At 59.4% G+C, this 57,671-nt stretch carries 51 protein-coding genes (2 of these 51 cut by a window edge); 26 read left to right on the top strand and 25 right to left on the bottom strand.

What is annotated here, in order from left to right:
- From AB4Y43_RS14410 to AB4Y43_RS14440, 7 genes are all read right to left on the bottom strand, one after another.
- Positions 1 to 798 carry the start of a polysaccharide biosynthesis tyrosine autokinase gene (locus AB4Y43_RS14410; RefSeq protein ID WP_368728070.1) on the bottom strand. The gene continues 1,437 nt to the left of window position 1, outside the view, so only the first 798 of its 2,235 coding nucleotides appear in the window; its start codon is at positions 796 to 798; its stop codon lies beyond the left edge, outside the window.
- 42 nt (positions 799 to 840) lie between these two features.
- A complete protein-coding gene (locus tag AB4Y43_RS14415; protein WP_368728085.1) occupies positions 841 to 1,275 on the bottom strand; it encodes a low molecular weight protein-tyrosine-phosphatase in 435 nt (144 codons plus the stop codon).
- A complete protein-coding gene (locus AB4Y43_RS14420; RefSeq protein ID WP_368607012.1) occupies positions 1,272 to 2,384 on the bottom strand; it encodes a polysaccharide biosynthesis/export family protein in 1,113 nt (370 codons plus the stop codon). The genes AB4Y43_RS14415 and AB4Y43_RS14420 overlap by 4 nt, the downstream gene beginning before the upstream one ends.
- 300 nt (positions 2,385 to 2,684) lie before the next feature.
- On the bottom strand, positions 2,685 to 3,752 hold the full coding sequence (locus AB4Y43_RS14425) for a sugar transferase (protein ID WP_368728071.1): 1,068 nt from the start codon (positions 3,750 to 3,752) through the stop codon (positions 2,685 to 2,687).
- Positions 3,753 to 3,877: 125 nt separating this feature from the next.
- On the bottom strand, positions 3,878 to 4,435 hold the full coding sequence (locus tag AB4Y43_RS14430) for a helix-turn-helix domain-containing protein (RefSeq protein WP_368618967.1): 558 nt from the start codon (positions 4,433 to 4,435) through the stop codon (positions 3,878 to 3,880).
- A 16-nt stretch (positions 4,436 to 4,451) separates the two neighbouring features.
- Positions 4,452 to 4,748 (bottom strand): hypothetical protein, encoded by a 297-nt coding sequence (locus AB4Y43_RS14435; RefSeq protein WP_368618968.1) that lies wholly within the window; start codon positions 4,746 to 4,748, stop codon positions 4,452 to 4,454.
- A gap of 278 nt (positions 4,749 to 5,026) precedes the next feature.
- Positions 5,027 to 6,193, bottom strand: a complete 1,167-nt coding sequence (locus tag AB4Y43_RS14440; RefSeq protein WP_368728072.1) for a porin — start codon at positions 6,191 to 6,193, stop codon at positions 5,027 to 5,029.
- A gap of 471 nt (positions 6,194 to 6,664) precedes the next feature.
- Between AB4Y43_RS14440 and AB4Y43_RS14445 the strand changes: the two genes are divergently transcribed.
- Positions 6,665 to 7,669, top strand: coding sequence for a GlxA family transcriptional regulator (locus AB4Y43_RS14445; protein ID WP_368607081.1), 1,005 nt, complete (start codon positions 6,665 to 6,667; stop codon positions 7,667 to 7,669).
- A gap of 153 nt (positions 7,670 to 7,822) precedes the next feature.
- On the opposite strand, the gene AB4Y43_RS14450 is transcribed toward AB4Y43_RS14445, so the two are convergent.
- Positions 7,823 to 8,821 (bottom strand): GlxA family transcriptional regulator, encoded by a 999-nt coding sequence (locus AB4Y43_RS14450; RefSeq protein ID WP_368618970.1) that lies wholly within the window; start codon positions 8,819 to 8,821, stop codon positions 7,823 to 7,825.
- Positions 8,822 to 9,295: 474 nt separating this feature from the next.
- Positions 9,296 to 9,466, bottom strand: a complete 171-nt coding sequence (locus tag AB4Y43_RS14455) for a hypothetical protein (protein ID WP_176733004.1) — start codon at positions 9,464 to 9,466, stop codon at positions 9,296 to 9,298.
- Between the two features lie 929 nt (positions 9,467 to 10,395).
- On the opposite strand from AB4Y43_RS14455, the gene AB4Y43_RS14460 reads away from it, so the two are divergent.
- Both AB4Y43_RS14460 and AB4Y43_RS14465 read left to right on the top strand, forming a co-directional pair.
- Entirely contained in the window at positions 10,396 to 10,794 is a 399-nt protein-coding gene (locus AB4Y43_RS14460) for a hypothetical protein (protein WP_368728073.1), read from the top strand.
- 754 nt (positions 10,795 to 11,548) lie between these two features.
- A complete protein-coding gene (locus AB4Y43_RS14465; protein WP_368618971.1) occupies positions 11,549 to 12,427 on the top strand; it encodes a helix-turn-helix domain-containing protein in 879 nt (292 codons plus the stop codon).
- A 684-nt stretch (positions 12,428 to 13,111) separates the two neighbouring features.
- Here AB4Y43_RS14465 and AB4Y43_RS14470 read toward each other — a convergent pair.
- From AB4Y43_RS14470 to AB4Y43_RS14480, 3 genes are all read right to left on the bottom strand, one after another.
- A protein-coding gene (locus AB4Y43_RS14470; protein WP_368605357.1) for an IS3 family transposase occupies positions 13,112 to 14,322 on the bottom strand; the annotation gives its coding sequence in 2 pieces (ribosomal slippage) (positions 13,112 to 14,007 and positions 14,007 to 14,322; 1,212 coding nt in all).
- 776 nt (positions 14,323 to 15,098) lie between these two features.
- A complete protein-coding gene (locus AB4Y43_RS14475; protein ID WP_141710911.1) occupies positions 15,099 to 15,440 on the bottom strand; it encodes a hypothetical protein in 342 nt (113 codons plus the stop codon).
- A gap of 132 nt (positions 15,441 to 15,572) precedes the next feature.
- The gene (locus AB4Y43_RS14480) at positions 15,573 to 16,121 is read right to left on the bottom strand and encodes a dTDP-4-dehydrorhamnose 3,5-epimerase family protein (RefSeq protein ID WP_368618972.1); all 549 of its coding nucleotides are present in this window, start codon (positions 16,119 to 16,121) and stop codon (positions 15,573 to 15,575) included.
- Between the two features lie 353 nt (positions 16,122 to 16,474).
- Here AB4Y43_RS14480 and AB4Y43_RS14485 point away from each other — a divergent pair, with 353 nt between their 5' ends.
- The gene (locus tag AB4Y43_RS14485; protein ID WP_342949649.1) at positions 16,475 to 17,476 is read left to right on the top strand and encodes a helix-turn-helix domain-containing protein; all 1,002 of its coding nucleotides are present in this window, start codon (positions 16,475 to 16,477) and stop codon (positions 17,474 to 17,476) included.
- Positions 17,477 to 17,733: 257 nt separating this feature from the next.
- Here AB4Y43_RS14485 and AB4Y43_RS14490 read toward each other — a convergent pair whose 3' ends face one another.
- Positions 17,734 to 18,027, bottom strand: a complete 294-nt coding sequence (locus tag AB4Y43_RS14490; protein ID WP_368618973.1) for a hypothetical protein — start codon at positions 18,025 to 18,027, stop codon at positions 17,734 to 17,736.
- 361 nt (positions 18,028 to 18,388) lie between these two features.
- Between AB4Y43_RS14490 and AB4Y43_RS14495 the strand changes: the two genes are divergently transcribed.
- Positions 18,389 to 19,009, top strand: a complete 621-nt coding sequence (locus AB4Y43_RS14495) for a hypothetical protein (RefSeq protein WP_342922186.1) — start codon at positions 18,389 to 18,391, stop codon at positions 19,007 to 19,009.
- 242 nt (positions 19,010 to 19,251) lie between these two features.
- Here AB4Y43_RS14495 and AB4Y43_RS14500 read toward each other — a convergent pair whose 3' ends face one another.
- Entirely contained in the window at positions 19,252 to 19,725 is a 474-nt protein-coding gene (locus AB4Y43_RS14500; protein WP_368728074.1) for a hypothetical protein, read from the bottom strand.
- A gap of 785 nt (positions 19,726 to 20,510) precedes the next feature.
- Here AB4Y43_RS14500 and AB4Y43_RS14505 point away from each other — a divergent pair.
- A complete protein-coding gene (locus AB4Y43_RS14505) occupies positions 20,511 to 20,645 on the top strand; it encodes a metallophosphoesterase (protein ID WP_176732992.1) in 135 nt (44 codons plus the stop codon).
- 59 nt (positions 20,646 to 20,704) lie between these two features.
- Here AB4Y43_RS14505 and AB4Y43_RS14510 read toward each other — a convergent pair whose 3' ends face one another.
- The 5 genes from AB4Y43_RS14510 to AB4Y43_RS14530 form a co-directional block, all read right to left on the bottom strand.
- Positions 20,705 to 20,854: a hypothetical protein gene (locus tag AB4Y43_RS14510; protein WP_176732990.1), complete on the bottom strand. Its 150-nt coding sequence runs from the start codon at positions 20,852 to 20,854 to the stop codon at positions 20,705 to 20,707.
- A gap of 440 nt (positions 20,855 to 21,294) precedes the next feature.
- Entirely contained in the window at positions 21,295 to 22,296 is a 1,002-nt protein-coding gene (locus AB4Y43_RS14515; protein ID WP_368618978.1) for a hypothetical protein, read from the bottom strand.
- Between the two features lie 18 nt (positions 22,297 to 22,314).
- A complete protein-coding gene (locus tag AB4Y43_RS14520) occupies positions 22,315 to 24,993 on the bottom strand; it encodes a DEAD/DEAH box helicase (RefSeq protein ID WP_368618979.1) in 2,679 nt (892 codons plus the stop codon).
- A gap of 211 nt (positions 24,994 to 25,204) precedes the next feature.
- Positions 25,205 to 26,206 (bottom strand): UPF0149 family protein, encoded by a 1,002-nt coding sequence (locus tag AB4Y43_RS14525; RefSeq protein WP_368685342.1) that lies wholly within the window; start codon positions 26,204 to 26,206, stop codon positions 25,205 to 25,207.
- A 754-nt stretch (positions 26,207 to 26,960) separates the two neighbouring features.
- The gene (locus AB4Y43_RS14530) at positions 26,961 to 27,764 is read right to left on the bottom strand and encodes an IclR family transcriptional regulator (RefSeq protein ID WP_368618982.1); all 804 of its coding nucleotides are present in this window, start codon (positions 27,762 to 27,764) and stop codon (positions 26,961 to 26,963) included.
- A 136-nt stretch (positions 27,765 to 27,900) separates the two neighbouring features.
- On the opposite strand from AB4Y43_RS14530, the gene AB4Y43_RS14535 reads away from it, so the two are divergent.
- The 8 genes from AB4Y43_RS14535 to AB4Y43_RS14570 all read left to right on the top strand — a co-directional run bounded on the left by AB4Y43_RS14535 (position 27,901) and on the right by AB4Y43_RS14570 (position 36,540).
- A complete protein-coding gene (locus AB4Y43_RS14535) occupies positions 27,901 to 28,884 on the top strand; it encodes a hydroxymethylglutaryl-CoA lyase (RefSeq protein ID WP_368618983.1) in 984 nt (327 codons plus the stop codon).
- A complete protein-coding gene (locus AB4Y43_RS14540) occupies positions 28,881 to 30,155 on the top strand; it encodes a CaiB/BaiF CoA transferase family protein (protein WP_368728075.1) in 1,275 nt (424 codons plus the stop codon). Before AB4Y43_RS14535 ends, AB4Y43_RS14540 begins: the two co-directional genes overlap by 4 nt.
- An 81-nt stretch (positions 30,156 to 30,236) precedes the next feature.
- On the top strand, positions 30,237 to 31,550 hold the full coding sequence (locus AB4Y43_RS14545) for an MFS transporter (RefSeq protein ID WP_069268401.1): 1,314 nt from the start codon (positions 30,237 to 30,239) through the stop codon (positions 31,548 to 31,550).
- Positions 31,547 to 32,677, top strand: coding sequence for an amidohydrolase (locus tag AB4Y43_RS14550; protein WP_368618985.1), 1,131 nt, complete (start codon positions 31,547 to 31,549; stop codon positions 32,675 to 32,677). Before AB4Y43_RS14545 ends, AB4Y43_RS14550 begins: the two co-directional genes overlap by 4 nt.
- 540 nt (positions 32,678 to 33,217) lie before the next feature.
- Positions 33,218 to 34,000: a hypothetical protein gene (locus AB4Y43_RS14555; protein WP_368618986.1), complete on the top strand. Its 783-nt coding sequence runs from the start codon at positions 33,218 to 33,220 to the stop codon at positions 33,998 to 34,000.
- A gap of 38 nt (positions 34,001 to 34,038) precedes the next feature.
- Positions 34,039 to 34,485 carry a hypothetical protein gene (locus AB4Y43_RS14560; protein WP_069268398.1) on the top strand — a complete coding sequence of 149 codons (447 nt, stop codon included), beginning with the start codon at positions 34,039 to 34,041 and terminating at the stop codon, positions 34,483 to 34,485.
- A gap of 55 nt (positions 34,486 to 34,540) precedes the next feature.
- A complete protein-coding gene (locus AB4Y43_RS14565; protein WP_069268397.1) occupies positions 34,541 to 35,206 on the top strand; it encodes a response regulator transcription factor in 666 nt (221 codons plus the stop codon).
- A complete protein-coding gene (locus AB4Y43_RS14570) occupies positions 35,182 to 36,540 on the top strand; it encodes a HAMP domain-containing sensor histidine kinase (protein WP_069268396.1) in 1,359 nt (452 codons plus the stop codon). The genes AB4Y43_RS14565 and AB4Y43_RS14570 overlap by 25 nt, the downstream gene beginning before the upstream one ends.
- 781 nt (positions 36,541 to 37,321) lie before the next feature.
- Here the strand turns inward: AB4Y43_RS14570 and AB4Y43_RS14575 are convergent.
- Together AB4Y43_RS14575 and AB4Y43_RS14580 are read right to left on the bottom strand one after the other, a co-directional pair.
- Positions 37,322 to 38,698: a hypothetical protein gene (locus AB4Y43_RS14575; protein ID WP_368728076.1), complete on the bottom strand. Its 1,377-nt coding sequence runs from the start codon at positions 38,696 to 38,698 to the stop codon at positions 37,322 to 37,324.
- Positions 38,662 to 39,318: a hypothetical protein gene (locus AB4Y43_RS14580; RefSeq protein WP_368728077.1), complete on the bottom strand. Its 657-nt coding sequence runs from the start codon at positions 39,316 to 39,318 to the stop codon at positions 38,662 to 38,664. Before AB4Y43_RS14580 ends, AB4Y43_RS14575 begins: the two co-directional genes overlap by 37 nt.
- A gap of 247 nt (positions 39,319 to 39,565) precedes the next feature.
- Here AB4Y43_RS14580 and AB4Y43_RS14585 point away from each other — a divergent pair, with 247 nt between their 5' ends.
- Positions 39,566 to 40,153, top strand: coding sequence for a hypothetical protein (locus tag AB4Y43_RS14585; RefSeq protein WP_368605647.1), 588 nt, complete (start codon positions 39,566 to 39,568; stop codon positions 40,151 to 40,153).
- Between the two features lie 102 nt (positions 40,154 to 40,255).
- Here the strand turns inward: AB4Y43_RS14585 and AB4Y43_RS14590 are convergent, their stop codons facing one another.
- Positions 40,256 to 42,298: a ParB/RepB/Spo0J family partition protein gene (locus tag AB4Y43_RS14590; RefSeq protein WP_069268393.1), complete on the bottom strand. Its 2,043-nt coding sequence runs from the start codon at positions 42,296 to 42,298 to the stop codon at positions 40,256 to 40,258.
- 218 nt (positions 42,299 to 42,516) lie between these two features.
- Here AB4Y43_RS14590 and AB4Y43_RS14595 point away from each other — a divergent pair, with 218 nt between their 5' ends.
- From AB4Y43_RS14595 to AB4Y43_RS14620, 6 genes are all read left to right on the top strand, one after another.
- On the top strand, positions 42,517 to 42,933 hold the full coding sequence (locus tag AB4Y43_RS14595; RefSeq protein WP_069268392.1) for an antirestriction protein: 417 nt from the start codon (positions 42,517 to 42,519) through the stop codon (positions 42,931 to 42,933).
- Positions 42,934 to 42,984: 51 nt separating this feature from the next.
- Entirely contained in the window at positions 42,985 to 43,812 is an 828-nt protein-coding gene (locus AB4Y43_RS14600; RefSeq protein ID WP_069268391.1) for a DUF932 domain-containing protein, read from the top strand.
- A gap of 51 nt (positions 43,813 to 43,863) precedes the next feature.
- Positions 43,864 to 44,172, top strand: a complete 309-nt coding sequence (locus tag AB4Y43_RS14605; RefSeq protein ID WP_069268390.1) for a hypothetical protein — start codon at positions 43,864 to 43,866, stop codon at positions 44,170 to 44,172.
- A 63-nt stretch (positions 44,173 to 44,235) separates the two neighbouring features.
- Positions 44,236 to 44,466 (top strand): DUF3717 domain-containing protein, encoded by a 231-nt coding sequence (locus AB4Y43_RS14610; protein WP_069268411.1) that lies wholly within the window; start codon positions 44,236 to 44,238, stop codon positions 44,464 to 44,466.
- 929 nt (positions 44,467 to 45,395) lie between these two features.
- On the top strand, positions 45,396 to 45,686 hold the full coding sequence (locus AB4Y43_RS14615) for a transcriptional regulator (protein ID WP_069268389.1): 291 nt from the start codon (positions 45,396 to 45,398) through the stop codon (positions 45,684 to 45,686).
- Positions 45,687 to 45,730: 44 nt separating this feature from the next.
- Positions 45,731 to 45,871 (top strand): hypothetical protein, encoded by a 141-nt coding sequence (locus AB4Y43_RS14620; RefSeq protein WP_368728078.1) that lies wholly within the window; start codon positions 45,731 to 45,733, stop codon positions 45,869 to 45,871.
- A 533-nt stretch (positions 45,872 to 46,404) separates the two neighbouring features.
- On the opposite strand, the gene AB4Y43_RS14625 is transcribed toward AB4Y43_RS14620, so the two are convergent.
- Positions 46,405 to 47,799 carry a replication initiation protein gene (locus tag AB4Y43_RS14625; protein WP_368618988.1) on the bottom strand — a complete coding sequence of 465 codons (1,395 nt, stop codon included), beginning with the start codon at positions 47,797 to 47,799 and terminating at the stop codon, positions 46,405 to 46,407.
- Positions 47,800 to 48,893: 1,094 nt separating this feature from the next.
- Here AB4Y43_RS14625 and AB4Y43_RS14630 point away from each other — a divergent pair.
- Complete coding sequence (locus tag AB4Y43_RS14630; protein ID WP_069268410.1) at positions 48,894 to 50,099, top strand: ParA family protein; 1,206 nt, start codon at positions 48,894 to 48,896, stop codon at positions 50,097 to 50,099.
- Positions 50,096 to 51,085, top strand: a complete 990-nt coding sequence (locus AB4Y43_RS14635) for a ParB/RepB/Spo0J family partition protein (protein WP_069268387.1) — start codon at positions 50,096 to 50,098, stop codon at positions 51,083 to 51,085. Before AB4Y43_RS14630 ends, AB4Y43_RS14635 begins: the two co-directional genes overlap by 4 nt.
- Before the next feature lie 1,050 nt (positions 51,086 to 52,135).
- Here AB4Y43_RS14635 and AB4Y43_RS14640 read toward each other — a convergent pair.
- On the bottom strand, positions 52,136 to 52,258 hold the full coding sequence (locus AB4Y43_RS14640; RefSeq protein WP_368618989.1) for a hypothetical protein: 123 nt from the start codon (positions 52,256 to 52,258) through the stop codon (positions 52,136 to 52,138).
- Between the two features lie 130 nt (positions 52,259 to 52,388).
- Positions 52,389 to 52,556, bottom strand: a complete 168-nt coding sequence (locus AB4Y43_RS14645; RefSeq protein ID WP_342922164.1) for a hypothetical protein — start codon at positions 52,554 to 52,556, stop codon at positions 52,389 to 52,391.
- Between the two features lie 959 nt (positions 52,557 to 53,515).
- Between AB4Y43_RS14645 and AB4Y43_RS14650 the strand changes: the two genes are divergently transcribed.
- The 3 genes from AB4Y43_RS14650 to dctP all read left to right on the top strand — a co-directional run.
- Positions 53,516 to 55,780, top strand: a complete 2,265-nt coding sequence (locus AB4Y43_RS14650) for an EAL domain-containing protein (RefSeq protein WP_368728079.1) — start codon at positions 53,516 to 53,518, stop codon at positions 55,778 to 55,780.
- Positions 55,780 to 56,820, top strand: a complete 1,041-nt coding sequence (locus AB4Y43_RS14655) for an autoinducer binding domain-containing protein (protein WP_069268385.1) — start codon at positions 55,780 to 55,782, stop codon at positions 56,818 to 56,820. Before AB4Y43_RS14650 ends, AB4Y43_RS14655 begins: the two co-directional genes overlap by 1 nt.
- 223 nt (positions 56,821 to 57,043) lie before the next feature.
- A protein-coding gene (dctP, locus tag AB4Y43_RS14660; RefSeq protein WP_342922162.1) for a TRAP transporter substrate-binding protein DctP crosses the window boundary here: on the top strand, positions 57,044 to 57,671 show its 5' portion. It continues 350 nt past the right edge of the window; 628 of the gene's 978 nt are visible here — the first part of the coding sequence; the start codon lies at positions 57,044 to 57,046; the stop codon falls past the right edge of the window.

Here is a 57,671-nt window from a genome sequence, read left to right on the forward strand (position 1 = left end):
CGTGGAACTCACCCACAACGGATCGGTATCCTGGATCGTCGCGACGACGACATCCGACTGCTTGACCTTCTCCTGCACATCCAGCCGGTCCTGGATATCGTCAATGGTCCGTTCCCTCGAATTTCGGACCAGCACGAATACCGCGCCGGCGTTCGCATCAATGAAATTGACGTGAAGCACGATGGGGCCGCGCGGCGTCGTGATGACTTCCTTGCGGCCGATCTGGCCGATGAAGTCCTGGTCGAGGTCACTTCCGCTCAGGGAGTACCGGTTTGCGTCGAGGACGATCAACTTGAACCTGTCCTGCTCGTATTTCCGGGGGACGTCGAACTGCGATACTGCGATGCGCTCTCCTCCCCAGGCAAAGCCTCCAATGCCAGCGATGCCAGGCTGCGAAAGACCGTCATAGTGTCGTGAGATAAAGCTTCCGATCACAGGGAAGCGCTTCGGTTGGGCATCGATATAGAGCTTCAAGGCATCGACCGTTCGCGAAACTACAAGGCGCGAAGCGACGATCTGGGTTTCTGCCGCAGCTGAGGATTTCACGTCGAAGAGCGATGAGATGTCACCGAGCAAACTCTTCGCCGCGGAAGTATCGGGACTGTCCTCGACCTGGACCATGATGCTCGCTTCAAACACTGGCTTTGCGAGAAGCGCATACGCGACACCGGCCACCAGGAAGCACGCGGTTATTGTCGCGATGAGCCATCGGTTCTCAAGCAGGGTATCGAGCACCACAACAAGGTCTCGATCACCATCGTCTGCGGTCTGTGGCGTTGGCACAGGAGTATTAGTCATGTCTTTTTAACGTACGACGGGGTTGCCCCCGGATATCTCGGATCACAGCGCACTAAAGCGAGCCGTCCACTCAGTCAGGCAGACTGAAATCAGTTCGGCGCAACGCTCGAATTCCGATTTCGGTCGGCGGTATGGATCTTCGACATCAATGTCCAAAAACTCACCGAGGCGAAACACCCTGCCCCGTGTAAAGGAGAACTGGCTTTCGATCTGACGTTTTTGCGCTCCATCCATTGCAAGAATTACGTCGGCCGAGGAACACAGGGAGCGCGCAATCTGCGTCGCACGATGACCAGTGATATCGTGGCCACGTTCGCGCATCACATCACACGCGTATTGCGCAGCGGGCATCCCGACGAGTGCGTTCAGCCCTGCTGAGGCTATCTGTTGCCCCTTGAGAAGCGAACCAAGCATTGCGGCAGCCATCGGGCTACGACAGAGATTCCCTTCACAAACAACCAGGATTGAGTTCATTATTTCGTGACGATCGCGGCGGTCAGACCAGCGTTGATGGCTGGCAACAGGAGGCTCAACACGCGGCTAAAGCGCACCAGGCCATTGCCATCGACATACACAACGTCCTTCGGATGCAGCTCAAACTGATTGGCGAGAATCATGGCGACCGGAGACGCGGCGTCCAGATGGAAAATTTCCGGTTGCTTTTTTACTCCACCACGAATCACATAAACCTGTGCCGCATCCGCAGTGTTTGAATTGATACTGCCGGCCTGAAGGATTGCCTCGCTGAGCGTCAACCGCCCGTCGCGCATAGGCAAAGCCGTAACAGGCTTGTTCACCTCCCCCATGACATATACGCCGCTGTCTTCGCGCGGTAGCACACGGAGCAGGTCCCCATCCTGAAGAAGGATGCGCGAGGGGTTCTGCCCCCGAACCGCCATTTCCGTCAGGTTTATGCGCTCCGATACGCCGTTGCGCACCAGGACGACGCGACTCTGATCAGCGGTTGACTCGAACCCACCTGCGCGGCTGACAGCATCGTAGAACGTCATGGGAATATCGTTCAGCGGCTGTGAGCCGGGCGTATGTACTTCGCCTTCGATATAGATTTGCTTCGCACGGTAGGACGCGACCCGCACACTGACCTGTGGGTCCTGGAAGCTCTTGCTGAGCCGCTGCGTCAACAGCACCTGTATCTGCTCCGGCTGCAAACCGGCAACGCGTACTCTGCCCGCATAAGGGAACTGCAACGTCCCGTCCTGGTCAACGACGAAGCCCGGCGGCGCGTCGGCCGCGCGCGTTGTCGCCTGCGGTTGCGCGCCGGCCGCGACCGCGAGTTCAGGGTGATCCCAAACCGTTATCTGTAGTACATCGCCTCGACCGATTGTGTACGGGCGCGGGACCACCGAGACGGCCGAGGTGCCGTCCGGGGAAGTCGCCTGCGCGTCCCTCAACTTCTGGATCAACGCAATGTCGATATTCGTAACGGGTACACCCAGGGCCGCCGTCTGCTCATTCTTTCCGTCAGGTCCGATCTGACTGGCAGCTGCAAGCGTCGCCGGCTGCTCCATGCGCATACCCGGCGAAAGTGAGCACGCGGACAGCGCGGCCGCCACCGACAAAACCATTAGTGTCAAACCGCTCCGCCCCCGGCGGAGCTTATCAGGGGAATAGCACGCCCCTTGCGACACACTTCGCATTCGTCTTTCGTACACTCGTCCACTCGTATCTGTTGTGTTGAAGTTCTGGCATGCTCGCGATCCGATAATGCGAATACGGCGAGCGGACCAGAGATCAGACTTGTAATGCACCTGCCCCGCCCCCCGACGAAAGCGCGACGCCTCTGAGCGAAGAAACGCACCACTCCCGCTAGCTTCCGCCGGTTGGCACGGAACCAGGATCGGACCAACGGTGGTCAGCTGTTGACATCAGTACGCCCCCGAACCACGCAGTACGACGCTGAATGTTCTGGCGAGAATCGATACATCGCGCCATATCGACCAGTTCTTGACGTAGGCAACGTCTAGTGCCACGCGCGTCGCATAATCGGTGTCATTGCGCCCGCTGACCTGCCAAAGTCCGGTCATTCCGGGGCTGGACATCAGGTAGTAGCCAACATCGGCCCCATAGCGGGTGAGTTCGGCTTCGACGATTGGTCGCGGACCCACCAGGCTCATCTCGCCCTTCAGGACATTCACCAGCTGTGGCAACTCGTCGAGACTGGTCTTGCGGAGAAAGTGGCCGATTGACGTGATTCGAATGTCATTTTTGAGCTTGAATTCTCTGTCCCATTCGGCACGGGCATCGGCGTCCCGCGCGAGAAGTTCTTTAAGGACCAGGTCCGCGTTCGGAATCATCGAGCGGAACTTCAGGCACTTAAAGCGTCGTCCGTTTCTGCCAACCCGCACATGACCGAATATTGCACTTCCCCCGTCACGCCTGACCAACCACGCGAGTCCGAGCAGCGCGGGGGAAAGCAGAATCAGCAGTGCCGCGGCACCAAGGATGTCCACACCACGCTTTATCACCCGGTTTACGACCGCCCCAACCGTGCCCTGTCTCTTATGAGCAGGATCCCTACCATCTGCCACAGCGGGGCGGCGGCGTGCGACGCGCTCGATCTTTCCATAGATCGCGAGCGTAAGCGCGCGGAAAATGAGAAGCCCGATGCCGCTCGTAACCGTCCAGTATGCAAACCACAGACTCGACAGGATTTGCGCCTTGTGCAAGACATACAGCAACAACGTTGTCGCTCCCTGAACAACGATCCACGCGAGAACCGTTCGGCTGAACAGGTTGAGCGGCGAATATCTCGAGCCAGAGTCGTAGATGCCGCAAGCTGGAAATACGGATAACGCCAGCGCCGCGGCGAACGCAACAAGCGAGCCATCAAATACGTGGCGTTCAGGTCCTTCCAGCGTACCGTTGAAAAGCGGGACAACTGATCCGAGAACGATCAATCCGACATCTACGGCTCTTCTGAATATCGAGTTCATAATTTCGGTATCCTAATCTAACGCAAGCGAGCGCTAGCGATCCGTAGATCACCAGATCAATTCATACACGACATGGAAGGAGGTACATCACATGATTGCTGCGTCAGGTGTGGCACCCCACCTGGTCACACTTCAGACTTAAGTTGTACGTGGGTCGTTTCTACCGCACCTGCTTGCGTTGGGCAGTTGAACAAGCCGCCTGTTGTGCTGCGCACCCCAGCGCGATATTCAGTCGGAGTGGTCGCAAGGTGACGGCGAAACAGGTTCGCCATGCAATTTCGCCCGACAAATCCCGCCTGACGCGCAATTTTCTCTATTGACAGGTCCGTTTGTGCGAGCAGCGAGCGCGCCCTCTCAAGACGAGCACGTCGCAAGAATTCCCGTGGAGACACCCCTAATGGTTGCTTGAAACGCCTCAGGAAGGTCCGCTCACTCATGGCCGCGCGCTGTGCCGCTTCCGCTGTTGACACTCGATTTCCACAGGCCAATTCGAGATTTCTAGCGGATACCCGCATCAGTCCTTCAATTCGTGCCTCCCGCTGTGCCTTTCTCGCTGGACGATTTCGATAATTCAAAAAGATGTCGGTTGTGGTCGCTCGCATCGCATTGCTTCCATCGCCGCCTGATACAGACATCAGTGCGGAGTCTTTGATAGCCGCCACGCTGCTCACCCGAGTACTCATATGGATCCCCTGTCGATCACTGACGCATCGGAGCGCTTCCCAGACGGGTTAAGCCTTTCCTGGGTGCCTTGCACTTATTCGCACCGCCAAATGCAATTTGAAGCGAGCTATCGACAACACGCGCCACCACGCGGCTCGAAGGTGCTGGTCCGATCACAATAAATCCGCACACCTTCGAGACGAGGTGAGAAATTCCTTGAACACTGAGACCGGCAAGTGCGCACTTTGCGATCGTCAATCTTAATCGATCCGACAGCTCATCTTTCGGATCAAAATTATCCGTGGGTGAATCATCGTCGTTGCGTCGCATCATAACTTCTTTCTCGAATGGCGCAATAACCCTGTCTGAACCCGCCAATGAATTGGCCGTCTGATGCGCATCTGTAAATCTTGATCTGCGATATCAGCATATATTCTATTCATCGAAATTTGGTTCGCGATACTACGTTATCTTTTCATCCAAAGACGCGACTTCCCATTTCCGGTAGCAAATCACTCAGGGCGAACAAAAGAGGACGGACAGGTGAGAAGCAGAGTGACACAAAAAAAGGCGCCGGGAGGCGCCTTGATCTTTCGAAGAAACTGCGAGGTCTAGAACCGATGGCGCATGCCGATCGTGACCGTGCCTTGCTTCTGTGTGTTCGAGTCCGCGCTCAGCCCGTTCAGATATGCCGACACGTGGCCGGAATTCCGGCTGACGTGCTGGAGGTTTCCTTGCAGATAAACATCGGTGCGTTTGGACAGCGCATAGTCTGCCTGTGCTGATACGGTGTTGTAGATCGGATTCACGCCACCGCCAAGGTCAGTACGCGTATAGGTGTACGCCCCGGCGAAGCTAATAGCCGGCGACAACGCGTAACGCACGTTACCTTCAAAATTCTGGAAGCGCGCACTATTAGCGCGGAAAGCTATGCCGCCGGACGCACCGGATTGGCGCGAGGAGATTCCGCCGCCGAGCGCATCTGACAGGTTGGTTTGCGTATAGACCAAGCCGGCGACAACTGGACCAAATGCGTAGCTCAACCCACCACCGAAGGTACGTTGCCGACCAGCAAGGAAGGTCCACTCACCGGTCTGTGCGCCGCTTGCGCTGGAACTCGGCCCGCTATTCCCGAACACGGTCGAGGTAATGTCGTTGTTCAACTGGAGGTAGCCGGCGGCTACGGTAAGGCCACTCCACGCGTAGGACGCGCCAAAGCTATAGGCCCGATTGTTCGCGAACTGCGAGCTGTTCGAGAATGAATAGGTAGCGCCAAATTTGAATCCTGCGTAGTTGAGGCTGGTGTATTTGACCGTATTATTGAATCTGACTGAGTTGTTCAGATTGTCGTTATCGAATGGATGCGCGGCGATCGTGCCGCCGTATTGGCTACCTGTGATTGAGAGAGGCGCGAGGTAGTCAACCACGCTATCGTACTGCCGGCCAATCGTCACTGCCCCATACTGATCACTCGCGAGACCGACAAACGCTTGTCTTCCGAACATGCGCCCGGATTGCCCGGCAGTACCATTCGCGATACTAAAGCCGTTCTCCAGAGTGAAGATTGCCTTCAGGCCACCGCCAAGGTCCTCCGAACCACGCAACCCCCAGCGACTGCCATTGACCGTTCCACTCTTCACCTGCCACGTATTGGCGCCGCCCCGTACATATGTGAAGCCGGCGTCGATTAGGCCATACAGGGTGACGCTACTTTGCGCCTGGGCTGCCGTCGTCAAAGTAGCAGATAGAACTGCTGCGGCAGCGATCTTGTATTTCATCTTGCAACCCTATGAATGTACGACTCTATAAAAATCCGTCCACCTGGACTGACTTTGGGTTTGGCAGAAGGTCTCTTCCGATACGTTCCCGGCTCGATCCAGTCTATGAAGAGGAAAAGGCCGGACAGCCGGCCAGTTTATGGTCTCTGTATGCTGCGCGACTATATCATCGGGAATACTTCCCCCACATCGCCAAAACGTTCTTCAATTCCGCCATTCTCCTGATTGAAACGTCGGATATCGCTCAGCGACCGCATCGCTACAGCCACTTGCACGTTCGACTTGCGCAGTTATAGTCGAAGCTATCGGTCGGTATGTTAGACCACGGGACGATAGCGATTGAATTGTCGAAAACAGATAAAACTGCGACTGATCTCGCCACAGTCGCGTTTCGATAATTTTCGCTAAGTAGGATGATCCGGTCGTGAGGCCGAAGGTCGGATCGGTCATAAAGATTTTCAATAAAATGGGATGAAGATGGGGCCTTTGATCGGGAATTCCGGGACGTTGCAGCCGGGCAAATACCAAGGTGGGGAGCAAAGGCAAATCGGTCTTGTCTTATGCGATCGATTTGCACTGGCCGATATGGCTATCATTGTCGAAGCTTTCCGTGCCTTGAACGCGGCCATGATGAGGCATGAGACACACGCTGTCCGGTACGACGTACGACTCCTCTCTTCGGCGGGCGGCAGGATAACCAGTTCGTCTTCGGTATGTGTCTGGACGGATAGCGTTGAGAGCCTCGTTGCCGCGGACTCGTTCCGCGCGATTATGCTTTCCGGTGGTAGTGGAATCCGCGACTTACTGCGAGACAATCAATTTTCGAGGTGGTTGCATCGCGTGCAGGAGAACTGCGATCTGCTCGTCGCGATTGGCGAGAGCAGCGTTGCCCTCGCACAGATGGGAAGATTGACACACGATATCGCGCTTGCAAGCCTGAACAGTCATCCCTGCAAGAATCGCCAGACTCAGGTGATTTCCGCCGACGGTGCGATTTCGGCTGCGGTCGCGGTCATCAAAGGCGAACACGGCGATGTTATTGCCACGCAAATTGCGAAGTCCATAGATCCACAGTTCAGCCCGGGTTTGACGGATGACATCCGACGCGGTATCGCAGCGACACTCAGTCAACCGATTCAGGATGCAGCACATTGGATCTGTGCGAATGGCAATCGGGATATCTCGCTGGACGAGGTAGCGCAAATCGCCGCTATGAGCAGTCGTAATTTCCTGCGGCGGTTTAAGCAGGAGGTGGGAATGAAGCCTTCGGAGTATCTACTGAAAGTCCGCCTCGACATGGCATGTCGGCTTCTTGCGCAGACCCGTCTTCCGGTCGAAAAGATTGCGCGACGCAGCGGGATAAACGGCGGGGGCAGACTATCGAAACTCTTTCGCGAACATCTTCAACTCACGCCAACCGAGTACCGTGTGGAGCATTCGGATATGGAGCATGACCGGAAGCGATCAGGAGGTTGAACGACGATCGACCGCACCTTTTCCTGTGCGAAAATCCTCACCGGACTCCCGGCGCGCATCGGTCTCGGAGACGAGCCGGAAATTCAACAAGCTGCAGCGAACCGTCAAAAAAAGCGACGCATACCAACACCGCCCGCAAAGCGAGTCGCTGCGTCACGCCAGTTTCTTTTTCTCTCGGTATTCAGTTGGCGTCAGTGAAAAGTGCTTTCGGAAAAGCTTTGAGAGAGAGCCACCACCACTCAATCCGCAGCGGCGGGCAATCTTTTCAACCGGCAAGTCGGTTTCGACCAGCAGCTGGCAGCAGAGCTCCAATCTGGAGTACATGAGGTACTCGGAAGGGGTTATGCCGATTTCGATCTTGAACCGGCGCAGAAAGTTGCGCTCGCTCATCGCTGCGATTTGCGCGACCTCTGCAATCGAGACTGATCTTTCGCCGTTTTCTTCGATCCATCGGGCAGACTCGAGTATGCGTTCGCTCGCACTGTTTGACGCGCGCTCACGCGCTGCTGACATCAATCCGATCTCTTGACGACCGGGCACCGTGATATCGGTAATCGCCCTTGGAATAGTTGCGCCAAGGTCTTGCCTGATGAGTTGTAGCGCACGCTGGACTGGCCCGTTGAATGGTTCGATATAGGCGTGAGCGGGCCTGCGCGCGATACCGTCGTCGGCCTTTCTGCCGGCGGCCCACTGGCCCAACTGATCCGAAACCCCGGCGATTGTCAGCAGCACCTTCGAGTCTGCCATGGGGATCACGTTGGCTGCCTGGCTGCTGACAAACCGGATGCGTTCCAACGTCGTCTCGTTGCCGGACAGCGCACTGCTTCCGGGTCCGGCAATGAACAGGGCATCAATTGGCCCAACCTCATCCATTTGTTCGAGAGGTTCGGTCCAGACAGACACCGCCGATGAACTCTCGAGTCGTCCGCCCTGGAGGGACGTTAGTTGAACGTCGTAGAGCGGATGGACGCTCCTCGCATCATGGGGTAAGGAGTTGCGATTGGCTGCATGGAATACCTCAAGGACCGTCGCAACCTCGGAGAGGCGGAATCCTGAGAAGAGAAGAAAAATTATCCTCTTTCTCAACCCCGGAACTGGAACTTCGCCTGAGTGGCCACCGCGAGCAATACTGTGACTAACGAAATTCACCATCGCACACCCCGATATTAGACCTATTTTCGGCTTTCATTGAGCCGAATTCCTCGAAGGCACTATCGTACCTAACTTACAGTCATTTCCCGCCATCGGTGGCGAAATAGTTACACGTCTTGTCGGACTAGAACTAATCGACAAGAAAGCCAAAGTTTTCGAGATCACGTAAAAGCATTTAAATACAGTGTGTTAGCGATTACTTCGCGTAGGCCTTGAGGAGATTTTCAGTATTTTTTACCTGTCGAATGCTAACTGATGCCCTTCCATTTAATTTCGATCGTCACACACATGCTTTCTGCATTTTATGCAATGCTGCTATCCTTTTAGCCGGGCAGTCCGCGATATGCTATTAGCATATCCCCAAATTAATGTGCGGCCAGCGATCGTGGCTTTATCACATTGTCCGGGGCTGGCGAGAATAAGAAAGACAGGGCGCGCTATCACGGCCACGTGTCCCCAGAGACGAATCATCGACTACGCGGTGCACTTGTATCGTTGGCTCAAGTCGGTTTGCGCGACATCAAGCAACTGCGGCTTGAGCGCGAGGTAGCCATGGCCTGCGATACGGCCCGCCGCTGGCACACGAAACTCAGTGCCGGCATCGCGCAGTGCGCCGGGGTTGCCCGGCGCGAGCCAAGGCAGCATGCAGCGCCTGGAAGAGGCGTTCGTGGCGCTGCACGGCGAGCAGCACGTGTGGTGGCGCCGCGGACGAAATGGCAGTGAGGCTGGACATGCTGCGGCAAGAGCGCCGCGAGAAGGCTGTGTCAAAGCTTCCTGCAGCGGACGTCAGCATTCGAATCCAACGCTGCGCAGGAGCGCCACGGAAGGTTTTCGCAGTTATCCGGGCAGCGAAGGCGAAAAGTCCGGAGTGTTCCGGCGTGGAGCAAGTGCTCGTTAATGCTTCGAGCGCGTGTAATCGGAACGAAATCAGTCCACAACCCATGCTCGGGCGCGAACGGCAGTTGCGGAGCAAGCCGCAGCGCATGCGGTTCTTTCTGTGCTACCCGATCCAATCCGGCCGCACTTTGCCTTGCAATGCCACCGAATGACGGCCTCTGTCAACGCGCCCAACTCGAGGCGAGCGGCTGACGCCGCGCGAGATTGAACAATCGGCGAAGCAGCAGCCGGCAGCCCACATTCGTAAGGATGCCGATGCGACATCAGATAAACCGCCCCTCTCCAACAACGCGGCAAACCTGAGATGAGTCTTCTTCAATACGGAGAGGAGCGCCCCATGGAATATCGGTGCAGGGGCAATAGCTTCCCGCGTGCGAGATTGTCCGCGATGCTCGGTGCCGGACATTCCCAGATTATGAGAAATAGCGAACCCTGCTTGTTACGACAAACGGGCATCGGTGTGCTATCGGCATCCGGAGATAAAAATTTAGGGTTTTCGGGAGTGCCCCAGGACAATTCCCAGGAATTATTAATTCTGACACTTTTTACGGTCGAGATCGCGTAGACTCCCTGGTATTCAATTGCGCGCGGTCCTTCCGGAAGGGCATCATCAAGCGGGTCCGTGTGGCGGTTGATGAAACACCGCCTTACGTTTCACCTGTGGGTGCCAATGACCTATGAAAATCGCAATCCTTGAATCCGATGTCGAAGAGTTAGACAGAACCCTCGAAATGCTTTCTGCCTCCGGGCATTTGTGTTTCGGAGTGGGGAGCGATGGCGGCGTGCGGCGGGTGCTTGACGATGTGTCGGTCGATCTGTTTCTTATCGACTGGACGGATCCCGACGGTGTGCGCTACGAGACGCTTACCCACCTCTCGCAGTGCGCGCCCGGTGTACCCGTCGTGTTGTGCGTTGCACCGCATACTCCTGATTCCGTGATCAACTCCGGCATGCAGTGTGGTGCAAGCCTAGTGCTCGAAAAACCGGTACGCGGCGTGGACTCACTCACGTGCCTGCACACCTTGAGCAACGACAGCTTCCCATCGGTTTTCGCCGCAGGCACTCACGTCATGTGAGCGCCGATGGTAGGAACGCGCTCCCGCAGAGACACCCGCCCCCTCAACGATGATGTAAGGCCGTTCCCGTTTGCCCAGCCAGCGTTGCTGATCTTCCGTAGTTTGCCCGAAGCCCGTCATGCGCTCACGGACGTGCCGAGCGTGTGCGTGGCTTCGCCCCCGGGTGGACACTTCCCTTGATGAGCTCATACAGGTGGCTTTCAGCGCTATGCCAGAGAGCCTGTAACTGCCTTGCCACCGCATCGGCAAGTGTAAGTGGTCGTGCCGGTAACAGATGACCACAGCGAGCGCACTCGCATGCGGCCGGAATGAGTTGCCGCGATATTTGCGATTCTGGATACTTTTCGCGCTTCACTCGCAATAAGGTATTTCAACACCTTGACTGTTGGGTGGGCCACATTTCCCGAAAGATATCGAGCAATAGTGGCGAATAGCATATTTATTGCTTATGATCCGATCTCAGTTCAAAATAGATACATAAATAATTTCTGAATCTGCGCAGTGCGTTCAGCATGCGGCGAATGCCGCCAGACACTTCACGAACGTGTGGTGATTCTTCTTCTTTTTCCATTGGCTTGGGTATTCGACTCAACGTAAGCCAATACGACCATTGAAAAGCGGGGTACTGATGGAGTGCGGAGGTGGCGGTCAACGAAGTCGCGTCGTGGAGTTTTGTGCCTCGCCCGAACCGGGCACAGCCAGGAAGATTGGAGCATTCCTCTGTAGCGGCTTTTCGCTTTCCGGACTGGCGTCCGTGCTTGAGTTGTTTCAGTCAGCCAATGCGCTGGCACACGCGAACTATGCCGGCAATGGACATGCCGAATACGATGTTTCCCTGCTATCCATTACCGGCGGGCGTGTCGAAAGTTCATCCTCCGTGTCTGTCTGGACGGACAGGGTTGAGGATCGGCATCATGCCGGAAAATTTCACACGCTGTTCATTGCTGGCGGAGTTGCACTGCGACACGTGCTGCGCGATGAGCGCGTGTTACGCTGGCTGCGCCTCGAATGCTCGCGCTGCGAGGCTGTCGTTCCGATCGGGGAAGGCAAAGCGCTGCTAGAAGCGGCAGGAATCGAGTGGGCCGGCAGCGCGTTAGATTGCGCGATGCGAACAAACGCTCGGGACCGCCTTATCGAAAACGAGTTCGCGGACACGAACACTGCCCCCCTGCGAGAGGCACTCTTGCTGATCGAACTGGACCTCGGAAGCGATCTTGCACGTGAGGTGGCACGCCAGGTCATGCCGCGTCACCCGCGGACCGGTCCTACCGCGGCGATCCGCACGAATGTCTCAGGCCGGGTGAGCCTGCGCATCCAGGCATCCGTACATTGGTTGGAAGCCAATGGTGATCGCCAGGTGACGATAGAAGACGCGGCACAGGTCGCCGCAATGAGCGAACGCAACTTTTTGCGTCGCTTCAAGATCGAAATGGGCATCACTCCCTCGGACTACCTGCTCCACATGCGGATCAATATGAGTTGTCGCTTGCTGGTCGATACCGACCTACCCGTCGACAAGATTGCGCGACGATGCGGGCTTGGCACTGGCGGACGGCTCGCGAAACTGTTCCGCAAACATCTCTCCACGACACCGACGGAGTATCGGACCAGACGCGGTCATACGGTTGGGTAGCATCCCTTTTGCCGGAATCCTGCGGCAGATGGGGCCCGCCAACATAAATGCCGGTTCGGCGCCGGTCTGTGCCGTGCAACGCGAAACGGGAGATTCCCCCGTCGTTTGCGGAAATGAAGACACTCGCGAATGCCAGGAGAGTGGCGGAAATCAGGTAGAGATTGACGTACCGGTTTCGAGGATTTTCGCTTATCTTATGCGTTGTGGTTGAAATCGGGACCCTCGTTTTGTGAGTCCCATTGGGGGCGCCTGACGGAGCGTTTCCGTGTGCTTGCGGGTGAAAGCTGCCTGGGCGCCATGGGTCCGGTGCGACTGATCAATCCTGCACTATGCCGGTACAGCGGGCCCCACCCAGATGCCCTCTTTCGACTATCCACAAAGTCGCACCGGCTATCAACGTCTGCCAAGATAATTGCAATCCTCGAGCCAGACATTGGCGAACTTGACCATACCCTTCAAATACTTTCTTCCGTGGGGCACCTATGTTTCGGGACGAGGAGTGATGAAGGGCTGCGACGCTTGCTTGAAGACGTTTCAATTGACCTCTTCCTGCTTGATTGGAGTGAACCGGACCGCAGACGATATGAAACACTGCGATATCTCGCCCGACGCGAATTCGTCGGGCCTATCGTCTTGCTCACTTCGGCTCAGACTGGAGTTGACCCTGTAATCCCGGACACAGCCTCACACTGAGGTTGCTGAATCTATCGAGCGCCGAAACTCGCGGGGCGAGCGGTATTTCAGCGCGCTATGGGGATGCTTCTCGTTGTAATGCTCGAACGCGATGGCCAGGTTGCGAGCAGCAGTCTCTGCATCCGGCTTCGGCATGAAGGCGACGTAGTCGCGCTTCATGGTTTTTACGAAGCTCTCGGCCATCCCGTTACTTTGCGGGCTGCACACCGGCGTGGTCAATGGCTTCAGGCCTATGCCCACTGCAAATCTCCGCGTGTCGTCGGCAGTGTAGCCCGAGCCGTTGTCGCTCAACCACTCGATTTCGGATGGCGTATGCAGCGCATTGCCGAAGCGATTTTCCACCGCAGCCAGCATCACGTCGCGCACGATGTCGCCGCTATGGCCCGCCGTCGTGGCCGCCCAGCTCATCGCTTCACGGTCGCAGCAGTCCAGCGCGAACGTCACGCGCAGCGGCTCGCCGTTGTCGCAGCGAAACTCGAAGCCGTCCGAGCACCAACGCTGATTGCTGCGCGCTACAGCCACCTTTCCGTCGTGCCGGCGTTGCGGCCGGGGTGGAATCGGTCGACGCTCCATCAGCAGCCCGTGTGCGCGCATGACGCGATAGACTCGCTTGGCATTGAACGGCACCAGCCCAGCCGCAACGCGTTCGTTGCGCAACGTGCCCCAAACCCGTCGATACCCATAGCTGGGCAAATCGCCGACGACACGGCGGATTTCCTCGAGCACGGTCGCATCGTCGGTCTGCTTCGATTGACGGCCATCGCGCCATGTCGCCGGACGCGACATTCTTGCCGATACGTTCGAGCGCGACACGCCGAGAACTTCACAAACCAGCTTCACTGGTCGTCCTCCGGCAGCAAGGGCGAGTGCGCTATCCATTTTTTTGCACGGCCATACTCGACTGCTTCGCGGAGAATCTCGTTCTCCATGGTCTTCTTGCCGAGCATCCGTTGCAGCTCACGAATCTGCTTGAGTGCATCGGCCAGCTCCGACGCCGGAACCACCTCCTCGCCAGCCTTGACCGCTGACAGGCTCCCGTCCTGGTACAGCTTGCGCCAGTGGAACAACTGGTTCGGATTCACGCCGTGCTGGCGCGCAACCATCGAAACCGACTTCCCCGGCTCGAGGCTCTCCCGCACCATCGCCAGCTTCTGCTCCGCCGTCCAGCGCCGCCGACGCTCGGGGCCCGTCAACACTTCCATCACTTCCTGCCTGGTGTTAGTCAAAAACACAGTCTTATGCCTACCCGTTAGTTTAAGCGGGAGACTGTGTCCGGCGATTCAGGGGGCCGCTCCAGTAATTAACTCAGGTCTGGAATGCGGAGCGGACGTCCACGTGAACAAGCCGCTCTCCGAAGGAGCGTCTCTCGCTCCCTTGCATGCGCTGAGCAGCGGTCCGTGCTACGCGATGCGTGCTCCGAGCAGTCAAATGATGTGATTCCATACAGCACGGCGCGTTCGCCTAGAAGTGCCGTGACGGCTATGGAAGGTCGCTTGCCAGGAGATCACCAGTCCATGTTGGCGAGTCCAGGTCGAACTCCCGCCATGAGCTACCGGCCGACTCAAACACCCCATCCCTAATTCCCTGTCCGATCGCGGTTCTCACAAGTGCTTCACTTGACAACCGACGACTCCTCGCCAGTTTGACTCTCGGTATCTCGAAGGCGACTACCATTGCTTCCGAGTCCATGCGAGAGAGCAAGACGTAGAGATCTCTCGAATAGTGAGCCACATAGACTGAATCGTCGAATTCATTTTCGGGAATACGGAAGCTGAAGGAAGAGTTTTTTCCTGAAATTTCCATTGCGTTCGGTCTCCCCGGTATCGAGCAACTTTCGGGGAAAGGGGTTGATCAAACATCATTTCTTACGTACACGCTTCAATCGGGTCCGAGATTTGGTATGGTATGCCGCCCAGAGACGCGTGATAGCGCCTAGTCAAAGCCTCCTGCCATGCGTGCCTCTAATACCTGACCGACGTTAAATATCTAACACAGCTTGAACCGACAAGAGTGTAATATTAATCAGCATCTTGTCCTCGACGTCGAGAACGTTTGCGTGTCCGCGCAAGAGTTCCGCCATCGAGTCGCCGACCTGTCGAATCTCCAGGTCTGTTGGTCTAGCGATCGGCCATACGTGCATCAGATACGCAAGTGGAATCACATTACGCTCCGTACACCAACGCTCAAAGAGTGCCGCGCAAGAGACCTCTACAGCGCTGAATTTATCGAACTGCGCGTCGCGTGCGACTTCAGGACACGCGCCTGCACCCGATCGCGAGTCATGGTTGGCTATTTTCGCGATATCGATTGAATGGCTCATATCGTAGAGCTTGTAGTCATGGATGAGTGATCGCTTAACGATCGCTTTCCAACGGGAACGCACCGTCCAGGAATTGGCAGCTTAAACACGCCTTTGTACCGATCGGTCGTCACGCGCTGCGGACTCATTGTGCTAAAAGTACTCCGCAACATTAAAGTCAACACAATTGCGCTGCCTCCTGTCTGTGACAGGCAATCCCGCAATACGCCAATCGATGTTGAGATCTGCGTCATCCCAGCAAATCGTGCGCTCCGAATCAGGCAGACGCGCCGAGGATGCCTTTGAAAGCACCTCCGCGACGTCTGATCGAACGATGTACCCATGCGCGAATCCTGGCGGTATCCAGAGCTGGCGACAGTTTGATGCTGACAGGGACTCGCCCGCCCATCGCCCAAAAGCAACTGACGTACGACGCAGATCGAGAGCCACGGCGTATATTTCGCCGGAGAGCACTCTCAAAACAACGCCGCGCGGATTTTGAACCTGGTAGGTCAGTCCGATCAACGCATTATGGGGGCAAACAGCCTGCTCATCATGAGTGAAAAGATACCCGTAGGAGACGTTCGCATTGAACCAGTCCTGATCAAAGCTTCTAAAGAACGCGCCTGTTGATCGGGCTTCAATCTGGGGCTCGAATACTTTAACGTCACGAAGGCCAGTATTCCCAAGGCGAAAGGACATCCTTTTTCTCTGTGTGTTCCTGATGGTCTTCTACGATTCCAACTTTCCGATTCTTCTCTGACTATGCCATGAAATCCACCGAGGCACGTGATTCATACCAGCCAATACGTTATCCGTTTCCGCCAAAACTATGCAGTTTCGTCATGCACATCGCATGGCACACTGTTGTGCAGACAGTAGATATTCCAGCGAGATAGCACCCGTTGCAATGCATGTGGTTTAAACCGCCAATATATTGGTCTGATCGGCCAAGCATCCGACGAATTTAGTAGCCCATGTATGATGCATCGCGATGAAAATTAAGTCATCGTCACAGGTTATATCAATTTCAAGCACCTGATAACAGTAGAGGGATGAAGATGGGCGACATCGGTGCCGGGGGTGCTGAGAGGGGAAATGTCGTTTCTGGCGCGAGAGGGCCGAAATCCGGAGCCACGAGAAGCATCGGCGTGCTGCTCTACAGAGGCTTTTCCCTACTCTCGATCGGAGTCGTTCCTGAGATCTTTCAGCTCGCCAATGAAATCGCGAAGCAACAATGCAATGGCGGATTACTCTATGACGTCAAGCTATATTCCGCACAGGGTGGCGATGTTGAGTGCTCGTCCTCTGTCAACGTGTGGACACAGGAATGCGACACGACGAAAAGTGTGGGCTTTGATGCACTATTTATCGCGGACGGCAGCGACTTGACCGAAGTGACGCGCGACGAGCGTGTCCGACAATGGCTTCGGGTCACCATTCCGGCAACGAAAATCGTTTCCGGAATTGGAAAGGCGGCGGATCTGATCGACATGATGCAGCTCCGTCCCGACTCGTACCACAGCGGTCTGCTTCAACTCGATTCTGATGCGTCTCCCACAAAAATTCCGACCAGCCGGGGAAATCGCTATGAACCGACCAAGACGGCTCTTGCGCTTATCGGATGGGATCTCGGTCCGGAAGCAGTGAGAGACATCTCACGCAAGCTCTCTGGAAATGGTTTTGCAACGCTTACCCCTCTAATAGCTGACGCGCGAGCTGACACTGCAATTGAGAAGGTCCGTGCATCCGCTCGCTGGCTTAAGGAGAACTGCAATCGGCCGATATCTGTAAGCGACGCGGTCAACATCTCGGCTATGAGCGAGCGCAATTTCCTTCGATGCTTCAAACAGGAGATAGGCGTCACGCCTTCCGAGTACCTGCTGCAGGCACGACTTGATCTGACCTCGCGCATGCTGGCAGAGACCGATTTCTCAATCGACAGAATCGCGAAAAGTTGCGGCTGGACAAACGGGGATCGTCTCGCAAAGATCTTCCGGCGGCGATTCTCCCTGACACCTTCTGAGTTTCGGCAACGTGAACGACGCAATTCGTAATGCGAGTAGAAGGTGCGTCTACAACGAATGACGCTCAAGGTTCCCCTTCCCCCCCCGGGGTAAGATCAGTTCGTCGCACCATAGAGGAAGATCTTGAGGATTCTTCTTTCCCTGCGCGCGTCTCCTCGCGCGGATGCTTGCTTCGAGCACCCTGCTTCTGCCCAGATCGGATCATTCTCTGGAAATTCAGGCTGTTCGTGCGCCATGCATCGATTTCGCCCAAATGACGGCTCTGCTGCATGGGCAAGTGACAGCAGCTATTTCTTGAGTGGATGCGTATCCCCCACTACGGGGAAAAACGCGTTCCACACCGCTCGTACGCCCTGTGCGGCGGCAGCCTGCGCGTCCATGTGCTCGCTGTCGGCCGAGTCCCCCGGATCCGCACTCAGACCACGCCAGTGCGTGAACAGAACCACGGGTTGCTCCGTCCAATGTCCGTCGATAAAGCGGGAGAATGCCGTATCTCCGGTCGTGAGCCTGACTTCGTACCAGCCCTCACGGGCCGGCGCATAGTCGTCCAATGGGAACCATCCTGTGGTATCGATTTCCATTTGCGCCCCAGATTCGAAGCCATTACGCATGCATGACAGCACGCGGCGTACCTGTTTCCTCCAACGACACGCAGCATGCTGTGGCCGCGAATACCATCATGATAGAACCCTGCGGACTGCGTAATCACCGGCATGATGATAACCATGCCATCCGCGATGATGCCCCTCCTCTCGCGCAACTCCCCGATGTTGTCTCTGGTTGCGATGACTTCACGCGTCGCGAGATTCGCAGCGGTCAGCATAGCGACCCGGGCACTAACCTTCAGTTTGCGCATAGACTGTTGGAGATGCATTTCGCAGAACCACACGCGGGCGCTATGATTGGCCAGTCATAGTCCGAAGGGAAAGGGAGTTCATCGTAATGTTGAGCTTACGTATACATTTCTGGTCGATCGCGGCAACCCTGATAGCGTTTGTGGCGTCACTCTGGATCAATCAGGAGGTGTTTGCGCATACGTCGTTTGTACGGGGCATCAACTGGATATTCCTTCCTTCCGGCATACGGCTTTTGAGCACGCTACTGGTTGGTGCCGACGGTTTCCTTGGCTTGCTGCTTGCTGGTCTGTTAACGGATTTTCTTTACTGGTTCCCGCATGACCCTGTGAGAGCGATCGCTGGCGCGATACTTGGGTCAGCCGCTCCGTATCTGGTCTACAGGTTCGCGAGAGAGTATTACGGCTTGCGCGCATCGTTGACGAATCTCACGCCGACCCGGCTTCTTGTGCTCGCCGTCGCGTATTCGGTCGCGAATCCGCTGTTACATCACCTCTGGTTTGCGTTGACCGGTGCGACGGAGCATTTCTTCGAAAGCCTGTTCAGCATGTTTGTGGGCGACCTCGCCGGCACGCTAATCATGCTGTATGCGATGAAGGGATTGCTGGCTTTGCTCCCGAAACGGCCAGGCGATTCCCGCCTCACGAACGGGATGTTCAGCATTCACGTTGCACTAACGAATGCATATAACAATCAGGCTCCACGCTAGCGTGACGAAGGGGTTGCGATGAGGCGCAATCGCAGCCCGTCTCGTGGCGCTATGTACGATTGTCGCCATCGTGCGTCTCGACGTTGTGTTGCACCCAGGCTGCAGTGTCGCGATTCGCGACGACCGCTAGGCGCACTCAATGCTGGGCGGCCTGCCCCGACTCACGCCCTCAATCCCGCAAGTGTGAGAGCCTTCAACGGCCCTGTTCGAGCCCGGACGGGCCGTGCGCCCCATATCTGCCGTCAAGCCAGGCGGTTGTTGTAGGCGAGATCAAGGGCTAGCCGGATCCTGAACATGCCGTCGGTCGTGCGTGAGGACTGGCTGGGATGCCTGGGCAGCAGGGCAAGCGTGCCCTTCACGATATAGACGAGAATCAGCGCGCCCAGCAGATCGCCCACAAACATCGTGAAGAAACTCTGCAGGATGTCCTGCGTACTGCCCGTCATTGCGAACCAGAGATGATGCAGCGTCGAGTTCGTGAGTGCGACAGCAAACGCGAGCACTATACGGCGCCTTGGCGTGAGATTCGTCAGCGACGCCTTCAGGCCATAGCGTTCCAGGGCGAGGCGACGGACCGCGTACGGGCCGGCCGAACTGAAGATCGCGCCCGCGATTGCCCGCACGGGGTCGTTCGGGAAGTAATGAAAGAAATCGACCAGCAAGGCGGAGACCAGCAGCCCAATCGCGCCGTCCGCGCCCAGCAACAGCGTACTCAAAAGCCGGATGCCAGTCGGAAGATAGGTCCACTTCCACCCAACGCGGAAACGCGGCATGCAGGAAGATCAGTTCATCGACCCAGAGCGTCAGCACATAGACAAACACAGTCCCAGCCATCCGTTGCGAGTCGATTTCGGCATCCTCGTCGTTGAGCCGCGCACCTGCATATGTCATATTGCGAAATATTATTTATGGGAGCCTTACGGTGACCGGTACTCCGGTGGATGACAGTCTACGCAGAGACAGACGCGATTCACGTGGGCGGCGCATGGCCTTGAGGGAACTGCACCTGGTCCCGACCGACGCAATCCGGGCATCGTGAAGGCCTTGGCGGGGTCACGCGAGGGGATGGGACCGCGATCTCCGACGACAGTGCAACGCGATCGCACACGACCATCGCCGAACACATACCCGGTTCCAACATCCGGGAGCAATACGATGTTTGCCACCCCGATGTTTCTCGTCGCCCTTTTCGCTTTAATTGTGGCCATGCACCGCGGCGTGACCCGCAAGGCAGACGCGAGCCTTCGCGCACAATTCGATGCGCAAGGCTCTGGCAGCGCAGTGTCGCGCCAGATGAGGCGAGTTGCGGGATTTAGCGTCTGAGGACGGAAGCAGACCATCGCGTCCGGGTAGCTCACGCGAAAGGGAGAAAACGCGGGGCGCCTCGGCCCCGCGGTTGCGCTACTGGCGCGGCGCCAGCCATTTAGGTCCGCTCTAACATCTCTACTGCGAGCACGGCGGTGGCGCGGCGTTCGCTACAGCGGCCACAGGATCGAACCGCCTGAATCCAGAGCCTCGGCTCGTCCTGATAACCGGAGATCTCACGGACGAGGGTCTCCCGGAAGAATACGAAATGCTGCAACTGCTGGCGCAGTTGACGCACCCCAATATGGTCTTACCCGGCAACCAACGATGACCGCAGATGTCTGCGCGGCGCGCTCGACAATCAACCGCGGCTAACATGCGCGGGTGGACTCAATTTTCGGCGTCGATGTCGGCTATGTGCGCATCCTTGCGATAGACACAAGAGTCCCAGGCTCCCGCCACGGTGAAACCGGTCCGGCGGCGCAGTTGTGGCTGGAACGCGAGCTCGTCGAATACGTGAACCGACCGGTTGTCATCCATGCGTCATCCGCCGTTTCGCACCGGCATCCCCCATCTCGAACTTTTCGGCATGCAGACGACTGACGCCTTGCGACTTCTTCTATCCGGACATCACAACGTTGAGCGCATCGTCACCGGGCACGTTCATCGCGCGTTGCACGCGCGTCCTGGCGCCGTACCCGTGTTGACCTGCCCAAGTTACGACAACGCAGATTGCATTGCGACTCCAGCCAAATGCGAATCCCGCGTCGTTGCTCGAACCTCCGGCCATCCAGTTGCACTGCTGGCAGGATGGCGCGAGTAGTGGTGCATCGCATCTTTGCCATATCGGCGAATTCGGTGAACAGTTTCCCTTCGCATGACTGAAGTTGCGCTGTTCGACACAGTGCTTTCCGTAACAGTTGCAAACTTCGAGAGCGCGATCAGTCGCCGGACCAGGCGGTGACGCGTCGCCGCAGACATCACCCGCGGCGTTTAGCGGTTTTCGATGCAGCGGGCGCACGCACAGTGGGCTTTGGTGATGCAGCCGAACGAGTCGCCTTCGAAACACCGGGGTCGGTTTTACCCTTTGGCTTCTTCACGGCGGAAGCACTGGCTTTCACGTCTGGCAGCGCGACCTTGCCTTTTTGTGTCGATTTCGCAATCGTAGACGACTTCAACGCCGTCGACCTCGGTGTGCGTTCTGTTTGCGAGGCGGCTTCCTTGCGCGTGCGCTTGCTCCGGACCGGGGGCGCATCGGCAAAGGGCTCCGTATTGATATCGATTCCGAACACATCCCCCAGGTCCACGTTGTCGAGTACCTTGCCGGACACCGGGCCGGCTCCTGCACCGGAGGGGTTCGCACCGGTGCTGCTAACGAGATCGCCAGGGTCGACACCACGTAACGTAAAGAGCAATTCTGGCTGCTGGTCGAGCCGCGCGCCGACGCCATAGAGTACGGCGGCGACGTGCTTGCACATCGCCGCCCAGTCCAGGCAGTTGCAGCCGAGTTTGATCTCCTTCGGCGCGGGGAAGAGCCCGCTGCCCGGCTTGCAGATGCGGCCCATCACCGCAGCCGACAGCTTGCCCTGCAGCAGTTCGACCATGGAGTCAACCGACGATGCGCACTCGACACTCAACGCCCGCCACTGTTTTTCCGGGCAGGCTGTGACATCGATTTCGATCTCGTACACGCTGGACCCCATGACCTGTGCGCGGATCCTGCCCGTCGAAATCTGAAGATCGATCACGGAACCATTGCGCACATAGGTGCGACCGCGTGGCAGGCGACTGGCGTAGTCACTGTAGTGCTCAAGGTTATCGCACCATGCCTTGCCCCAGAAGGTCTTCGCAATGGCCCCTCGATAGGGTGCGATGGGCGACAGCGTCTTGCCGGACTTGATCGCTTTCGCAACCAGTTGCTCCGCCTGCTTTCTGCGCTCGGCCACCGGGACGTAGGGTTTCCATCCACCGTAGTCAGCCATCGGCGTTCCTCTCCCTGATCAGTTTGCCTGCGCGGAATGGATATCGAGCCTGACCAGATCGAGCAGTTCGCGGTCACTCATCTCGGTCAGCAGCAGCTCCGCGCCGCCCTCAAGCACATCCTTCACCAGCTGCTGCTTTGTTTCGATTAACTGATCGATCCGGTCCTCGACCGTACCCCGGCAAACGAACTTGTGTACCAGAACATTCCTGCGCTGGCCAATGCGGAATGCCCGGTCCGTCGCCTGATTCTCGACCGCCGGATTCCACCAGCGATCGAAGTGGATCACGTGGGAGGCGGCAGTGAGATTCAACCCCGCGCCGCCCGCCTTGAGCGAAAGCACAAAGAACGGAACCGATTCATCTTCCTGGAATTGCCGGACGAGTTCGCGGCGTTTGGCGACGGGCGTTCCACCGTGGAGAATCAGACCTTCCCGGCCAAAAAGCGAGCCGAGGTGGGCAGCCAGGGGCTCCGTGGTTTCGCGGAACTGCGTAAACACGAGCACCTTTTCCTGTTTCGCTGCGATCACGTCGACCAGTTCGCGCAACCGCGCGAATTTGCCGCTGGCTTCCGGCTGCCACGCCGCATCGCCAAGCCACTGGGACGGATGGTTGCAGATCTGCTTGAACCGCATCAGGTAGCTTAATACGATCCCTTTACGTTCAATGCCCTCGGTACCATCGAGCGCCGCAGCCAGGTCCTTGACCGCGCGTTCGTACAGGGCGGCCTGGATGGGGCTCAGGTGACACCACGCCTTGAGTTCGGTTTTTTCCGGGAGATCGGTAATGACACGCCGGTCTGTTTTCAGGCGACGAAGGATGTAGGGCCGCACAAGAGTGCGAAGCGGGCCGAAATGTTCGGCTTTTGCCAGACGCCGGGTCAGACCGGCAAAGTCCTTCGCCGAGCCCAGCAGGCCGGGATGCGTGAAATCGAAAATGGACCACAGATCCGACAGGCGATTTTCCACCGGGGTGCCCGTCAGGGCGATGCGTGAGCGGGCCTGAAGCTTCTTCACCTGTTTCGTCTGCCGCGCGCCGGGGTTCTTGATCGCCTGGGCCTCGTCGACAATGGCGACGCGCCATTGCATTGTTTCCAGAACGGGCTGGCGCAGCAGCGAGCCGAAGCTGGTAATAACGAGGTCCGTCTGCGCGAGCCGGGCGCTGTCCAGGGCGCGCAGTTCGTCGGCAGGCGTCATGGACGGGTGCACCACCAGCACGCGCAGGCCCGGCGCGAAACGCTCCGCTTCCGCGGCCCAGTTTGCCAGCAGGGACGCCGGGGCGACCAGCAGGCTCGGGCGCGGGTCGACCGGGTCGCGCCTGAGGATCAGTAGCAGGGAGAGGACCTGCATCGTCTTTCCGAGACCCATATCGTCGGCAAGACACGCTCCGAGCCCGAGCTGGCTGAGCAGGTAGAGCCAGCGCACACCGGCCTGCTGGTACGGTCGAAGCTGCGCTTTCAGATCGGGACCCGGATCGACCTGCGCCAGCCCTTCCGGCTGGCGCAACTGCTGCAGCATCTGTGAAAGCCAGTCGCCAGCCACGACCTGCGACCAGTCGCGCTCGCCGAACGCGTCATCTTCATCACCGGAGACGCCCGCCAGAAGACGCAGCGCATCGTTCAGCGGCAGTCCCGCCTGCGCGGCGTTTTCCAGACCTTCAAAGCGCTGAAGCAGGCGGCCCAGCCTCTTCGTGTCCACCTCGATCCAGCGCCCGCGAATCCACTGAAGGCCGTCGGCCCCCTTGAGCAGACTCCGGATCTCGGCCGGACTCAACGCTTCGCCATCGAGCGACACCTCCATCCTGAAGTCGAGCAGTGCTTCCCTGCCCAGGCGTGACGGAGGCCGCGTCCCGACGCTCGCCCTGACCGCGGGCCGCGCGGGGCGTCCCGCGGCCCAGCTCGCCGGTAGTCGAACCATGATGCCGGCCGATTCCAGGGCCGGCAAATCGGAGAGCAGGCGAAACGCGTCGGCCGGCATCCAGCGCAACGGGTGGTAGATTTCGCGCGATTCAACCATCGCGCGCAACCAGTCGCAGCGTTCAGCGGCACGCTGGACCGGCATCAGGAGGGAGAGAAGCTGTGCCTTGTTGCGCGCACCGGAGAACTCTTCGAGCGCCCGCGAAAGGGGTTGATGCTGCGTCTTGCCATGGGCCGACAGGCGCGCAGCGTATGTAGCCAGGAACGCGAAAGGTGCTTCGGGATCCTTGCGGTTTTCGGCAAGGTTGAAGTGAACCCGGCCCACCAGATTCCATGCAGGATGACGCGACCTGAGGAATGCCTGAAGTGACTCTCCCGATTCAGCGAGCTCGTCGCGCAGGGCGCCATCGATTTCGCTCCACAGTGCCGCCAGAACATCCGGCGTGAGATATTCAGCGCCCGTCATGGGTGGCGCGTCGTCGATCAGTGTGCCGAGCTCCGTTGGGTCTGGCTCTGCGACCGCGATTTCCCCACTTTCCGTCGTAGTGCACAGGGCCGTGACATAGCGGGCTCCTAGTTCTCGCCACCACGCCCAGGCGGGCGGCAATGCCCGCCCGATGGTAGAGCTTCCCAGATAGAGCAGCCCGTGACCGGCGCCGCGCGCGAAAACCACGCCCAGCGGTACGTCATCGGGCAGCACAGGCGCCTCGACGTCCGGCGCGGCAAGCAGGTGGCCAGCAGGTGTGATTCTTGGCGAAAGGCGATCGGTATCGGTCAAGGACATGACAGTTGATGGGGAAGGCCCGGTTTCAAATGTAGACGGAAACGATCACGTATCTGCTGCGCCGTGGGAAAAATGACCGGTCCTGGTCCTGGGACGGATTGTTTGGCAGCACGTCACATGACATCGCCGGGCAACGCATCCGTTCACGGCGCGCAACGCCAGGCCCGTCCGGGTGCGGGCGCGCTCAGCGTTACGACGCGGGCACGGTCCGTCACCGGCTGCCGGGGGCGATGTCGTGCATGTTGATCGTGCTCAATGCTTCGGCCAGCGCGGCCCCATCTGTCGGGAACGGCTCGTCCCAGACGGTGGACGTCCCGGACGCGTCGATGATTTCCAGTATCCAGCCGTCGCGACCTTCATCGCCGGCGCGATAGATGTGCGCATCGACAGACGTGCCGCCACGCGTGATGCGCGTAGCCAGCGGGGACAATGCCAGCGGGTGAAACGCGTCGTCCGTCAGTCGACCGATCGAATCCACGAGGAACACATCTTTGGACACGCTCCCGTCCCGCGCGGCCCGATTCCTCGCGGTGATCTGCGTCGCCGGCTTGGCTTTCGACAACGAACCCGCCGGAATCGCACCTGGCTGCTCGCCCTGCTCCAGCGATCTCCGACATTCCTCACACACGTAGCGATGGATATTGAGTACCGATGCTGCGAGCTGGAGGACAAACGACCGGCGTTGCCCGACCGTGTAGTCCCGTCGCGCCACCTCCTCGTATCCGGAGGCGGTGCCGAACAGCAGGATGATATTGAACCACCAGGGGTGCCGTTCGATCAGCGGCTCCCAGGCCTCCCGGTCGATGTCGATGCCCTTGCAATACCCCTCGCACCATTCGTCGAGGACAGGAACCTCTTCGCCCTCGTATACGCTCGCGTGCAGCGGGAGTTCGAACAGGTCCGGGCATTGATTCAGGGTGTCGTTGATGTCGTTCCAGTATTGAAAAATCAGTCCTGTGACCTTGCGAGCCCGGCCTGCCGACAGGAATCTGGGTTGACGGGTTGCGTGCCTGGCATCCCAGATCCACGGAAGGATCGCGCCCGGCATGATCGCGTTCGGTCCGGAGATGACGGCAGTCAGAAATCCATGCAACATGACCGCACCCATCGCGTCGTCGCAGACGGCATTGCCCGAAAGAAAGCGTTCGAGGAATTCCAGTTCTTCGTCAGTCAACGGATTGTTGAGTTCGGGATCGGGATGATCGAATTTCATGGTATGTCCGTGCGGTATGCGGCAACCGCGATGCAGTTCTTCCGCGCCGCCGTTGCCGTCGACGTTCAGCGCTACGCCGCGCTCGTGAGGCATTTCGGCCAGTGTCGCAGTCCCGGCATTTTATCCGAGGCGCGATGCATGGACCGGACGCCGGGCGACACGCGATGAATGCTTTGGCTGCCCTGTCGGCGGTTTGTTTGCTAGGGTGTACCCGTCACCATGGCAGGCGCGCGCGGCTCAGTCCGAACCGCACGTGCTGGCTGGAACGCATCCAAGCCGGCCAGGCATCGCGGATGCCCGCGGTGCGGCGGCGCATTGTCATCACGCCACCGGTCAGCCAACCAGGGCTGTTGGGGCGACGTCGTCGCAGCAGTGTCGGCCCGCGCCCGGTTCGCAGCGGTCGCGGGGTAGCCCCATTGCTTACCGACAGTCGTACGGCGAACTGCTGGTCTCGGCCAGAAACAGACCTTAGCTCTGCCTGCCTGACCGTCAGCTTTGGTAGCGTTCGCGGCCTTTCGACCCGAGGCCGCAAACAGTTACTCCGCCGCCTGGCGGCGAACGAGCGCGCAGGTAGCGTCCCGTTTCGTGCCACTAGGCCTGACCGGTCGGCCGGGAATCTGGACGAGCACTTGTGGGCGCGGGTCGCAGTACCAGTACCATCGTCCCCGAAATCGCGCCGGGCTTGACATGGCAGTTCGGCAATTCAATGCGAGCGGTCGACCATTCACGAGCGACCGCCGTGAGCGTCCCCACTTCAGCTTCTATTAGCAAATTCCGCGATGCTGGCATCGTATCGACCACCCTTGCCGCCGAGCGCAACGGTCGCGCGTTTTGCACTGACAAGTAAAGCCGCAACGGCCGCGTCGAGGGTCGAAGGAGTACCAAATCTCTCTTTCGGTCCCGACAGCGTGAGCGCACCCACCAACTCGCCAGTCGAGTCGAACACGGGGACGGACGTCGAAGCGGTTTCGGGATCGCGTTCACCAAAAGACGCCGCCCAAAGAGCGTCGCGCACTTCGCTCCAGCGAGGATCCTGTGCCTCAGTGAAAGCGAGCAGCACCTTGCCGGAGGCACCTTTGTCGATCGGGAACTCTTCGCCGACGCGAATTGACACACGCACGCTCCTCGTCGGCTCGACACGATACAGCACCAGTCGATGATCGCCCTGCCGCACATAGAACGACGCCGTTTCCCCCAGGTCGCGGCTCAATTGCTGAAGCAACGGCTCGATAACGGGACCGACCTGGAAGGATCGCTGATAGAGCGCGGCGAGCCGTAGTGGCTGGTGGCCGACGCCGTACTGCCCGTCACTCATTTTTCGGATGAAGCCTCCATGCTCCAGCGCGCCCAGCAGGCGCAAGGCCGTGCTTTTGTACAACCCCGTGCGCCGCGAGAGTTCGGTAAGCGTCAACTGGTCGTCGGTCGGCCCGAACGCGTTGAGGATGGCGAACGCACGGTCGAGCACAGCTACGCCGCTGGAACTGTCATTGGCAGTGTCGGATGGCTCAGGCGTTGAAAGGGCATCAGCGGTCACGGCGTGTTTGGTCGTCTTGATCATAAGTGGCATCGTATCGTTCTATCTGACAGAACTCAAGTTCTATCCGTGGGTTTACCCCGCTTTCGCGGGTGTTTGGATGCGCCTATAGTTCTCTCTAACGAAACATTGGTCTGTCTGACAGAACTAAGGGCCGAATATGAGCACTTCAAGTCCGAAGGTGCTGATCAGCGAGGTCGGGCCGCGCGACGGTCTGCAAAGCATCAAGAGCGTCATGCCCACTGCTGCGAAGCTGCGATGGATTTCCGCACTCGCGGCTGCGGGAATCAAGGAAATCGAAGTGGGATCGTTCGTGCCGGCGAAGTTGCTGCCGCAGATGGCTGACATCCGCGAAGTCGTGGTGCATGCCCTCTCAATCCCGGATCTGCACGTCGCGGTTCTCGCACCAAATCTTCGTGGAAGCCAGAGCGCCTTCGAAGCGGGTGTGCATAAGGTGACGCTTCCCGTTTCGGTGACCAACGAACATTCGCTGGCCAATATCCGGAAAACCAATGAGCAGATGATCGAAGAAGTCCGCAATATCGTCGCGCTTCGCAACGAACAGTTTCCGGGCGTGCAAATCGAGGCAGGCATTTCCGTTGCCTTCGGCTGCACGATTGCGGGCACCGTGAGCGACGATCAAACGATGCGCATGTGCCAGGCAATGGCCAAGAGCGGCGTCGACGAAATTGGCCTCTCCGATACCAGCGGCTATGCGAATCCGGCACAGGTTCGCCGGCTGTTCCGTCGGTTGCAATCGGAATTCGGCGCGAAGGCTGGCGGCGCACATTTCCATAACACGCGCGGACAGGGTTTAGCGAACGTCGTCGCCGCGCTCGAGGTCGGTGTGACGACAATTGATTCGAGTCAGGCCGGCCTGGGCGGCTGTCCTTATGCGCCAGGCGCCACCGGCAACATCGTGACCGAGGATCTGGCGTTTCTGCTCGAAGCGATGGGCTACGACACCGGTGTGGACATCGACAGGCTCATTGCCGCGCGCGCCATTCTCGCGGAGGCACTGCCTGGCGAAGCGTTATATGGACACGTGCAGGACGCGGGTCTTCCAAAGGGATTCGCGTATGCCGATGGCCGCGCGCCCAGCGCGCCGCAACCGGAAGGCTGCCTGACTGGAGTAGCGCAATGAGCGACGTGCAAGCAAACCAGAATCTGCCGTATGGCAGCGTACGCGTCGTCGAGATGACGCACATGGTGATGGGGCCGACATGCGGCATGGTGCTGGCGGACCTGGGCGCGGAAGTGATCAAGGTCGAGCCTGTTTCCGGCGACAGCACACGTCTTTTGCGCGGTTCCGGTGCGGGCTTCTTCAGCACGTTCAACCGCAACAAGAAGAGTATCGCGGTCGACGTAAAAGATCCCCGCGGCGTGGAGATCGTTCACAAGCTTCTTGCCGGGGCGGACGTGTTCAGCGAAAACTTCAAGAGCGGCACGATGGATAAGCTCGGCCTCGGTTACGCCGCGCTGTCCAGGCTCAATCCGCGTCTTGTCTACGTGTCGCATAAGGGCTTTCTGCCCGGCCCGTACGATCATCGCACCGCGCTCGACGAGGTCGTGCAGATGATGGGCGGCCTCGCTTATATGACCGGACCCGACGGCAGACCGTTGCGAGCAGGGACGAGTGTCAACGACATCATGGGTGGAATGTTCGGCGCGATCGGTGCGATGGCAGCGCTGGCTCAACGCGAACGCACGGGACGTAGTCAGGAAGTACAGAGCGCACTGTTCGAGAACAATGTATTTCTCGTCGCCCAGCACATGATGCAGTACGCGGTGACCGGTAAGGCCGCGGCACCGATGCCGAGCCGCATTTCAGCATGGGCGGTCTATGACGTGTTCTCGGTCAAAAACGGCGAGCAGATCTTCCTCGCGGTTGTCTCGGATACGCAATGGCAACTGTTTTGCGACGCTTTCGGGCTTGCAGAACTCAAGGCTGACGAGCGGATCGCTTCCAACAATCAGCGTGTGCAGGCCCGTGAATGGTTGTTGCCGCAGCTTCGAAAACATATGGAAGCGTTCTCGGCTGCCGAGATCAGCGCAATCTTCGAGCGCTGCGGACTGCCGTATGCGCCGATCACGAAACCGCAGGATCTGTTCGATGATCCGCACCTGCTCGCTACCGGCGGACTCGCCGAGGTGACTTTGCCGCCCGACGCAAGCGGCGCAGGGCAGGCTATTGCGACGCGGACTGCGCTGCTGCCTTTGACGCTTGGCGGTGAGCGTCTGCACCTGCGTGCGGCGCCGCCTTCGCTGGGTCAGGATACCCAGGCGCTGCTGACGGGTCTCGGCTACACGCCGGAGGATCTCAGGCAGTTGACCGAGGCCGGGATCGTCAAGTGTCAGGACGCTCAGCCTGGCGATGCGTCGAACCCATCGGCGAACGAACTCGCCAGCGCCTGACGTTGCAACACCCACAAAGAATCACCGAGCCGCAGAGGCCACTGAGCCTTCTGCGCGCCTTGATTCGTCTGGAGACGAGACATGACATCCATTTCATCGAACACCACGACAGGCAGCGTGGTGGCTTCCACCGTCGAGCAGTCTGCGGTTAGAAAAGCCGCGTGGCGGTTCATTCCGCTACTCGCGCTTGCGTATTTCTTCAATTATCTTGATCGCACCAGCGTCGGTTTCGCGGCGTTGACGATGAATCACGATCTTGGCTTGAGCGCCACCCAATTCGGCTGGGGTGCGGGCATCATGTTCGCCGGGTACTGTGTGTTCGAGGTTCCGAGCAACCTGGCGCTATACCGCTTCGGCGCGCGACGCTGGCTTGCCCGCATCATGATCACGTGGGGCTTTTTCGCAGCGGCAACCGCGCTCGCCGTGGGGCCAAAAAGCTTCTACGTGATCCGGCTGCTGCTCGGTATCGGTGAGGCCGGCTTCTTTCCGGGTGTGATCTTTTTTCTCGCGGTCTGGTTTCCGGCTAGCTATCGCACTCGCGTGCTCGCATGGTTCACCGTCTCCACGCCGCTGTCGTCGCTCGTCGGTGGTCCGCTGTCCGCGGGACTGCTCCATATGGACGGTGTCCTGGGACTGGCGGGCTGGCGGTGGATGTTCATCGTTCAAGGACTGCCCGCGTGTGTCCTCGGTTTTCTGGTACTGAAAATGTTGGCGGACAAACCCGCCGATGCGAAGTGGTTGTCCCAGGAGGAACGGCAAGCTCTTCAAGGCGCGTTCGATCGGGAAGGCGCGTCCGGTCAGAAAAAGAAAAATTTCGTCGCAGCGTTGAAGGACGTACGCACCTACATTCTTGCGATGATCTCCTTCGGCTTCACGATGGGCTCTTACGGCATCGGTATCTGGCTGCCTCAGATGCTGAGGGCTCACGGGATGAGCGTGACGCAGACCGGCTGGATGTCGGCCGTGCCTTATTTCTTTGCCACAATCGCATTGCTCTGGTGGGCAAAGCGGGTCGATCGTCGCGGCGGCCCGATCGCCAATCTCGCCGCAGGGCTTTTGATTGGTGCGATTGCGCTGGGTGTCTCGACGTATTTCCATCAACTGGTTCCGGCCATGACCGGTATTACGCTGGCGTTGATCGGCACGATTGCGGGCCGCACGATCTTCTATACACTGCCGGCCCGGTTCCTTTCCGGACAGGCGGCTGCGGGTGGCCTCGCCTTCATTAACTCCATTGGTGCGCTCGGCGGATTTGCGGGACCGTACCTGGTGGGTTATCTGAAGGACAGTTTCGGTACGTTCTCGGCCGGCATGATTGGTCTTTCGATCGTGCTAGGCATCACGACTTTGCTGACCTTGTCGCTTTATGCCTTTGGCCGCGGGGAACAGGAATGAACAAATGCCCTTCGCCGCGGCGCCGGCAGCTGATTGGCGCTGCCGCAGCATCATTGATTTTCCCCGCTGTCACTCTGCGTCAAGCATTCGCAAAAGAGGAAACGCATTCCGTGAGTACAACCAGCAACTATCTTTCCGTTCGGGCTGACTGGCTCGCTTCCGGCACCGAAGCGGCGCTTGAGCCCGACCTGCCGATCGTCGACGCGCATCATCACTTTTATGATCGTCCGGGCTGGACCTATCTTCTCGATGAGTATCTTCAGGACGCGCAAACGGGCCATAACATCACCGCGTCGGTGTTCATGCAGGGGCTGACACGATATCGCCCGTCTGGTCCTGAGTCGCTGCGCCCGGTCGGAGAAATCGAGTATGTTGCTGGCGTCACGGCGCCTTTGCAAAAAAGCAAGCCGGAGGTTGCGAAGGGTATGGTCGGCTATGCAGATCTTCGCAGGGGAGCGGCGGTTCGCGATGTTCTCGAAGCAGAACTGCATGCCGGAGATGGTCGGTTCCGTGGCGTTCGACATCTCGTTACCTGGGATGCTGACCAGACGCTCGTCAATCCATTGTCGGCGGCGCCTCGAGGGCTGCTGCTCGACTCCGGCTACCGGGCAGGCGTCGCACAACTGGCTCCGCTGGGCCTGTCGTACGACGCATGGCTATTCTTCCCGCAGTTGCCGGAGCTGTTCGACCTGGCGAAGGCCTATCCTGATACGCCTTTCATCATCAACCATTGCGGAGGCGTGGTCCGGATTGCCAGCTATGCAAATCAGCGCGCAGAAGTGTTTGATGCCTGGTCCCGCTCGATGCGTACGCTCGCCCAGTTGCCGAATGTCTTTGTGAAGGTGGGCGGCCTCGGCATGCGCATTAATGGCTTCGAGTTTGAAAAGGGCGAACGTCCGTCGTCCTCGGACGATTTGGCCAAAACATGGAAGCCATGGATGTACACATGTATCGAGGCGTTCGGTGCAGAGCGCTGCATGTTCGAGAGCAACTTCCCGGTGGACAAGGGTTCCTATCCATTCAGCAACGGTTGGAACGCCTTCAAGAAGTTGACTGCGCACGCTAGCGCTGGCGAACGCGAGGCTTTGTTCCGCGGGACCGCGCGCAAGGTTTATCGCCTTACGTGAGCGCGTCGCATGGAGCGGCGGCAGGCGGCAAGCCTGGAATGACCGCTGTCCTTCCGACAGCTGCCTTCGGGCAATCCGTTGCGTATGACCGGATGGGGTCGGCTGCTGCCGAACGTCTGGACTTCGTCAAACGCTGAACTCCTATACCTTTTCCCAAATTCGGCGTAAGGCGCCGACGAACGACCCTGGCGAAGTGTGCCCACACGTCGTCAACGCTTACGTCGGGGGCAACAGATCAGAAAACCGCATCCGTTGTCATTGCTCGCCAGACCGCCAGGCGGCGACGTGACCTGCCCGAGGAAAAGCCCCATGTCGGACGTGCCATCGCCGAAGTCCGGCGCCGGCGATGGAGCGCCCGTTGGCAGCGATCCACCGCAAAGTGACGAACCGGGCCAAGTGTCGATATATCCCCCTGTCTAACAGCCCACCTGCAGTCGGTGTATGAGCCAGGAGGCGGCTCCAGAAGAACCCGGCTAAGGATCTGCTAAGTCTGAGTGTTCAGACTGCAGGTCCGTCACCCGATTTCCGAGGAGCCGCCGTATGACCTACACGTCCGATCGACCGGCGACACGCTGGCTCAACAAGGTGCCCGCGATCACTTTCGCGTTCTGGATCACCAAGATCATGTCGACCACGGTCGGCGAGACGGGTGCCGACTTTCTCGCGGTCAACGCGGGATGGGGACAAGGCGCAACGCGCGCGCTGATGACGTCGCTGCTTGCGATCGCGCTCATCCTGCAGATGCGCACGCGCAGGTACACACCATGGATCTACTGGCTTACGGTCGTGCTCGTGAGCGTCGTCGGCACGCAGATTACCGATCTGCTCACCGACGGCCTCGGTGTCAGCCTCTACATCAGCATGGGCGTATTTGCCATTGTGCTCGCGGCATTCTTCGCGATCTGGTATCGCGTCGAGGGCACCCTGGCGATCGACGCGATCGACACGGCGCGTCGCGAAGGGTTCTACTGGGCCGCGATCCTCTGCACGTTCGCGCTCGGCACGGCCGCCGGCGATCTCGCGACCGAAGCGCTGGGTCTCGGCTTCTCGCTCGGCGCGGTGTCGTTCGGCATCCTGCTGGCTGCGGCCTACACAGCATGGCGAATCGGCGCGAACGCGGTTCTCACGTTCTGGATCGCGTACATCCTGACGCGACCATTCGGGGCCTCGCTCGGCGACCTGCTCACGCAGTCGCGCAGCTACGGCGGGTTCGGCATGGGGGCCGCTTCGACGAGCCTGCTGTTCCTCACCGTGATCGTCGTGCTCGTCGCCGTCGCGCAGATCGGCGCGAGTAGCCGCGCGCGCGTCGAGACCGCCGAGTGACCGTCACGTTTCTTTCACCATCGAATCGAGGATTTTTCATGCGTTATCCCACCACGCTTTCGCGTCTGCTCGTTGCCGTTTCCGTGTGCGCTGCGCTCGGCCTCGCTGCCGGTTGCTCCAGACAGACCGGCAGCGCCGCCGCATCGACCACGGCGTCCGCCGCCGCACAGGGCGGTTCGCCCGCAAGCGCGTCGAAGCTCGGCGACCTCTCCCAGTTCCGCAGGATCGCGACCGATGTGTCCGTTCTCGTTGCCAGGGGCGACCTGGCTGGCGGCAAGACACGCATCAAGGATCTCGAGATCGCATGGGACGAGGCTGAAGCTGGCCTGAAGCCACGCGCGGCCGGCGACTGGCACGTACTCGACAAGGCGATCGACCGCGCGCTCGAAGCGCTGCGCGCCGACCACCCGCAGCAGAGCGACTGCACTGCCGCGATGGACGACCTCCTGCACACGTTCGACACGCTCGCCGGCAAGACCTCGTGACGCGCATGCGAAAATCACAGACGCTGATTCCGGCTATCGCTCGTGGAGTGGAGGCATGCGAATACTGCTTGTCGAAGACGACCCGATGATTGGCGAAGCTGTCCAGGCTGCGCTGAAGGACGCGTCGTACGCGGCGGATCGCGTCACGGACGGCGCGCTCGCGCTGACCGCGTTCGCCGCGCAGCGCTATGACCTGATCCTGCTCGACCTCGGCCTGCCCGGCCGGGACGGCCTCGGTGTGCTGGCCGGCATCCGCGCGAAGGGCAGCGCGGTACCGGTCATCATCATCACCGCGCGAGACGGCCTCGACGACCGCCTGCGCGGGCTCGACGGCGGCGCCGACGATTACATCCTCAAACCCTTCGAAATGGCCGAACTGCTCGCGCGGATTCGCGTGGCGATCCGGCGTCAGGTCGGCTCGGCCGCGCCCGTGATGAGCAACGGCATCGTGTCGCTTGACCCGGCGACACGCGAAGTCGCGGTCGGCGAGTGTACGCCGGTACAGTTGTCGAACCGTGAGTTTTCGTTGCTACGCGCGCTGCTCGTACGCCCCGGCGCGATCCTGTCGCGCAGCGAGCTCGAGGACCGCATCTACGGCTGGGGCGAGGAAGTCGAAAGCAACGCAGTCGAAGTCCTGATCCACTCGCTGCGCCGCAAGCTCGGCAGCACTGTGATCAAGAACGTCAGAGGTGTCGGATGGATGGTGTCAAGAAACGGCTGAAAGAATCGATCCAGTTCCGCCTGTCAGTCGCGCTCTCGGTTGCGATCCTGGTCGTCGCGACCGCGGCGGCGGCCTTCTCGTTCTCGTCGGCGTACGTCGAGGCACATGAATTCCAGGACGACGTGCTGCGTCAGATTGCGACGCTGCTCGATCGTCAGAGCGCGCCGATGCCTGCTTCGCCGACCGGCAGCGCCACACGCACGCCGGAAAGCGACGAAGTACCGCGCGTGATCGTCGAACCGCTGAACCGCGACGGGGCGCCGCTTGCTGCCAGCGACCGGCGACTCGCCGGTGCAGCGACGCTGCCGGACGGTTTCCATACGCTCGATGCGGACGGACAGACGCTGCGCGTGCTGATTCACACGCTCGCGAACGGCGAGCGTATCGCAGTCGCCCAGGATGCGGGCGTGCGGGATGACACCGCGCGCGAAGGCGCATGGCGGACAGCGATGCCGCTCATCATCCTGCTGCCGATTCTGCTGCTGGTCGTCGCCGATCTCGTACGCAAGATGCTGCGGCCGGTCGCGTCGCTGTCGGCCGAAATCGACGCGCGCAGCGAGCACGACCTGCAGCCAGTCGAGACCGATCACCTGCCCGCCGAGGTGCGGCCGTTCGTCGTGGCGATCAACCGGATGCTCGGACGTGTGGCGCAGTCGGTCGATGCGCAGCGCCGCTTCGTCGCCGACGCAGCGCACGAGCTTCGCTCACCACTCACGGCGATGTCGCTGCAGGCGGAGCGGCTCGGCGAGACGGATCTACCTGTTGACGCACGCGCGCGCCTGACCACGCTGCGCGGCGGCCTTGAGCGCAGCCGCAATCTGATCGAGCAGTTGCTCGCACTCGCACGGATACAGGCGAAGACAGCGCGGCCCATGGAACCGGTGTCGGTCCACGCGACCTGGCGGCGTGTGCTCGAAGACCTGATGCCACTTGCTGAAGCGAAGCATATTGATATCGGCGTCGAAGACGGGCCGGATGTGCGAGTGAGCGTCGACAGCATCGAGCTGACGACACTGATCAAGAATCTCGTCGACAACGCGATTCGCTACACGCCAGACAGGGGACGAGTCAATCTGGCCGTCCGGGAGACAGGAAGTCAGGCGCTGTTGACCGTTACCGACAACGGCCCGGGCATCTCGCCGCACGAGCGTGCTCGTGTGTTCGATCCGTTTTATCGCATCCCGGGTAACGAGCAGATCGGCTCAGGGCTCGGACTGGCAATCGTCCGGACGATTGCCGAGCGGATGGGTGCCGAAGTGAGTCTGGCACCCACCGACACGCATACGCAACGCGGCTTGCGCGTGTCGATGCGGATTCCATCGCAATCTCGCTGATCTCGCTGTGAGCGCACATCTTCCCGCCTCCGTCAGTCCGTACCCGGGGTGTCGTCAAGCCTCGGAAGTTTAAATTGACCCGGGCGGCGAGCGCTGATGGTCGCAAAGCCACGGACTTGATGAGCGGCCAATCTGCGATCTGACGTCCTCGTACAGGGAGCAGGGACGTAACTGTGTCATGGATGAAGCGGAACACCACGGCCACCACCACCGGTCACTCCGCAAGCGCGCCATCCTGATCAGAAAAGGCCGCCCTGCCGCGTGTCCCGCGCCGGGGGCAGCGACGCCCGGGCGCGCCGGGCCGCCGCACGTGCGCGACCAGTTCCGCCCTCGCCGCTCAGGAAGCCCGTCTCGCTGCCAAGCGTCAGGCCATCGGATCGATACGAGCCCGACACGTCAGGAGGTACACCACTCCCGCAGTTACCTCACTTGCTGGAGACGGGGGTTTTGCACCGTCTGCCTATGCTGGGAGGTTGGGCGCAGAAAGACCGTTAGTCGCATTTATCGGCCGGACGACCATCGCGGTTGGCAGCAGACGGGATTTGACAGTTGGCCCGGTAATGTTGAAAAAGGCGCATTCGGTAATGGGCGCCCCGCAGCCGTCAACCATTGCGCACGGCCGCAACGATATTCACAACGGTCGGCAAGCTCTGACGCCCCCCAGCATGGCCGCTACCCAGGCGTCGTGGTCGGCGTCGCGCTGGTGATGGCGCGTGAGTCGCCGGCAAGAAGCGGAGCATCAATCAGAAAGATGAGCGGCTGACGGGGCACCGTGAATCGTTCAGACTGGCCTGGTCTGCGAAACACCGGCGAGATGCAGGATCTTTGCTGCGACCCTGCGGAAAAACGCGTAGTCCCGTTCCTTCTGGGCAGCATCATCAGCGACGCGATGCTCGATCAGAATGCCGCGGCGCTTCATGATTTCCTGAGTACGCAACTTGCGCTCGAGGTAGTCAGGATCGTCGGCGCCCATCGTCTCGATGACGATACGGTGCAGCCGTGCCGCAACGCCAACCGCTGCCACCGATCGGAACGTCAGTTCAAAGTCGGGGCGGCACCACTGGCTCGGCGCGTCGGTCCGCCTCACCTCCCGGTCAAAGAGCGGTTTCCAGAGCGTCACGTCAACGCCGTGCTTTTTGACCCACGCCATGACGTCGAACAGCAATTTCAGCGTGACTCGCTCATACCGGCTGTCCAGAGGTACGGGGCGCGCAAACGAATACGCATGCTGCGCGAACGCTTCCCGAACGCGCGCGTTGCCGTCGCGATCGCGGTCTACCACGCCGAGCACCCAGTAAGGGGGCTGCGTCAGTCGCTGATCGCGGCCTCCGGCGCGGATACCCTTTTCCGGGCGAAGAATGCACTCGCCCATGCTCGTTTTCTTGATTGCAGCGCCTGCGCGAAGCTCGTCGGCGACGAACAGCAGTAGCGCACTGCGTGCCTTCTTTTTCGGCCATACCAGGGCGTCGACCTCTGTCATCTTCTCGTTGAGATGTGTCCATGGCTTGAAATAGAGTATCTGCGAGAGTGATAGCTGCGGGCTCAGCGCCTGATCTGCTGCATATGCCTCGAGCCGCTCCCACGTTCTGGACTTGTCATTTAACGCGTCGACGTGCAGCCGTGCGAACCCGGCGTCGTCAAGAAGCGTGTGCAGGATGCGTCCGAGCCGCGGCAGGCGGCGCCCCCTTTCGCCAACGCCGCCCCCTGATCCCGTCGAGCCGCCCGGTCGTGCCGCGCCTTCATTCAGATCATCCAGGTAGTCAAGCGCGTCGCCCACTGGTCTGAGCGGATTGTGCTGGCCAGGGCGCGCGCAATCATCGTCCGGCTCAACGTCTTCCGGCTCCGGTGTCTGCCGGAACGACGCCAGGGCGCAGTGGTGCTCGCCGTATTGATGCATGCGCACGAAATGACGCGGGCCGTCTTCACGCATCCGAGCGGTCAACCGCGGCCGGCCACCGGGTGCTCTGACGCAGTCGCACTCGAGCCACAGACGCACATGTCGTCCGTCGTGCATCTCTTCGAGCACGGCTTCCACGAGTCTGACGTCCTCAGGCCGCACTTGCTGTCCGTCGCCGCAGAACCGCCGCACAGCTGCAGCTTCTTCAGCACTCAGATGTCGCCTCACCGTCCCGGGGTGATCCCGCTCGACAAGTTCCATGTTGCGCTCAGTGTGAGAGTCTGACGAGCATTGCGAGGCTGTGCACGCGCAGGAGCGAAGCCTTGTAGTCCAGAAACCCGCCATGCATCTGGCGGGCGAACGGTGGGATGGATACAGCTGCGCGTGTAGCCGTGTCTGATACAAGCGGTGCCAATGGTTCGGGGCGCGAACGACAGCCGTTGAAGGCGGACGATGCGTGATGACTGACTGCTCATGCGCACAAGACCGTCTTCGGCAAGAGTGCAAAGCATGTCGTTGATCTGCACCATCGACGTATCGAATCGCCTGGCCAGCTCGCCCGCAAGGTACTCGCGGCTCGACTCCATGATCTCAAGCATTCTTGCAGAATTGAGTTTCATCGGACTCCCCAGGAACAATGCTGAGAATATACTGCCGTCGCCAGGGTCCCGTCGCCGCCCGCGCATGAAAAGCCCGAAGTGCACAGCTGGGAGCACGCCAATTTCGTGCTCACGGACATCGCGCACGCCGACGCCTTTGCGAAGATGCGCATGCAATTCCTTTGGTGAAAAACTCCTGGTGCGCCCAGACGCACGTGCCACCGGTCTGTCTGCAAAGCAGCGCCGAGCGCGCTCGTTGGCGGCGGCTGCCGGGTTCTCCAAGGGGTATCCCCTTGGAGCACGCTATATGTAGACGGAAATGCGTCAGCATTTCCGTCTACATATACGTCGTGCCTCGCCCCGCAGCCAAGCGCCGGTCGATAGATCACGCATGGACCATAATGAATCGACGCTCAATCATTTCTGGACGGCCTGCGGATCATGAAAGATCGCATACCTAACAGATAGGATGCACCTTTCGATCATTCGCGGCATACTGTGTCCGTTCCCCCTGACGTGAGCGCTCAAAATGGACGCCCTGATTGCGGTACAACGCGCGCAACGCCTCGACACCCTCGCGGCTTCGTCCGATGGCCGGTCCAAGACCGCCCAGCTTCGCGACGTGTTCGAGAGCGTTGAACGTGCCATTCGCTCGGGCGTCCGGTACGCCGCGATCATCCAGGAACTCGCCGCAACCGGACTCGTCTTCACCTATCAGACCTTTGCTCTGACACTCAAAAGAATCCGGCGCGAACGGGGCATCGTGTCCCGCCTCACGCGCGCGTCACAGGCGGAAACTGGCCCGGCAGTCAGTCGCGCTCCCGCAGACGTGCCAAGGCAGGCGGCTAACCCGGTAGCAGCCGAACGCGGTGTGCCCGACAGTGAAACTGGCGTGGCCCCGGCTGTGGCGGCCGCGCGCCCCGCGGTGCGTGAGCGGCGCCCGATTGCGCCTGTCGGTGCAAAGCTGCCCGACGACTGGCTCACCGCAGAACTGACGCTTGAGCAGAAACACCTGTTGACGCACGAACAACGCATAGCGCGCGCAGATGCCAAGGTCAAACAGTACTGGCCCAACCCGTTCGACCCGGTGCCCCCCGAAAAAGACCAACCGGCATGAGCGCCGGTAATTTGACCCTGCATTCGCACGTGCAATGAAAAACCGCCCGGACTTCCATCCGGACGGCTTCGTGTGGACTACTCGAATGCGCGCGACGCGCGCTCAGTACGGCGCGTCTTCCTCCTCGCCAGGCGAGGCCTGCGCTTCGGACACTCCGTCCGCTTCGGCTGCAGCGGCGTCGCCGTTTTCGTCGTATTCCTCCTCGTCATCCTCGTGGTAGCCGTACGTGACGCGCTCCGGTACCTCCCGGTTACGCAGCACTTCCGGCAGCCAGCCCGAGTCCGTCATGCGAAGTTCCGCCGTCGTCGCTGCAGCGTCCTTCTTCATGCCGCGCACTTCGCTTGCCGCCTGGGGCGATACGCTTTCGCCCACAACGGCAGCAATCCGGTCTTTCGCCACGTGTTCGAAATACCCGGAGCGCGTCGGCTTCCAGTAGCGCGAAAGATCCACCGCAAGCGTGTTCGAGATCTCGTTCACCGCGTGCGGGCGGTCTGCGCTGCTGATCCCGTCCACCGTCGCCGCCACGCAGAACGCGAAGAGATTCGACAGCACGTCCTCGCCCTGTTCCAGCAGCCATGGCAGCAGGTCTGCCGCGCGCCTGGGCAGCATGCGTGACCACTTCTCGCGTTCGCCTTCCAGTGCCTCCCAGGCCACGCTCTCGCCCATGTCGTCGGCATTCGATACCAGCGCCTCGCGCGTCGTGTGCACGTCGATCCTGACCGCGTAGTCCAAATACGCGCGCCCGTACACGTCATCGAAAACGACCGGAATCATGCGCTGCATCAGCACAGCAAGGGCTACGGTCGGTTGCTGCGCAAGCTCGATCTGGACGGCGGCGGTACGGTGCGCGGTCAATCGTTTGCACAGCTTCTCTCCGTGCAACGGACGCTCCTTCGGTGCGCGCGCCGCACCTGCGCTCACCGCGTGCGTTGCGCGTGCCTGCGCAGTCGGTGCCTCCTCGCGTCGCACCAGCCCCCGCTCAATACAGACTCGGCCCTCGTCATCGAGATAGACATATGCGCCTGCCTGCTTCATCTCTTCCGGGTCGAACGCCTCGAAGCGCTCCGCGTACTGGTCCACGGCAAACGTCGCCGCCGTGGCCTCAGCCTCCAGACGCTCGCCCCGTTCTTCGTCCGGCTCACCGTCCTCGTCGTTGTACGCGTTTAGCGCGGCCTGAGCGGCGTCGGTCGTTGCGGTGAGCGCGGCCAGTTCGGCTTTCTCGTCCTTCGTCGGCTTGCGGGTGGTCGAGCCGATCCGGCCACAACGCAGGATCTCCATCGCCGGGTATTGCGTCCGTGCCTCGATCCATTGCCAGCCTTCCCTTCCGACCGCCTGGGATAGCTCGATCAGCCGTTCCGTTGCGAGCCGGTGCAACAGTTCGGCATCTTCCAGGTATCCCGCGTTTGCGTCGTCGCTGAACAGGTCGCGCCTCACGCGTCCGCCTGCCGCCTCGTAGGCGTCCAGGCCAACAAACCGCGCCAGGGCGCTTTCGCGTGCATCGATTGCCGCGAGCGTGATGGCCTTGCGCAACTCGTCCGGTCGGCGCTGCCAGCTATTGACGGCTTCGCCCCATACGCGTTCCTGCGTCGCGCGGTCATCAGCCAGGGCCAGCACCTTCGCCTGTTCGTAGTCGAGCCTGTCATTACGCAACAGGTCGAGCAGTGACGGCGAAAGGTTGGCGATTTTCAGCGCGCGGCGTACCGCAACATCCGGCACCGCGAACAGCGCTGCGATATGCGCCACGCTCTTTCCTTCCTCCATCAGCAGCCGGAATGCCACGCACTCATCCGCCAGATGCATCGCCTCACGTTCGCGGTTTTCGATTAGCGACGCGGCGACGGCTTCGCCCTCGCTGACGATCAGGACAGGTACTTCGTAGTCTTTAGTAATCCGCCCCTGCTCAACCAAAAGGTCGAGTGCAGCCAGGCGGCGCTGGCCCGCGCATACGCCAAGTTTCGGCAACTTCGCGCGGCCCTTCATTTCATGCACGACGAGGTTCTGCATCAAGCCTTTTTCGCCAATGGTTTCGGCCAGGGCTTCGATGCCGGTCGGCGCTTTCTTGCGAACGTTCAGGGATGACAGGCAAAGGCGGTTGTATGGAACGTACTGAATTCCACCGGCTGCGTTCGAGGTGGGTTCGGTCATCAGATTTCTCCGGTTCGGCCATCGCTTCATTGCGAGGCACAACTCTATTATATAGGGCTTTTAGCCCTTATAATGGCAATTGAAAAATATGATTTATCATCTATTTCAGTATACACATCCAATCAAAAAGCCGTAATCACTCATTGATAGTTAGGGCTTTTAGACCTAATATAAACGTGTGCCTCGCAATGAAGCGATGGCCGAACCGGAGAAATCCGATGACCACTGAAGTTCAAAACCGCGTTACTTCTTCTGTCGTTCCCGACGAGTTGCGCCTGAAAGTGCTACTGCGCTACCTCGGTCGTCACTACCTCACAGGGGAATCCTTGGTGTATGACTGGGCCGCTCGTCTGTGCAGCAGATACGAGGGAGGTTTCTGGCATTTCTTCTCCCTCTCCAATGACGGCTTTTACATGGCTCCGGCCGATTCGGGCCGCGTGCATGTGCGCTGGCATATGAACGGCTACAGCGACATGATGGGCGCGGATGCCTTCGGCATTACCGTCACCCTCTTCGCCCTCTGTCACCTCGCGGAAAAGACCCTTGATGACACGATCATCGAGCGTTACCACCAGTTGCGTGAGTTCGCCACGCAGCACGTTGAAGCCGCGAACATCCTGCGCGCCATCGACTAACCGACCGGCCCCGGCCCCCGGGCCGGGTTGGCTCCTTCATTGGGGAATCAAATGAACAAGCTTACAACTCGTTTTAGCGGGAATGCCGTCGCGCTGCGTTCGCAGCATCCTCTGACGAATGACCAGATTGCAGAGGTTGCGCCTTCCATTCTTGCCCACACCGCGCACGAAAGCCGTTCGGCGCGCTACAGCTACATTCCGACAGTCGATGTACTCGACGCCCTGCGCAAGGAAGGGTTTCAGCCTTTCATGGTCTGCCAGACCCGAGTGCGCAATGAAGACATGCGCGATTTCACCAAGCACATGATCCGCCTGAGGCATGCCGACCAGATCGGCGGTCGCGAAGCCAACGAGGTTATCCTGGTCAACTCGCACAATGGCGCATCGAGCTACCAGATGATCGCCGGAATGATTCGCTGGGCCTGCCAGAACGGCATCGTATGCGGCAACGTGACGAACGATATCCGCATCCCGCACAAGGGTGATGTGATTGGCGAGGTCATCGAAGGCGCATTCAAGGTGGTGAAAAGCTTTGATGAGACGGCAGCGCAACGCGAAGGGATGGCGGCAACGGTGCTCGATGAGGGCGAACAGGTCGCCTTCGCCCGCGCAGCGCTCGCGTTGCGCTACGACGAGGGCGCGCCTGTGCCAGTGACGGAACGGCAGATTCTCGCGCCGCGTCGCGTCGAGGATCAGGGCTCCGATATCTGGACCACCTTCAACCGTGTGCAGGAAAACATGATTCGCGGTGGGCTGCACGGTCGGAACGCGAAGGGCAAGGCGACCACGACCCGAGCCGTCGCGGGCATCGATCAAAACATCCGTCTGAATCGTGCCTTGTGGGTGCTGGCTGACGAACTGCGCCGCCTGCGCGGCTAACCGGATCGCCCCGGCTTTGCGGTCGGGGCGCACCCAGAAAGGGGATCTCACATGGATCTGCTCAACACCCGTCCTACGTGGCTGTCCGCGCTGCTGCCGCTCCTGGCTGTTTGGCAGTACGGAGACCGTGACATCGTTCGCGGCGAACTATATCGCATGGCCCTGTCGGCTGACGCGGCGGCACAATCCGCCGATGCGCTCCGGCGCATTGCCAGCATGCTCGATCACAACGGCAATCCGGTAGAGATGCGTCGCGAGGAATTGCGCGCCATCGCCCGCGTCGCCCTGGCTGGTTTCGAGCGCGTGCCACCCTACGCACCTGTTGCCACGCTCATGGAGCACGACGGGAATCTGCATTAAATTTTGACATCCTTAATAATATTCAACGCCCGCGTAGAAATCGCGCGGGCCCGTGACGCAACCATGACTACCGTCTTAACCATTACTGAAATTGAACAGGCAATCAACTACTGGTGCGCACAGGAATCGCGTGGCCAGGGCGGGGCGCTGTGTGCGAAAGCGCGCCCCCTGGCTGAAGTGTACGGCCTGATGATCTACGAGCGCGCCACGTCTGTAGCGGTGTCGCGGCTCACGCCCGAACAGGTCGACGCCGTCCGCAAGGCGCTTGGAAACCAGCAACCGCCACCGTGTTAGCCTCGCGATCTGTCGCGACGCTAACCGAACTGCCGCGCGCTGGCGTCCATCCCCCTGCAGGCCAGGAGGTTGGATAATCGCGGGAGCATCGCGCGCGCCGCGCGCCCGGATCGAGGCGCACGGGGTCCCCGATGGCCGCATCGTCGGACATGGGGAGAGCGCCGGCGCGCCGCGTAAGCGGCGGGACGATCCGGTACGGCCCAGGCCGACCAGCCCGGGTCGTCAAGCGTCCGCAGGGCGCGTGTATCCCCCGCGGCGTAAGCCGCGGGGGCTGGATAATTACGGGAGTATCGCGCGCGCCGCGCGCCCGGATCGAGGCGCACGGGGTCCCCCATGGCCGCGTCGTCGGACATGGGGAGAGCGCCGGCGCGCCGCGTCAGCGGCGGGACGATCCGGTTTAGCCCAGGCAGACCATGGGCCGGGGTCGTCAAGCGCCCGCAGGGCGCGTGTATTCCCCGCGGCGTAAGCCGTGGGGGCTGGATAATCACGGGAGCATCGCGCGCGCCGCGCGCCCGGATCGAGGCGCACGGGGTCCCCCGTGGCCGCATCGTCGGACATGGGGAGAGCGCCGGCGCGCCGCGTCAGCGGCGGGACGATCCGGTTTAGCCCAGGCAGACCATGGGCCGGGGTCGTCAAGCGCCCGCAGGGCGCGTATTTCCCCCGCGGCGCGAGCCGTGGGGGCTGGATAATCACGGGAGTATCGCGCGCCGCATGCTCGGATCGAGGCGCACGGTGTCCTCATGACCGCAAGTCGAACATGGGAAGAGCACCGGAGCGCCGCGTAAGCGGCGGGACGATGCGGTAGAGCCCAAGGCGGCCACCAACCGGGGTCGTCAAGCGCCACAGCGCGCATGTTTCCCCCCTCGGCGTAAGCCGTCGGGACTGGATCGTCACGAAGTACATGGAAGAATTAGCGGTTCGAGGTAAGGATGAGCTATCAAATTGAAATCCGGGCCGCCTGCCTGCGATCGGCGGAGGACGGCTGGGAACAGCCGAACGGAGCCGAAATTCAGGAGGTTATCCGTCGCACCGGCTTGCCGGGACGCGCGGTTGCGCGTTATCTCGGCTTGTCAGAATACGGCGGTCGGCAGGTGCGCCGCTGGATCAGCGAAGACGCCGCAATCCCTTACTCGGCTTGGGCCTTGTTGTGCGACCGGGCCGGGCTCGGGTGTATCTGGCGCCCAGCAGCAGACCGCGCCGGGCTGGATCCACTCCCATGACCGTGCATGTTTCGCCCGCGCAGACTCGAGGGGATGCTTTCTAGATGCAGTTGGCAATCGGGAAGCGGGAACTGGAAAGCGGGCGGGTGATGCACGAGCTCGTCAACGCCCGCCGCGCGTCGACGAACTGCGAGGCGGAAATCACTCACCTGCGGGTGACGACCCACAAGATTTACCGCATGTGATCCATCACGCTTGAAACAGGCAGGTCGGCAGTATTCTTGCCTGACTGGGCGCCTCGGGCCTCCTGCTTCACGACGCGCGGGTTCGGTAACGCATAGCGGCGATCGCACCACGGTGCGTTCCAACAGCTATCGATCGATCCCTGCTGATGCCAACTATGCTGATGCGGATTTTCGCTTGCACGCGATGCGAAATCTCAGCTAGGAAAATCGCCATTCTATTTTCAATGCCATTCGATCAGGTCTCTCACGCACCCGACCTATAACTCGGCAATCCGGACGAATTGTTGCGGAAGGTGAATACCCGTCATAAAGCGAGATCGAGTGGAAGATCGATATGCGCGCTACCCATCAACCGGTCTGTCTCCAACTCAATAGGCAAAGCGTGGAGGTGCATCCGCGACGCGGCCACCTTCAGCTGCCGCACGAGAAGCATGGTGGTGAAACGGTCTCGGTTAACGCAACAACCGCGAATGCGAGCTAGCGGGAGATGCTGAGCAGGTCTACAAGGTGTAAAGCCGAGAGCTCGCGTACCGTTAAGCCTTGGAGGCGGCCTTCGCTTTGGTGCGCAGAAACACGAACGAGTAGAGCGCAAAGGATAGATCCTTATGCGCCAGCACGTCCGACTCATGAATCGTCGCCGGGTTGAGCTTCACCCGCTTGATGGCCAGTTTACCGGCCGCGGAGGCGATAAAGGAACGCATGAAGTCTTTTTGCGCCTTACCGTCCGCCTTGTGATACGCCTCACGGCCGAGGTCAGCATTCTCGACGGTCTGTGTTTTGCTGCGCTCCTCTGCCGCCGCAGTGCTTGCGGCGACGGCCGCTGTCGCCAATTGCTTCGCGCTGAACTCCACCCTCTCCTGTTCCTGCTGCTGTTGCTGTACCGTTAGCATTTTGCGATCAGCGTCCGATAGCTTGTAGCCGTCGGTGATAGCTTTTAGCAGGTAGGCGCCCGGACTCTTCTTGACTTGGCCGGAGTCGACCTTGGCGCGGGTGTATTCGATCGCCTGAAGAATACGCTCATCCGACCACACGGCGCGGTTTTGCGAGATGGTGTTGAACTGCTTTTCTGTGAAACCGAATTCGTTCTTCAGCGTCGTGTATATCTCTTGCGCGCCAAGCAGGCTCGCTCGAACGGCCCCAGCGGTTTCCTTTCGCGTCAGCCTGAAACGAATCCGGTCAATCTTTTTCGACTTCGGGCTCACGGTGCGAGTCTCGTAGCTCAGATCGATGTCCGAGACTGCGTTTATCTGCTTAACCGCCTTGTCGAGGTTGTCGCGTTTGAAATACTTGAATTCGGTTGCAGTCGACGCAGCCTTCCCTGGCCAAGCACGTACCACATCGACTTCGATCCACTCGGTTATGCCTTCCGCCACGTAACCGATGACGTGGTCGTAAATGGCTCGAGCATAGGTAAGCGTAAAGGCAGAGGTGATTCTCAGACTCAACCAGTGCGACTTTACCGGGTCCTTGATGTGCGGAATGAGCGGCTCAGGAACCGCAAAAGTGATGCGCCCTTTGTCGATACCCACGATACCGATGAGCTGTACGGACACCCACTTCTCGTCCTCCGCGGACGTACTGCCAGGGGGCGAGGCCGAAACTTGAATTAAGGCTTTTTGAGCCTCGGACACCACTGTTCGCAGGTGCTTGTAGTTGTAACTGTCATAACGCATGAGCCATCGGAAGTAGCTCAGCTCGACGTCATAAACCTTCGGGGTGGTCGGCTCCTGCGCCACGATGAAGTGCGCTGCATCCAGGAATCGCCTGGCTGTAATGCCAACATCGGTAATGTCGATAAAAACGTTGTTACGCTGATAGCCAATCTCCTTCGTCGATTCGTTGATTGGCGTATCGGTGGCGAGCATCTCCTCGAACAGCTCAAACGACAGCTGGCGCGAGGTTGCGCGCGTCATGATGTTGTTTGCCATCGAGGTGCCTGTCCCTAGTTGCCGGTCGCGCAGACTGTAGCACACGTAGGTGAGATGTCAAAACAAAAAGACTCACCATGACGGGGACCGTTTCAACAAATCTGCTCACCTTCCTCTAGGCACATGTCCGTTCAACAAATCTGCTCACCTTTCTGCTTTCGAGAGGCAGAAAGCCTCGGGGCGACGGTTGTATGTTTTTCAGAATCTCTTAAAAAGCAAAACGAACGAACAAACTACAGCGAAAAACAAAGATTCTTAAAAACAATGGGTTAGTCCCATGTAGGTGAGCAGTTTTGTGCCTGAGGTGAGGACTTTTGTGGACCGAAAGTGAGGAGAAATCCATTGCGAGCGTGAGAAGTTTACCAGCGCAAAGTGAGGGATTCTGTGGCCGCAGATTGACGGTGAGCATTTTTGTTGAATGTTGCACCCGGTTGCGGAAAGCCTTACCTGACGGGGTCCTCGGCCGAAAATCGCTCGAAATGGGTGAGTCGTTTTGTTGAAGCATGGTGAGTGCTTTTGTGGCGCAGCGCAGCTGGGCTGCTCGGTTTACCGGCATGAACCGTAACAAGGCTCGCCGCACGGCAGGTTGCGGTCTGGGCATCTGTGGATAAGTCGATAGCCGGTGGACGATGGTGAGCACTTTTGTAGGCAAGTTGCCGTCGACCCTGCGTTCAACGCTTACGTTATGGGCTGCCGGGCGACTTACGACCAGGCTGCGGAGGAGGTTTCTGAGGCAAAGGTGCCTCGCGTTGTGTGCCAAGGCGATATGCCTGCAATTGGATGGTGAGAGAAATTGTTGAAAGTGCGAGGCAGGGCGCATCAATTGGCAGATTTCAACAATTCTTCTCACCCACCTTCACCCCTCCTCCACCGACTCCTCCAGCGAATTTCAACAATTTTTCTCACCATGAAACGTCGGAATGCTTGCGCACGAACCGCCAATTCTGGCCCTTCCGTTGCTTCGTTCGATCTTTTTGTGTTGTTTTCCAATGGGTTAGTTGAAAATTTAAGAAACTTACTATCTGGAAGCGATTTTTCTAATGTTTTCGAGTATTCTACGCTTCGTCCCGATTTCCGGTGAAAGTGTAAAAACCATGTCTAAAGCCGAATTTCCCGCTATCACACGCAAGGTTCCCCTGGCGAAGATTGCCAAATTTGCGAAAAAACTGGACGGGCTGACGGCGGAGCTGCGCGAGCAAATCCTCACGCCGAGGCCGCGAAAGGCGCCGCCAAACTTTACGACTGCCGAAGTGGCAGACCTGTGCGGCTTGGACCGAACCAAGCTCCACTACCAAGCGACGCGGGAAGGAAGCGCGTTGCCGCCGGGCGTTGCGCACGGCACGGGCCGTAGCCGCCTGTTCACCTTGGCCGAGGCGCGTACCTACGTACAACAGTTGTCGGAAATCTATCAGTCGCCGCTCGTGACTGGTCGCGACGCCGACGGCAAGATTCTTCTGGTTGCCAACTTCAAGGGTGGGTCGACGAAGACAACGACGACGATGTGCATCTCGCAAGGGTTGTCGTTGCGCGGACGGAAGGTGCTCGTGGTTGACTTGGACCCGCAGGCCTCTCTGTCCGAACTCTGTGGACTCTATGCCGAGAACGAGGTCGACGAGGATTCGACCGTTCTGCCTTTTATCTATAACGAGGAGATGGAAGGCGGACTGGAATCTGCCATCAAGGAAACTTACTGGGACGGGCTGGATGTAATTCCCGCGCATCCATCGCTGTTCAGTGCTGAGTTCTTCATCCCCTCGATGCTTAAGACTCGCCCGAGCTATCAGTTTTGGGCAATCCTGCGCAAAGGCCTGGAGCCGCTGCGCAAGAAGTACGACTACATCATTCTGGACACAGCTCCCTCCCTCTCCTACCTTACATTGAACGCGCTGATGGCAGCTGATTCGATGGTGATGCCCTTGGTGCCGGAGAGCCTGGACTTCATCAGCTCGGTATCGTTCTGGGGGCTGTTTTCGGATATTGCCGCGAACTTCATGGAGAAGGAGTCAGACAAGGTCTACGACTTCATCTCCGTGATTCTGTCGAAGGTGGATACAAGCCCGACGTCGTCAGCACCCATCGTACGCTCGTGGACGCAACGCGCCTACGAAGACTGGCTGACCACCACCGAGATTCCCGCGAGTTCGGTGATGAGCAACGGCGCGCTCGCGCTCTCGACAGTGTTTGACCTCAGCAAATCCGACGGGGTCTCAAAGACGGTGCAGCGTGTACGCCAACCACTGGTTGAATACTGCAGGTGGATTGACAACATGTACATCGACGAATGGAGTCTCGCACAATGAGCAGTATTCGTGACCGTATGGCTCTCCAAACCGCCAACCTCCGGAAGACGTCCTCAATCTCTGACGATGAGATGGACGCGACCAAGCTCGCGGTCGAGAAGCCGAAGACAGGGCCTGGGATGGCAGGGGCGTTGGCAGCCGCACAACTCAAAATTCAAGAGTTGGAAGCGAGTGGTGGCCAGGCAACGATTCCTGTTGCGGAGGTTGTGCCTAATCCATGGCAACCGCGGCGGATCTTTGCCGAGGCCGAGCTTTCGGATCTTGCCGAGTCTATTCGCGAAAAGGGGTTGGTTCAGCCGGTGGCGGTGCGGCGCGTTGATTCCGTCTACCAGCTGGTCGCTGGCGAGCGGCGATTGCGTGCGCACAAGATGTTGGGCATGGAGCAAATCAAGGCGGTCATAGTCGACTGCTCTGATGAGGACATGGTTGTTCTTGCGTTGGTAGAGAACATCGGGCGGTCCAACCTAGCCGATTATGAAATTGCGATTTCGCTGCGTCGTGCGGAAGCAGAGTTTCCGAATCGAAAGCGGCTCGCCGAGTCCCTCGGTATGTCTCGCACCGGACTGTATCAGTTCTTGGCGTTCGACAAGCTGCCTGATTTCATTAAGGATCAATTGGACTTGCAGCCCGCGCTGCTTGGGTGCAATGCTGCAGAAGAAATTGTGTCGGCTATCAAAAAGCATGGCGCTGCCGGTTTGGCTGCGGCAAAGGACTTGTGGCCAGACGTTGTCAAAGGAGAAATTCTTCAGGGACGATATGCTGCCGCGATCGTAGCGCAGGCCACCCGTCAGGGTTCGAGAGCGGCGGCCCGCGAGCGGAGTATCGCGAAGTTCTTTTCGGGAAAGGAACAGGCCGGGAGCATTACGAAGGACGTGAACTCGTTCACCGTCAAAATCAAGACCGGGTCCCTTAGCGAAATTCAAGAGACTCGAATCCGGCAACTTATCAGCGAGCTTTACAGGGAAGAACCAAGCGCGCAGCAGTAATCGAACTTATTGGACAGAAGCCCGCAACTTTGCGGGTTTTTTTCGTCCCCAAAGCGATACGCCCGTAACACTAGAGTGTCGGCAATAAGGGAAGTTACAGGGAGCGCTCGGAGAGCGCGTGCCCGCGAGGTTTCGACGCGCTGAACCCGACATGGCCCCACGGCTCGGACGACGTCGTGCGGTGTCAGTAGTACCGACACTTCGGCCTTTCGTTCCGACCTGACCCGCACCGCACGTTGTACCTCGAACGGACGTCAAGGTGTCAGGATAGCGCCATGGCTCGGGCGACGTCGTGCGGTGTCAGTAGTACCGACACTTCGGTCTTTCGGTGCGGCTTGACCCGCGCTGCACGTTGTACCTCGAGCGGATGTCGAGGTGTCAGTATTACTGACACGCTGAACCTCCGGATAGCGGCCATGGCTCAGGCGACGTCGTGATGTGTCAGTAGTACCGACACTTTGGCGACCTGTGCTTACGCCAACTGCAGGTTAGGTGTTGCCTGAATGAGAACAGGCTTAAACGAGGCCTGCCTGTCTGAAAGACGTTCCGTCGAATGGACCATGTGACGGAAGAACACGCCAAGCAACTCGAACGCCAGTATCCATGGCCTCCAGTGTTCCCGTCATCCTGACTTGAGGTCGATCGCTAGGCGCGCCCACCTAGTGCATCGCCGTCCGCCAAACGCTAATTCAAAGCGCCGCCGCCGGCCCTTCGCCGGCACGGTGTCGGCGACGCCATGCGGGCCCGTGGAGCTTCTGGCTTGGCGTATCAGAGACCCGCCGGTTCAGCGCGCCGGCAACCTTGCATGATGTCGTTGAGACTGACCGGAGAAGGCGGTGCCGGCATTTACCGTGAGCCGTGCGAGGCGATCTGCAAGTCGTTAGCAGCCTGTTTTGCGCGGGGATGGTTGCGCGCAGCCGGCGGTCGGGGCGGCCGAGATGCCGCGGTTCAGTCTTGCCTGCGGTGTGCGGGTGCGAATCGTGGTGTCGGCCCGGAGATGATCGTTTGGCATGAGCAGGAAATATCATTCATCAAGCCTCCACGCCAGCATCAACTAATAACTTCTAGGTGGCGCGCACCGTCCGGCACCGCATCGACCACCAGCCGGCGGTCGAAGGTGCCCAAGGCGCCGTCATGCAGGCGCGCGATCGCGAGCAGGTACGTGTCGGTCACCTGGTCGGTCGCGAGGATGCGGCTCGCGTCGACGTGCTCCCGATCGAGCAGGCTCAGGCCGTTGGACCAAAAGATGTGGCCAGGATGAGCGCGCAGCTTTGCGACGAGTGGCGCGACCGCGGCCGACGTCTCAATTGCTTTCGGGTAGCGCGATGATGCGCACGCCGTTTTCGATCAACGGGCAGGTTGCCCACGCCGGGTGGTTGACCCGACCGAACCATTCGTGTGCAGCTTCGCGCTGTACGTGCCCGGCGTCGAGCAGCGCAATCAGTACGTTGATGTCAAGCAGATACGCCATCAGGGTGCCTCGTCGCGGCATCTGGTTGACGGGTTCGGGCGTGACGGAGCCGGCGGCGTGAGCATGGCAATACCGGCAGGCCGTCGCGCGTGGTGGTTGCGGCTGAAGGGCGCTGCAGCGCCGTGCGGGCGAGCTGCGAGATGACGCGGCCGATCGACACGTGCTCGCGGTCGGCGCGCGCGCGGGCGAGGGCGAGCACGTCGTCATCTATATCGAGGGTGGTTCGCATACAGGGGCCTCCGCAGATACCCGGTTGTTCCACACCCGTCAGGATCGTCCGGTTCGCATCAAGCATCAAACATCATTCAGGAGTCCTTCTGACTTGGGCTGCGTTCTCCGGTAATCTGCGATGAACGACAAAAACCGGTTGTTGAGATCCGCTCTAGGCGGCACTTTGCGAAACCCGATCGCGATGAGGGCCGAAGAAACCTAGGGAACCTTCAGGCGATAATAGGGCCAATCTGTCGTCCCCGTGAAACATTCCATGGCGCATGCCGTGTCGGCGAAAATCGTTGTCTGGCAAGGCTCGCACAGTGATCGCCGAGGAATGTTTCACGAAAAGCAGGGTGCCGGCGCGTGGCCCGTTCGCCATTCCGACCTTGACCGATGGGCGACAGTGCTTTTGTCCCCATTCGCCTGCACGTTGTAGCAAAAAGAACGTAATTTGTAGCGTTCCCGCGCGCCCATGTGTGGTGCATGATCGCTGGGTGGCGGTCTCCGGAAACTGCCGACGGGACGGGCGAACTTGCGGCGGCCGTCACATGACCCATTCCGGCAGCAGAACATTGGCCGGCGCGCGCCGTCGTCAGCGGTACTAGCCGCCTTGCCGGCGGCGTGAAAGACCGCGGGAGCAGTAGATATCCATTTCACATAATGAGAAACAGTTTGTAACCGTTCCACGATTTGAACAGGTTCTTCCTCAGACTATTCGTGTCGTTGAAGTCTTAGGGGAACCAGCGATGGCCTTGTCGAAATTGCAGAGAGCTGCCTTGGCTCCTAGTCGTCTGGCCGAAGTTTTGAGCGCCTACGCGGACCGCACTTTCACGTTCCCGCTTGTCGCGCTGGTGTTAATTGCGTCTATCTGGGCAGTTACCGTTCAACGTATTCACGACGAGGGTGAGCAGGCCCATACCGCCGCGGCCGTCACGAGTTCACGGCTGGCCAGCGCCTTCGCGGCGCACATCGCAAAAACTGTTCACGACGCCGATGTAGTCGTGCAGTGGGTCAGGTATGAGTACGAGCGTTCGCCGGCGACATTTTCGCTCTCCGACTACAAGCAGCGAGGGCTTGTCTCGGCCGATACAGCGTTACAGGTAACGATCGTCGACGCGGCGGGGCAGGTTGTGCAAACAACGACGCCGGACGCGCGCGCCGTGAACCTATCAGATCGGCTGCACTTCCGGGTTCATGAGAAAGGGAACATCGGGCTCTATATCAGCCAGCCAGTGCTCGGACGCGTTTCGTCACACTGGACCCTTCAGTTCACCCGCCGACTCAATCATCTTGACGGTACATTCGCAGGGGTGGTCGTTGTCTCAGAAGATCCAAATTTTCTGACTGACGGGTTCTACAACCTTGATGGCCTTGGCCTCCACGGGATGCTGACTGTGCTGTCCGACAACGGCTATTTGCTATCGCGACTGGCCGGTGGGGCGCCCGCGTCGCCCAATGGGCCACCCGCCTCGGCCTATTCGGCAATGACCGGAGCGAAGGGAAAGGTTGTTAAGGATCCGGTGGATGGCGTTCAGCGTGTAGTTTCATATCGCCATCTGTCTGCGTATCCCGTCTCAGTAGTCGCGGGCGTTTCGGCCGAGGACGCACTGGCTCCGTATCGCCGAGCCAAGGTGCTCTACTGTGCGATCGCCTCCTTTTTGAGCCTGTCGCTTTTGGCTGCTGCTGCTTGGCAGGTGGTAGTGACCTGTCGATTTCGGAAACTGGCCGAGACGGACTCACTAACTGGACTGCCGAATCGGCACCTCATGCTGCAAACCGCGCGCCGATGGATGCGCAATGAAGAACCAGGCATGGTAGGGCTCCTATACGTCGACCTGGATAACTTCAAGGTCATCAACGATACGTTGGGGCATAAGGTTGGGGACGACCTGTTGCGTAACGTTGCCTTTCGTCTTCAAGAGTGTGCGACATCAGAAGATTTGCTGGCGCGGATAGGTGGCGACGAGTTCGCGTACGTCCTGCGAGGCGAGCACGCACTCGCGCACGCCGAACGGATAGCTGTCGATATCATTCAGGCGTTCAAACGTGTATTCGTCATGCGTGGTCACGACTACACCGTCAACGTCAGCATCGGTATTGCCTTGCATAGCGATCCGGATGACAGCGAATTTGGACTACTGTCGAAAGCAGACCTGGCGATGTATGCGGCCAAAGAACGTGGTCGCCAGGGCGGGGAAAGTCGGTTTCATGTCTATACCCGTGACCTTTCGGATCGCGCGCTATCGCTGATCGAGCGACAGCAGGCGTTGCAATACGCAATCACCAATCGTGAATTTTTCGTGCTCTATCAACCGATTGTTAGCGTCGAAGGTACGCTACGCGGCGTAGAGGCGCTTGTCCGATGGAGGCATCCGCAGAAGGGCGTATTGAAACCCGACCAGTTCATCCCCCTCGCGGAATCCTCCAGTCTGATAGTGCAACTTGGTGAGTACGTCTTGCGGCAGGCGTGCCGCGAGTTCCAGGCCTGGCAGGAAGCGAGTGACAACCGGCTCTTTCTGTCGGTCAATGTGTCGCCGGTTCAACTCGCCCGGGGAGGGTTGGCGCACACCATCAAGGAATGCCTTAACGACAATCTGATGGATCCCGATGTACTCCAGCTCGAGATAACCGAAACGGCGGTGCTTTCCGGAAGCCGCGAACTGCGATCACGGCTTCAGGATATTCGCCGACTGGGCGTCAGGGTTGTGCTGGATGATTTTGGCACCGGTCAATCGTCGCTATCGCATCTGACCTCGCAGACCGTCGACGGTATCAAGGTCGACCGGCAATTCACCGAAGCGGCGCCGGGCCAGAAGATGGCAGCGGCCCTGGTTGAAAATCTTGTTCGGCTTGCGCGGGACGTCGGGCTATCGTTGGTGGTTGAAGGTGTCGAGACCCGGGAGCAGGCAGCATGGTTATCGCGTTTCAAGGACGTGTCACTTCAAGGATACCTTTATGGTCGTCCGGCACCGATCACTGAACTAACGGCAATGCTCAAGGTAGGTCAGTAATGTTCGGCTCGGTGGTCGAAAAGTTACCAAATGCTCGCGCGAACGTCGTGTATCAACGACGTGAGAGGGGCGGGTCGGATAGCGTCATTTTGCGCCTGCGGGATTATGGCGAGGGACGCTTGATCCTCGAGCGCGTGATCTCCCGTCCGGATGATGTGAGTCTTACGCTCCTTCTACCGCTGCGGGGCGAGCGGGCGCTGCAGGAATTTTCGGGCGCTGATCCGTGGGGCGACATTCTCGCGCCGGCCTACGATGCGATCAAGAGTGCGTGCCGACAGACGTTCAATGGGAGGAAGCGCCCGCCACGGCGCGTTCGATCCGTGAGCGTCGACGATGTGCTGGCAAGCATGCCTGCCTGCACCAATGAATACGATCTCGCAGCGCTGTTGGATGACCTTTCTAGTTCGCTTGGTGCTGAACAATACTGCATCACCTGGATCGATTTCGATAGTCGTGGCGACAGGGCGGAGCATCGGTATCTCGTCGGATGCGATCCTGCTTGGATGCAGAAGTACGTGTATCGATCGGGCTACATGAATGACCCATTGCTCGAATATGCGAAGCGAAACGCATCTCCGGTAACGACATCTGATCTTCAAAACGGAGCGACAGAACACTGGTTACTTCAGGAAGCGCAGGGCCATGGTTTGTACAGCATGCTCACGTGTCCAGTGCACGAGCCCGCGAGATCGACATTAACAATTCTGCAGGCAGCTGTCGGGGCGAACTGCGCCGATGGCGATGGGATCCTTTCGCGCAATCAGAACAGGTGGCGTAGCGCCGCTGGCGCCCTGTCGGACTGGCGGCTGAATCAGCTGCGCGAGTTTGCAGGACAGTTTCAACTCGTTGGTGAGGAGTTGACCGTGTTGCGTGCCTTATTGCATTGGAAGGACAGCTCTGCAGAGACGATCGCTACCGCACTGGATATGCGTGCGCGCCACGTCAGACAGGTCGTATACCCAAGGATTACTCGAAAAATGGGTGTCTCTCACATCAAGGAAGCGGTAGCACTTGCTTTTAAATGCGGATTGATTAACTAAACAATTGGTCGCGCATATAGGGTTATCACATTTTTCAGGTGTTGGGAATAGAAAATAGAAAGTGGAATTTACGCAGGCTTGTCGGCTAAATTGACTCCAAGTTTGCGAGCCGGTTCTTCTATTCCTGACGATGAAAACTACGATTCTCGCTCGATCCGTTTGCTTCGCGGTAGCGTGCCTGCTGGTCGCTGGTGAGTCACGCGCAGCTCTCGGAGATAAGCAAGTGTACTGGTCGATGGTCACGTCATACCCTGAGGACACCGTATCAGGCCACGGTCTTCGCTCGTTCGCCGAACACGTCGCAACGGAAACGCAAGGTTACATAGCGCCGCACATCCAGTATCGGACAAGCAGGCGCGCGGCACAGCTGGTCGACGACGTACGAGCGGGCGATGTCGACGCAGCAGACATCTTCGGTGGCAATCTGGCCGCCCTCGATCCGCTGTTCGAACTGTCAACGTTGCCATTTCTTGCGCGTAGCGAAGCGGACGCGAAAGCATTGGCGTGCATTGCGGAGCCAGCCTATCGTCGCGTGCTTGCGAAAGTCGGTTTGCATCTGCTGGTGGTGTCGCCCTGGCCGCCCACGGGGCTCTGGTCGCTCACGCCTCTCAAGAACGCGAGCGATATCACGCATCTGAAAGTTCGTACCTATGACGAAACGTCGGCGACCGTGCTGGGCAACGTGGGTGCACAGGCGGCCAGTTTGCCTATGGAGCAGGTCAAGTCGTTAGTTGGCGAGGGTGGTATCAATGCAGTGCTGTCTTCCGGGGACGGATCGGTCGGTAACACCCTCGCCGGCATACTTCCGAATTTCGCTGCAGTTCGATACGCCTTCCCGGTTTCGTTTCTTG

This window comes from Paraburkholderia sp. BR10872 (assembly GCF_040965835.1).
Classification (GTDB): domain Bacteria; phylum Pseudomonadota; class Gammaproteobacteria; order Burkholderiales; family Burkholderiaceae; genus Paraburkholderia; species Paraburkholderia nodosa_A.

Excerpts from the sequence above, each read along its gene's own strand:
- AB4Y43_RS14420 (WP_368607012.1), bottom strand. The coding sequence starts at position 2,384 with ATGGTTTTGTCGGTGGCGGCCGCGCTGTCCGCGTGCTCACTTTCGCCG.
- AB4Y43_RS14425 (WP_368728071.1), bottom strand. The coding sequence starts at position 3,752 with ATGAACTCGATATTCAGAAGAGCCGTAGATGTCGGATTGATCGTTCTC.
- AB4Y43_RS14430 (WP_368618967.1), bottom strand. The coding sequence starts at position 4,435 with ATGAGTACTCGGGTGAGCAGCGTGGCGGCTATCAAAGACTCCGCACTG.
- AB4Y43_RS14435 (WP_368618968.1), bottom strand. The coding sequence starts at position 4,748 with ATGATGCGACGCAACGACGATGATTCACCCACGGATAATTTTGATCCG.
- AB4Y43_RS14440 (WP_368728072.1), bottom strand. The coding sequence starts at position 6,193 with ATGAAATACAAGATCGCTGCCGCAGCAGTTCTATCTGCTACTTTGACG.
- AB4Y43_RS14445 (WP_368607081.1), top strand. The coding sequence starts at position 6,665 with ATGAAGATGGGGCCTTTGATCGGGAATTCCGGGACGTTGCAGCCGGGC.
- AB4Y43_RS14450 (WP_368618970.1), bottom strand. The coding sequence starts at position 8,821 with ATGGTGAATTTCGTTAGTCACAGTATTGCTCGCGGTGGCCACTCAGGC.
- AB4Y43_RS14455 (WP_176733004.1), bottom strand. The coding sequence starts at position 9,466 with ATGCTGCCTTGGCTCGCGCCGGGCAACCCCGGCGCACTGCGCGATGCC.
- AB4Y43_RS14460 (WP_368728073.1), top strand. The coding sequence starts at position 10,396 with ATGAAAATCGCAATCCTTGAATCCGATGTCGAAGAGTTAGACAGAACC.
- AB4Y43_RS14475 (WP_141710911.1), bottom strand. The coding sequence starts at position 15,440 with ATGAGCCATTCAATCGATATCGCGAAAATAGCCAACCATGACTCGCGA.
- AB4Y43_RS14480 (WP_368618972.1), bottom strand. The coding sequence starts at position 16,121 with ATGTCCTTTCGCCTTGGGAATACTGGCCTTCGTGACGTTAAAGTATTC.
- AB4Y43_RS14485 (WP_342949649.1), top strand. The coding sequence starts at position 16,475 with ATGAAGATGGGCGACATCGGTGCCGGGGGTGCTGAGAGGGGAAATGTC.
- AB4Y43_RS14490 (WP_368618973.1), bottom strand. The coding sequence starts at position 18,027 with ATGGAAATCGATACCACAGGATGGTTCCCATTGGACGACTATGCGCCG.
- AB4Y43_RS14495 (WP_342922186.1), top strand. The coding sequence starts at position 18,389 with ATGTTGAGCTTACGTATACATTTCTGGTCGATCGCGGCAACCCTGATA.
- AB4Y43_RS14510 (WP_176732990.1), bottom strand. The coding sequence starts at position 20,854 with ATGGATGACAACCGGTCGGTTCACGTATTCGACGAGCTCGCGTTCCAG.
- AB4Y43_RS14515 (WP_368618978.1), bottom strand. The coding sequence starts at position 22,296 with ATGGCTGACTACGGTGGATGGAAACCCTACGTCCCGGTGGCCGAGCGC.
- AB4Y43_RS14520 (WP_368618979.1), bottom strand. The coding sequence starts at position 24,993 with ATGTCCTTGACCGATACCGATCGCCTTTCGCCAAGAATCACACCTGCT.
- AB4Y43_RS14525 (WP_368685342.1), bottom strand. The coding sequence starts at position 26,206 with ATGAAATTCGATCATCCCGATCCCGAACTCAACAATCCGTTGACTGAC.
- AB4Y43_RS14530 (WP_368618982.1), bottom strand. The coding sequence starts at position 27,764 with ATGATCAAGACGACCAAACACGCCGTGACCGCTGATGCCCTTTCAACG.
- AB4Y43_RS14535 (WP_368618983.1), top strand. The coding sequence starts at position 27,901 with ATGAGCACTTCAAGTCCGAAGGTGCTGATCAGCGAGGTCGGGCCGCGC.
- AB4Y43_RS14540 (WP_368728075.1), top strand. The coding sequence starts at position 28,881 with ATGAGCGACGTGCAAGCAAACCAGAATCTGCCGTATGGCAGCGTACGC.
- AB4Y43_RS14545 (WP_069268401.1), top strand. The coding sequence starts at position 30,237 with ATGACATCCATTTCATCGAACACCACGACAGGCAGCGTGGTGGCTTCC.
- AB4Y43_RS14550 (WP_368618985.1), top strand. The coding sequence starts at position 31,547 with ATGAACAAATGCCCTTCGCCGCGGCGCCGGCAGCTGATTGGCGCTGCC.
- AB4Y43_RS14555 (WP_368618986.1), top strand. The coding sequence starts at position 33,218 with ATGACCTACACGTCCGATCGACCGGCGACACGCTGGCTCAACAAGGTG.
- AB4Y43_RS14560 (WP_069268398.1), top strand. The coding sequence starts at position 34,039 with ATGCGTTATCCCACCACGCTTTCGCGTCTGCTCGTTGCCGTTTCCGTG.
- AB4Y43_RS14565 (WP_069268397.1), top strand. The coding sequence starts at position 34,541 with ATGCGAATACTGCTTGTCGAAGACGACCCGATGATTGGCGAAGCTGTC.
- AB4Y43_RS14570 (WP_069268396.1), top strand. The coding sequence starts at position 35,182 with ATGGATGGTGTCAAGAAACGGCTGAAAGAATCGATCCAGTTCCGCCTG.
- AB4Y43_RS14575 (WP_368728076.1), bottom strand. The coding sequence starts at position 38,698 with ATGGAACTTGTCGAGCGGGATCACCCCGGGACGGTGAGGCGACATCTG.
- AB4Y43_RS14585 (WP_368605647.1), top strand. The coding sequence starts at position 39,566 with ATGGACGCCCTGATTGCGGTACAACGCGCGCAACGCCTCGACACCCTC.
- AB4Y43_RS14590 (WP_069268393.1), bottom strand. The coding sequence starts at position 42,298 with ATGACCGAACCCACCTCGAACGCAGCCGGTGGAATTCAGTACGTTCCA.
- AB4Y43_RS14595 (WP_069268392.1), top strand. The coding sequence starts at position 42,517 with ATGACCACTGAAGTTCAAAACCGCGTTACTTCTTCTGTCGTTCCCGAC.
- AB4Y43_RS14600 (WP_069268391.1), top strand. The coding sequence starts at position 42,985 with ATGAACAAGCTTACAACTCGTTTTAGCGGGAATGCCGTCGCGCTGCGT.
- AB4Y43_RS14605 (WP_069268390.1), top strand. The coding sequence starts at position 43,864 with ATGGATCTGCTCAACACCCGTCCTACGTGGCTGTCCGCGCTGCTGCCG.
- AB4Y43_RS14610 (WP_069268411.1), top strand. The coding sequence starts at position 44,236 with ATGACTACCGTCTTAACCATTACTGAAATTGAACAGGCAATCAACTAC.
- AB4Y43_RS14615 (WP_069268389.1), top strand. The coding sequence starts at position 45,396 with ATGAGCTATCAAATTGAAATCCGGGCCGCCTGCCTGCGATCGGCGGAG.
- AB4Y43_RS14620 (WP_368728078.1), top strand. The coding sequence starts at position 45,731 with ATGCAGTTGGCAATCGGGAAGCGGGAACTGGAAAGCGGGCGGGTGATG.
- AB4Y43_RS14625 (WP_368618988.1), bottom strand. The coding sequence starts at position 47,799 with ATGGCAAACAACATCATGACGCGCGCAACCTCGCGCCAGCTGTCGTTT.
- AB4Y43_RS14630 (WP_069268410.1), top strand. The coding sequence starts at position 48,894 with ATGTCTAAAGCCGAATTTCCCGCTATCACACGCAAGGTTCCCCTGGCG.
- AB4Y43_RS14635 (WP_069268387.1), top strand. The coding sequence starts at position 50,096 with ATGAGCAGTATTCGTGACCGTATGGCTCTCCAAACCGCCAACCTCCGG.
- AB4Y43_RS14645 (WP_342922164.1), bottom strand. The coding sequence starts at position 52,556 with ATGGCGTATCTGCTTGACATCAACGTACTGATTGCGCTGCTCGACGCC.
- AB4Y43_RS14650 (WP_368728079.1), top strand. The coding sequence starts at position 53,516 with ATGGCCTTGTCGAAATTGCAGAGAGCTGCCTTGGCTCCTAGTCGTCTG.
- AB4Y43_RS14655 (WP_069268385.1), top strand. The coding sequence starts at position 55,780 with ATGTTCGGCTCGGTGGTCGAAAAGTTACCAAATGCTCGCGCGAACGTC.